The organism is Bombilactobacillus sp. ESL1092, assembly GCF_058107465.1.
On record NZ_JBYLUO010000002.1, the window covers coordinates 1 to 54,424 of the forward strand.

The 54,424-nt window shown below is 35.3% G+C and carries 53 protein-coding genes; 6 read left to right on the forward strand and 47 right to left on the reverse strand.

The window, feature by feature from the left end; all coding sequences use genetic code 11:
- Positions 1–939 precede the first annotated feature (939 nt).
- From AC3B6Y_RS09125 to AC3B6Y_RS09140, 4 genes are all read left to right on the forward strand, one after another.
- A complete protein-coding gene (locus AC3B6Y_RS09125) occupies positions 940–1,752 on the forward strand; it encodes a ParA family protein (RefSeq protein ID WP_489791555.1) in 813 nt (270 codons plus the stop codon).
- Between the two features lie 2 nt (positions 1,753–1,754).
- The gene (locus AC3B6Y_RS09130) at positions 1,755–2,087 is read left to right on the forward strand and encodes a DUF5388 domain-containing protein (protein ID WP_489791556.1); all 333 of its coding nucleotides are present in this window, start codon (positions 1,755–1,757) and stop codon (positions 2,085–2,087) included.
- Between the two features lie 1,142 nt (positions 2,088–3,229).
- On the forward strand, positions 3,230–4,282 hold the full coding sequence (locus AC3B6Y_RS09135) for a ParM/StbA family protein (protein ID WP_489791557.1): 1,053 nt from the start codon (positions 3,230–3,232) through the stop codon (positions 4,280–4,282).
- Positions 4,283–4,284: 2 nt separating this feature from the next.
- Complete coding sequence (locus AC3B6Y_RS09140) at positions 4,285–4,560, forward strand: hypothetical protein (protein WP_489791558.1); 276 nt, start codon at positions 4,285–4,287, stop codon at positions 4,558–4,560.
- 53 nt (positions 4,561–4,613) lie between these two features.
- Here the strand turns inward: AC3B6Y_RS09140 and AC3B6Y_RS09145 are convergent, their stop codons facing one another.
- The 12 genes from AC3B6Y_RS09145 to AC3B6Y_RS09200 all read right to left on the reverse strand — a co-directional run bounded on the left by AC3B6Y_RS09145 (position 4,614) and on the right by AC3B6Y_RS09200 (position 14,603).
- Positions 4,614–5,162 carry a type III toxin-antitoxin system ToxN/AbiQ family toxin gene (locus tag AC3B6Y_RS09145; RefSeq protein ID WP_489791559.1) on the reverse strand — a complete coding sequence of 183 codons (549 nt, stop codon included), beginning with the start codon at positions 5,160–5,162 and terminating at the stop codon, positions 4,614–4,616.
- A 392-nt stretch (positions 5,163–5,554) separates the two neighbouring features.
- A complete protein-coding gene (locus AC3B6Y_RS09150) occupies positions 5,555–6,454 on the reverse strand; it encodes a MepB family protein (RefSeq protein WP_489791560.1) in 900 nt (299 codons plus the stop codon).
- Positions 6,451–6,897: a DUF5839 family protein gene (locus AC3B6Y_RS09155; protein ID WP_489791561.1), complete on the reverse strand. Its 447-nt coding sequence runs from the start codon at positions 6,895–6,897 to the stop codon at positions 6,451–6,453. Before AC3B6Y_RS09155 ends, AC3B6Y_RS09150 begins: the two co-directional genes overlap by 4 nt.
- Positions 6,890–7,270: a hypothetical protein gene (locus AC3B6Y_RS09160; protein WP_489791563.1), complete on the reverse strand. Its 381-nt coding sequence runs from the start codon at positions 7,268–7,270 to the stop codon at positions 6,890–6,892. Before AC3B6Y_RS09160 ends, AC3B6Y_RS09155 begins: the two co-directional genes overlap by 8 nt.
- A 448-nt stretch (positions 7,271–7,718) precedes the next feature.
- Positions 7,719–8,087 (reverse strand): hypothetical protein, encoded by a 369-nt coding sequence (locus tag AC3B6Y_RS09165; protein ID WP_489791565.1) that lies wholly within the window; start codon positions 8,085–8,087, stop codon positions 7,719–7,721.
- A 22-nt stretch (positions 8,088–8,109) separates the two neighbouring features.
- Positions 8,110–8,670 carry a recombinase family protein gene (locus tag AC3B6Y_RS09170; protein WP_489791566.1) on the reverse strand — a complete coding sequence of 187 codons (561 nt, stop codon included), beginning with the start codon at positions 8,668–8,670 and terminating at the stop codon, positions 8,110–8,112.
- 748 nt (positions 8,671–9,418) lie between these two features.
- Positions 9,419–10,657: a beta-ketoacyl-[acyl-carrier-protein] synthase family protein gene (locus AC3B6Y_RS09175; RefSeq protein ID WP_489791568.1), complete on the reverse strand. Its 1,239-nt coding sequence runs from the start codon at positions 10,655–10,657 to the stop codon at positions 9,419–9,421.
- Positions 10,658–10,659: 2 nt separating this feature from the next.
- Entirely contained in the window at positions 10,660–11,247 is a 588-nt protein-coding gene (locus AC3B6Y_RS09180) for an NAD(P)H-dependent oxidoreductase (protein WP_489791569.1), read from the reverse strand.
- Complete coding sequence (locus AC3B6Y_RS09185; protein ID WP_489791570.1) at positions 11,247–12,701, reverse strand: aminotransferase class I/II-fold pyridoxal phosphate-dependent enzyme; 1,455 nt, start codon at positions 12,699–12,701, stop codon at positions 11,247–11,249. Before AC3B6Y_RS09185 ends, AC3B6Y_RS09180 begins: the two co-directional genes overlap by 1 nt.
- 523 nt (positions 12,702–13,224) lie before the next feature.
- On the reverse strand, positions 13,225–13,341 hold the full coding sequence (locus tag AC3B6Y_RS09190; protein WP_489791582.1) for an IS3 family transposase: 117 nt from the start codon (positions 13,339–13,341) through the stop codon (positions 13,225–13,227).
- Entirely contained in the window at positions 13,304–13,624 is a 321-nt protein-coding gene (locus AC3B6Y_RS09195; RefSeq protein WP_489791572.1) for a DDE-type integrase/transposase/recombinase, read from the reverse strand. Before AC3B6Y_RS09195 ends, AC3B6Y_RS09190 begins: the two co-directional genes overlap by 38 nt.
- Positions 13,625–14,009: 385 nt before the next feature.
- Positions 14,010–14,603 (reverse strand): recombinase family protein, encoded by a 594-nt coding sequence (locus AC3B6Y_RS09200; RefSeq protein ID WP_489791573.1) that lies wholly within the window; start codon positions 14,601–14,603, stop codon positions 14,010–14,012.
- A gap of 199 nt (positions 14,604–14,802) precedes the next feature.
- On the opposite strand from AC3B6Y_RS09200, the gene AC3B6Y_RS09205 reads away from it, so the two are divergent.
- Together AC3B6Y_RS09205 and AC3B6Y_RS09210 are read left to right on the forward strand one after the other, a co-directional pair.
- Positions 14,803–15,090 (forward strand): type II toxin-antitoxin system RelE/ParE family toxin, encoded by a 288-nt coding sequence (locus AC3B6Y_RS09205; protein WP_489758090.1) that lies wholly within the window; start codon positions 14,803–14,805, stop codon positions 15,088–15,090.
- A gap of 14 nt (positions 15,091–15,104) precedes the next feature.
- On the forward strand, positions 15,105–15,398 hold the full coding sequence (locus AC3B6Y_RS09210; RefSeq protein ID WP_489758089.1) for a HigA family addiction module antitoxin: 294 nt from the start codon (positions 15,105–15,107) through the stop codon (positions 15,396–15,398).
- A 46-nt stretch (positions 15,399–15,444) separates the two neighbouring features.
- Here AC3B6Y_RS09210 and AC3B6Y_RS09215 read toward each other — a convergent pair whose 3' ends face one another.
- The 35 genes from AC3B6Y_RS09215 to AC3B6Y_RS09385 all read right to left on the reverse strand — a co-directional run bounded on the left by AC3B6Y_RS09215 (position 15,445) and on the right by AC3B6Y_RS09385 (position 53,805).
- Positions 15,445–16,083, reverse strand: a complete 639-nt coding sequence (locus AC3B6Y_RS09215) for a CPBP family intramembrane glutamic endopeptidase (RefSeq protein WP_489791574.1) — start codon at positions 16,081–16,083, stop codon at positions 15,445–15,447.
- Positions 16,080–16,955 carry a Fic family protein gene (locus AC3B6Y_RS09220; RefSeq protein WP_489758087.1) on the reverse strand — a complete coding sequence of 292 codons (876 nt, stop codon included), beginning with the start codon at positions 16,953–16,955 and terminating at the stop codon, positions 16,080–16,082. The genes AC3B6Y_RS09215 and AC3B6Y_RS09220 overlap by 4 nt, the downstream gene beginning before the upstream one ends.
- 240 nt (positions 16,956–17,195) lie before the next feature.
- Positions 17,196–17,969 carry a DNA/RNA non-specific endonuclease gene (locus AC3B6Y_RS09225; RefSeq protein WP_489758103.1) on the reverse strand — a complete coding sequence of 258 codons (774 nt, stop codon included), beginning with the start codon at positions 17,967–17,969 and terminating at the stop codon, positions 17,196–17,198.
- Between the two features lie 85 nt (positions 17,970–18,054).
- Positions 18,055–18,435, reverse strand: a complete 381-nt coding sequence (locus AC3B6Y_RS09230) for a hypothetical protein (protein ID WP_489791575.1) — start codon at positions 18,433–18,435, stop codon at positions 18,055–18,057.
- A 20-nt stretch (positions 18,436–18,455) separates the two neighbouring features.
- Positions 18,456–18,998 carry a hypothetical protein gene (locus AC3B6Y_RS09235; protein ID WP_489758086.1) on the reverse strand — a complete coding sequence of 181 codons (543 nt, stop codon included), beginning with the start codon at positions 18,996–18,998 and terminating at the stop codon, positions 18,456–18,458.
- A gap of 43 nt (positions 18,999–19,041) precedes the next feature.
- Positions 19,042–21,072 (reverse strand): DNA topoisomerase, encoded by a 2,031-nt coding sequence (locus AC3B6Y_RS09240; RefSeq protein WP_489791576.1) that lies wholly within the window; start codon positions 21,070–21,072, stop codon positions 19,042–19,044.
- Positions 21,073–21,075: 3 nt separating this feature from the next.
- On the reverse strand, positions 21,076–23,445 hold the full coding sequence (locus AC3B6Y_RS09245) for a DUF3991 domain-containing protein (RefSeq protein WP_489769889.1): 2,370 nt from the start codon (positions 23,443–23,445) through the stop codon (positions 21,076–21,078).
- 133 nt (positions 23,446–23,578) lie between these two features.
- Positions 23,579–23,929, reverse strand: a complete 351-nt coding sequence (locus AC3B6Y_RS09250; RefSeq protein WP_489769888.1) for a single-stranded DNA-binding protein — start codon at positions 23,927–23,929, stop codon at positions 23,579–23,581.
- A 14-nt stretch (positions 23,930–23,943) separates the two neighbouring features.
- Positions 23,944–25,473: a MobP2 family relaxase gene (gene mobP2 / locus AC3B6Y_RS09255; protein ID WP_489791578.1), complete on the reverse strand. Its 1,530-nt coding sequence runs from the start codon at positions 25,471–25,473 to the stop codon at positions 23,944–23,946.
- A 1-nt stretch (position 25,474) separates the two neighbouring features.
- Positions 25,475–25,843 carry a hypothetical protein gene (locus AC3B6Y_RS09260; protein ID WP_489758081.1) on the reverse strand — a complete coding sequence of 123 codons (369 nt, stop codon included), beginning with the start codon at positions 25,841–25,843 and terminating at the stop codon, positions 25,475–25,477.
- A complete protein-coding gene (locus tag AC3B6Y_RS09265; protein WP_489791579.1) occupies positions 25,830–26,132 on the reverse strand; it encodes a hypothetical protein in 303 nt (100 codons plus the stop codon). The genes AC3B6Y_RS09260 and AC3B6Y_RS09265 overlap by 14 nt, the downstream gene beginning before the upstream one ends.
- 295 nt (positions 26,133–26,427) lie before the next feature.
- Entirely contained in the window at positions 26,428–27,330 is a 903-nt protein-coding gene (locus tag AC3B6Y_RS09270; protein WP_489791581.1) for a hypothetical protein, read from the reverse strand.
- A gap of 10 nt (positions 27,331–27,340) precedes the next feature.
- The gene (locus AC3B6Y_RS09275; RefSeq protein WP_489791534.1) at positions 27,341–28,003 is read right to left on the reverse strand and encodes a hypothetical protein; all 663 of its coding nucleotides are present in this window, start codon (positions 28,001–28,003) and stop codon (positions 27,341–27,343) included.
- 28 nt (positions 28,004–28,031) lie between these two features.
- Positions 28,032–29,087, reverse strand: coding sequence for a bifunctional lytic transglycosylase/C40 family peptidase (locus AC3B6Y_RS09280; protein WP_489791535.1), 1,056 nt, complete (start codon positions 29,085–29,087; stop codon positions 28,032–28,034).
- A 2-nt stretch (positions 29,088–29,089) separates the two neighbouring features.
- Complete coding sequence (locus AC3B6Y_RS09285; RefSeq protein ID WP_489791537.1) at positions 29,090–31,063, reverse strand: VirB4 family type IV secretion system protein; 1,974 nt, start codon at positions 31,061–31,063, stop codon at positions 29,090–29,092.
- Between the two features lie 526 nt (positions 31,064–31,589).
- Positions 31,590–32,138 (reverse strand): TraC-like domain-containing protein, encoded by a 549-nt coding sequence (locus tag AC3B6Y_RS09290; protein WP_489791538.1) that lies wholly within the window; start codon positions 32,136–32,138, stop codon positions 31,590–31,592.
- A 99-nt stretch (positions 32,139–32,237) separates the two neighbouring features.
- Positions 32,238–32,570, reverse strand: coding sequence for a DUF5592 family protein (locus AC3B6Y_RS09295; protein ID WP_489769879.1), 333 nt, complete (start codon positions 32,568–32,570; stop codon positions 32,238–32,240).
- Positions 32,570–35,080, reverse strand: coding sequence for a pLS20_p028 family conjugation system transmembrane protein (locus AC3B6Y_RS09300; protein ID WP_489791540.1), 2,511 nt, complete (start codon positions 35,078–35,080; stop codon positions 32,570–32,572). Before AC3B6Y_RS09300 ends, AC3B6Y_RS09295 begins: the two co-directional genes overlap by 1 nt.
- An 81-nt stretch (positions 35,081–35,161) precedes the next feature.
- The gene (locus AC3B6Y_RS09305; RefSeq protein WP_489791542.1) at positions 35,162–35,455 is read right to left on the reverse strand and encodes a hypothetical protein; all 294 of its coding nucleotides are present in this window, start codon (positions 35,453–35,455) and stop codon (positions 35,162–35,164) included.
- 81 nt (positions 35,456–35,536) lie between these two features.
- Positions 35,537–37,858 (reverse strand): VirD4-like conjugal transfer protein, CD1115 family, encoded by a 2,322-nt coding sequence (locus AC3B6Y_RS09310; RefSeq protein ID WP_489791543.1) that lies wholly within the window; start codon positions 37,856–37,858, stop codon positions 35,537–35,539.
- 2 nt (positions 37,859–37,860) lie between these two features.
- Positions 37,861–40,161: a hypothetical protein gene (locus AC3B6Y_RS09315; RefSeq protein WP_489791545.1), complete on the reverse strand. Its 2,301-nt coding sequence runs from the start codon at positions 40,159–40,161 to the stop codon at positions 37,861–37,863.
- A gap of 122 nt (positions 40,162–40,283) precedes the next feature.
- Positions 40,284–40,607 (reverse strand): hypothetical protein, encoded by a 324-nt coding sequence (locus AC3B6Y_RS09320; RefSeq protein WP_489769874.1) that lies wholly within the window; start codon positions 40,605–40,607, stop codon positions 40,284–40,286.
- Between the two features lie 33 nt (positions 40,608–40,640).
- Entirely contained in the window at positions 40,641–40,856 is a 216-nt protein-coding gene (locus AC3B6Y_RS09325) for a hypothetical protein (protein WP_489769873.1), read from the reverse strand.
- Positions 40,857–40,943: 87 nt separating this feature from the next.
- A complete protein-coding gene (locus AC3B6Y_RS09330; protein ID WP_489791546.1) occupies positions 40,944–41,273 on the reverse strand; it encodes a type II toxin-antitoxin system PemK/MazF family toxin in 330 nt (109 codons plus the stop codon).
- 2 nt (positions 41,274–41,275) lie between these two features.
- Positions 41,276–41,539: an AbrB/MazE/SpoVT family DNA-binding domain-containing protein gene (locus AC3B6Y_RS09335; protein WP_489758066.1), complete on the reverse strand. Its 264-nt coding sequence runs from the start codon at positions 41,537–41,539 to the stop codon at positions 41,276–41,278.
- Positions 41,540–41,703: 164 nt separating this feature from the next.
- A complete protein-coding gene (locus AC3B6Y_RS09340) occupies positions 41,704–47,145 on the reverse strand; it encodes a VaFE repeat-containing surface-anchored protein (protein ID WP_489791548.1) in 5,442 nt (1,813 codons plus the stop codon).
- Between the two features lie 85 nt (positions 47,146–47,230).
- Complete coding sequence (locus tag AC3B6Y_RS09345) at positions 47,231–48,154, reverse strand: CAP domain-containing protein (RefSeq protein WP_489791549.1); 924 nt, start codon at positions 48,152–48,154, stop codon at positions 47,231–47,233.
- Between the two features lie 451 nt (positions 48,155–48,605).
- Positions 48,606–48,980 carry a hypothetical protein gene (locus tag AC3B6Y_RS09350; RefSeq protein WP_489791551.1) on the reverse strand — a complete coding sequence of 125 codons (375 nt, stop codon included), beginning with the start codon at positions 48,978–48,980 and terminating at the stop codon, positions 48,606–48,608.
- A gap of 450 nt (positions 48,981–49,430) precedes the next feature.
- Entirely contained in the window at positions 49,431–49,976 is a 546-nt protein-coding gene (locus tag AC3B6Y_RS09355) for a DUF5052 family protein (RefSeq protein WP_489791552.1), read from the reverse strand.
- 90 nt (positions 49,977–50,066) lie between these two features.
- On the reverse strand, positions 50,067–50,498 hold the full coding sequence (locus AC3B6Y_RS09360; protein ID WP_489769867.1) for a hypothetical protein: 432 nt from the start codon (positions 50,496–50,498) through the stop codon (positions 50,067–50,069).
- A 60-nt stretch (positions 50,499–50,558) separates the two neighbouring features.
- Positions 50,559–51,008 carry a hypothetical protein gene (locus AC3B6Y_RS09365; protein ID WP_489791553.1) on the reverse strand — a complete coding sequence of 150 codons (450 nt, stop codon included), beginning with the start codon at positions 51,006–51,008 and terminating at the stop codon, positions 50,559–50,561.
- Positions 51,009–51,017: 9 nt separating this feature from the next.
- A complete protein-coding gene (locus AC3B6Y_RS09370; protein WP_489769865.1) occupies positions 51,018–51,155 on the reverse strand; it encodes a hypothetical protein in 138 nt (45 codons plus the stop codon).
- 29 nt (positions 51,156–51,184) lie between these two features.
- The gene (locus AC3B6Y_RS09375) at positions 51,185–52,033 is read right to left on the reverse strand and encodes a hypothetical protein (RefSeq protein WP_489769864.1); all 849 of its coding nucleotides are present in this window, start codon (positions 52,031–52,033) and stop codon (positions 51,185–51,187) included.
- Positions 52,034–52,143: 110 nt separating this feature from the next.
- Complete coding sequence (locus AC3B6Y_RS09380; RefSeq protein ID WP_489769863.1) at positions 52,144–52,938, reverse strand: class A sortase; 795 nt, start codon at positions 52,936–52,938, stop codon at positions 52,144–52,146.
- A gap of 498 nt (positions 52,939–53,436) precedes the next feature.
- Positions 53,437–53,805, reverse strand: coding sequence for a hypothetical protein (locus AC3B6Y_RS09385; RefSeq protein WP_489791554.1), 369 nt, complete (start codon positions 53,803–53,805; stop codon positions 53,437–53,439).
- Positions 53,806–54,424 lie beyond the last annotated feature (619 nt).

Here is a 54,424-nt window from a genome sequence, read left to right on the forward strand (position 1 = left end):
TGACTAAAGGGTTTAGACCTGCTTAGCTTAGAGATGGTTGAGGGTTGCTGAGAGCAGATTTGTACCCTAGATTTTTGTCCAGAGTACAAAATCAACCTACTTAGCTCGTCGACGTATCGGGAGCCTCGATTGTCACTCATTTGTTGGCTTCATGCCAATCAATACTTAACGGAAACTGTGTTTCCAAACCACAAAAAAAACGCCCTTTGCGGCGTCTATTATCTTATTTTTTATTGTTCAATAATAAACTCATACTGATACCGCTCACTGGTTGCCCAGCAAGCCGTTTTACCTGTTCCATCGTTGGAACTTATCCCACGCTATTAGTAAGTGGTCTCTTTCAATCATCGAGTGATTAGCCCACGGGCTAGCGCTGGCCCAACCCTAGTTAGGAGTGATCCAACTAGGACTGCTTAAATTTTCTTTTTGAAATAGCGGGTAAGCGACCTGCTTGTCTACTTGTTTCCTCACACCGTCAAATTAACACTTCAAGATCATGTCCTGTTAACTCACTTAGTAAGTCTCTTAACGCGGCTTGTCTCCCGCATTTTTTTAATCAATCGCATTGACAACTCTAAGAATGAGCTATACAATAGAATCACAGTTTGATGAAAAGTGTGATTGTCCTAATTGGTGTTAGGGCGATTTTTTTTGCTATTAAGACTTAGGAGGCTCGCATGAGAGCACTGAGTCTTTTTTTGTATCCAATGGTGTTTGCCTAGCCACTAAAGATCTAGGCTAAGATACAAAAGTAATGTTTGACACAAATAGAATATATAATTTTAAACAGTCACATGTCAATGAAAATCTTGCCAAATGAGAAACTCATACATTTAACATTTCACATTTACCATTATACATTATGTGAAATGTATTTAACATATAACATTTAACACTTTGTAAGGAATTGTGTTATATTAGTCAAAAGGAGGATTTACTATGACCGCTAAAGTGTTATCTTTTCTAAATTTCAAGGGTGGTGTTGGTAAAACTAGCACTACTGCACTAACCAGTTATAACCTAGCAAAAATGGGATACAAAACTTTGACAATTGATTTTGACCCACAAGCTAACTTGACTTCACTTTTCTTAAAGACCAAAAGTATTCAAACCGGCGACGAAGTGATCACCATAAATACGTCATTAATGACCGCTATTAATACCAATATGGATCTTAATGATATTGCCATAGAAATCACCGATAATTTATTTTTACTTCCTAACGCCGTCGATTTTAGTATGTACAGTCGTTATTTAGATAAAAACATTAAGACTGAAAAAGCAAAAGTCGATTTCTTTAAAGACAAAATTAAGAATTTAAAGGAAAAATACGACTTTATCTTTATTGACGTACCGCCAACGATCTCTTTAGCCAACGACACAGCATTTAACGCCTGCGACCAGATTATCGTGGTCTTACAAACACAGGAGCGCTCATTATCAGGCGCAGAAGTCCTAATTGACTATTTACAGAAGACCCTAATTGACGACTTTGATTCAGAAGTAGACGTAATGGGAATTTTACCAGTTCTATCTAAGCGAAACGCCGTAGTGGACACGGAAATTTTAAATTCGGCTATTGAAGAGTTCGGTGAAGAAAATGTCTTTGAACACAAAATTATGCTTATGGAACGCATTAAACGCATGGACATGACAGGAATTACTGACAATCCTAAAGACCCTTGGGATAAGAAAGTTCATAAGGCATTCCAAGGCGTGGCCAAAGAAATCTTAACGCGGATAGGTGATTAAATATGGGAATGCTAAATCATGATTCTGCCAATAATAAGAGTAAGAAATTAGAACGTGGAACAAAAGTAACTATTAGAAATCAAGTTAAGAGAAACGACGTTCTAGAAGAAGATAATCCAAACACTGTTACTTTCCCTATCAATATTAGAGTTGATAATCATATTCGCAACAAAATAGCTGCCTTAATTAATCTTGGACTTGGAAAATCGCAAAAAGACTATGTAAATAGCTTGGTAGAACAAGCAATAGAAGAACTATCTGCTAGCGATCGTACACGTTTTGAAAAAATGTTTGAAATTTTAGAAGAAAAGGACAGACTAAAGAATAGAAAGTGAGTGTTAAATGTATTTAACATTTAACACTTTGTAAAAGAAGAAAAAAGTACGTAAAAAGTATGGAAAAAGTAGAACTTATGTTAATATATAAGTGTAAATAAAAAGAGCCAGCGATGGACACACTGACTCCTTTGTAGAGTTGCTAAGACGGCAACCATCAGATTTTTTATTAAAAGCTAATAATCGCTAGCCTTGCACGGCTAAGGCGATTATTTTTATTTTTGACCCCTTTTGATATATTCAAGAACTCGCATCACAGCATCAAATATTGCTTTACTGCCTGTAATGATAAGCTCCAGAATCTCAAACAGAGACACCTTGCTACTCCTTTCCTAGATTCTACTTGAATGGTATTTACACCATAAGCAACACCTCGGTTCCGGAATAGCCACCGCCTTAGCATTTCACTTTACGTAAACAATTGTACCATTTAATTTTTTTAACCGCCACAATACTATTAATTACAATACTGTGATAAAATCATTGTGATTACACATACAACCAGTCTATCTCCTTTAAATAAAGAACATAAAAGGAGAACGAATATGCTTGAAATATTAAAAACAAGCGTGTATTCTGGCTTTATTTTACCCAAATACATAGCGATAGACTCGCTAATATTTTATTTAATACGCATTTTATCAGATAGTTTCGTGGTTTCTTTAATTACATTTTTTGGTAAAAAAATAATTTCGGTTTACTATCCGAAAGCAATTCATTTATTAATTAAAATAATAACTGATTTTCATATTCATAAATAATTATTGATTATAAAAAAGATAGATTGTAAAATATGTGTGATCCGATTTGTTTTTACATGTTATTTAATGTGTTTACGAAATATCCTGGAATTTATCCAGGATATTTTTTTATCCTCTAAACACATGCTTTTTCATCAAAAAACATGTCATTTAATTTATTTTTTGGAAATTCATTTTTTATAAACAAATGCTTTAGCATGTATTTGCATTTATAACAGTGTTTTTAAATGTAAATACATGTCTCAGTTCAAAAATGGATCGAACAAAACACACGTTTTTGAATATTTTTACATGCAAATAGTTGCATTTACGATTTTGCACGCTATAATAAAGCATGTAAACACATATAAAAGCATGCTAAAACAAAAAGGAGAAATCACTATGGAAATTTTTAGTTTAGATTTAGGCAATAAAAACTCAAAGTTAAAGGACAGTAAAAGTGAATATATTATTCCTTCACGCTTCGTTAACAAAGCCGACGCACCTCTTCAACTAGGAGCAAACAAAAAGAACAACGTAAAAGAGTTCAAGACTATGTTTGACGAAGATTACTACTTATGGGGTGAGGGGATTAACGATTTACATTTAGACAATTTAATCCAGGATACTTTATCCAATTACGGCAATCGATATAATAATGACTCATTCAAATTATTAGTTGAATTTTCTTTAGGATTACTTGCCAGTGACTTTCCTTCTTCTAAAAAAAGCGTTCTAGAAGTTCAAAGTATTGTTGGCGTACCAACTGACGATTTTACTAGTCAAGAACGTTTAAAAACTTTAAGCAAAGATTTAAAAGGTCGTCATCAGATAGAAGTTGACGGCGAAACTTACTCAATTGACGTAAAAGAAGTTAAAATTTTACCGCAACCAGTTGGTACCGTATGTGAAGAAATGTTAGATGACAAAGGATACGTTAAAAATGAACATTACGAAACTGATAAAATTGGCATTGTAGATATTGGCGGCGGTACAGTTTTACTAGATACTTTGAACAACATGGATCTCAACACCGTTGATCGACGCGAATATAAGACCGGGATTAACTCATTAATCAAAAACATTGCTTCCAACCTAGACTTAGACGTTGATACCAACGATTACCAATTAGAAAAAGCTTTAATCAAAGGATCAGAAACGCGTGATTGGAGCTATTCTCCAAATGGTAAAGCCGAAAGTGGAAATAATATTACTTCTTCAGTTAACAAACAAATTGATCACTTTACCAAAAAGCTAATCAGTGACGTACAATCAACATTAGACATTGACGGATTAGCTGAACTATTGATTACCGGTGGTGGTGCAAACTTAATCAATAAAGACTTAATCACTAATAAAATTCCTAACGCTATCTTCATTAAAGATTCAGAAGTAGCAAATGTTCGTGGATTTTACAAGTATGTGAAATCACAACAAGTAAGTAAGGAGGACTAATTTTGAGCAAAATAGAATATGTTCAATTAAGGTTAAATCCCGATAATGAACGAGATCAAAGGATCTTAAATCAGTTGCAAAATACTAATATGCCCAAAGCGGCATTTGTAAAAATGTGCATTTTGAATGAAATTGACGGACTACATGCCAATCAAGTTCTGAGACCAAGTAATAGTTCTGTTCAAGACGTTCATACTAATACTCCTATTTCTGAACCTAATAAAACTAAAAAATCAAAAAAGACTTTGAATAAAAGTTTTGGAGAATTTAATGGCTAAAGAAACAAAAAGCGGACCAGCAAATGCTGATCCGTTGTTTTTATTGTAATTTACTATACATAATTCCTTGCCTTAGTTTCCAAGTTATTAAAATCAAAACACCTATTACTTAATATACTATTAGGATGATTATTTTTATAACGATACAATCTTTTAGCATCTTTATCTAATCCCATTCGCTCCATTTCTCTCATTTCTTTTCTTAGGAGAAAAATATATGATGATTTTTCATTATTAGTATTAAAACTTCTAAATTGATCAATATCACCAAAATTTTCCATACTAATGATACATTGTTTGCAAACAGGAAACATATAATTTAAATTAACAACACCTAGCAAATTATTACCATCAAAAATCTTTTTAAAATCCATATTATTTCTCATATGTCTATGACGTCTTTGAGGATGATTTAATTGCGCAACATATTCTAAATCTCCTACGTCAAAAAGACTGTGAAAAAAGGGTTTAAAATGATTGTTACCATATTCACTAAAAGGTATTCTAGATTCATATTGCCTTAAATAATTCAAATACTTTTGATCAATGGAACAGTACCTCATCGTAATTTCCTCCACATCAAACACATCAAAGAGCTTCACTTAATTATCATTATGTAATAAAAAAGTCGGCTCTACACCGACCACAACACTACGACTCAAAACAGTTTTTTAATAGGCTCTGTAACCTCTAGATACAACAGTTTTTTAATAGGCTCTGTAACCTCTAGATACAACAGTTTTTTAATAGGCTCTGTAACCTCTAGATACAACAGTTTTTTAATAGGCTCTGTAACCTCTAGATACAACAGTTTTTTAATAGGCTCTGTAACCTCTAGATACAACAGTTTTTTAATAGGCTCTGTAACCTCTTTACAGTGTAATAATAACTACTTTTCTTTTTATTGTCAAGACAAAAAAGAAATTTCAAATTCCAAACTGGTAACACAGCGATTAAAAATATAACCGTAGCCCTCCATTACTTTCGCTGAATACTAACCAATAATACGTTCTAAAACTTCCATATCGGCTTCGCGATCATTTGATAAATCCACAAAATAATCTGTTTGCCATTCCAATTCTTTTAAAGCAGCTGCATTCAATCCCGTTTCCCAACCAGGGTAAACACGCAATGTCATTTTTCCTTTGACTCCTGTTTTTCTTAAAATACCGTGCTTCAACAAAACTGTTTTTGGAAATAGGAACTGGCCCTGGTGCATACCGTCCACAATGTTGATTAAGGTAATATCAGAGCTGCTATCCATATCAAAGGCTTGTTTTTTATCATTTTCATCACGTTCATATAAGGACACAGAGTAGCCTTTACGAACTGGTGTCTTTCTAGCAAGCCTATTCCGAAAGGAAATATCAAACATCTTGAAGTAGAAACCTTCGTATTTTTCCATTTGTGGCTCTTTGTAGCGATATTTAACAGTCATACCTAAATATGGCAGAAGAGTTTTATTGATTATCTTTGAAGACTGATACGTGTACTGCTTCTGCTTTTTCGGCGATTTAACATAATTGTAAATACTAGGCGTTAACTCGGGCGCAAAATCGTCTAATTTATCATTGGTAATTACTAATACCCGCTTCATGTGTTGAACTTCAGCAAGTGCATTCTCGCCGTCTTCAGCGGTTACTGTTTTACTTTCTAAAACAACGCCCTTTTTGTGACCATACCTTGTACCCACTTCTACAATTTGGCCAAATGGTACTCTATCACTATTAAACTTTTCTTTATGGGGCCGATCTTCCGTATTAATGGTTAAACGAAACCAATAAGCGCCATTAGAAAGTTCATACGCACCCGTTTTATCATTTTTATTCAAATGCCGCACCAAAACCGCATGTTTTGGGAACATTTTCCTGCTTACTTTTTTGTCTTCAGTCATTGTTTGCTACTATCCTTTAACTGGATCTTCGGCTTTGGCAAAGTCACATAATCACTTCTATCAGCCAATAGATCAAACTTAACTAATGCTTCCCAAAGTCTGGGAGCTATATCGTTCAAAGATTGCGTAGTTACCCTAGTCACTCTACGCATTTTCTTAATGACTCGTTTGGGTATTACTCCTGTTACTTCCATATTTTCCAAAACTACCGCCGGTTTTGATCCATAGTTGGTTTTGACCATAATGATATTACTAGATGGAACTTTTGTCCCTCTAAACTTACTAAGCGGCTTTCCTTCGACTTCTAATTTAGTATTTGTGGAAATTTGATACCAATAAGCCTGAGGAGCAAAACGATACCGACCATTCTTTTTATTTTTGTACAATAGAACAGCTTTAACCGCGCGCCTAACTTCCCTTGGTCTACTCTTTTTCTTACTCATGAAGATTTTTTTCCAAACTGTGATTTGAGAAAACAACTACTAAAGTTAAAACTAAAAGCCCAAGAACTACTAACTTACTAACAAAATATTGAATATAGCCCCCAGCAATTAACATAAAAACCATGCCTGCAAATAAGAAAGTCGAGGTCCAAGATTCTAAATGTAATTTAGTTATTCGACCAATTTTTTTAGATACAGCTACTAAAGACAAAACTAACGTCAATACTAAAAACAAAGTACTCAAAATATAGAAAACAATTGAAAAAGCGGTTCTGTCAGGTCTTATAAATTCAATTGTTAAGGAAAGTAAATTAATAATTATCATTAACAAATACAGTACTGCATCTAAATAACCGACTATTTTAGTATGCATAATTAAACTCCTTTGACATGAAATTTTGTTCCAGTTATGTTATTATTTATATGTAAGAAAAGGTCAGTGCTTGTACACTAACCTTTCCGTAAAGTTGCTAAGACGGCGACTATTAAATTTTATTTGAAAACTAAAATAATCGCTAGCCTTGCGCGGCTAAGGCGATTATTTTTTTGATTCATGCATGACCATCCAAACGAAACTTGCGACATCGATAATCGTTGTGATTATCTGGCAAAGATCGTGGACGTTCAAATGAAACAATTTGCTACTCCTTTCTTTAGGATCTGGGTTTACAGTTTTTACACCATAAGCACCACTCCCTTTCGAGGAACAGCCACCGCCTTAGCATTTAACTTTACTCAATAATTATACCATAAAAAAGTGGCTAAATCCTTGATTTACAAGGCTTTAGCCATTTTGTTTTTGTTGCTTAAATTTTTTTTGATTAACTATTTTTGACCAAATGATAATTCATCAAAGCAATCACTATGGTTAAAACTAAAAACACTGCTATTATTACTTGACCAAGAATTTTAGTAATATAGCCGTTGGCTATTAACAGGAACCACGCGCTGGCAGCCATTAATGTTATGCTCAAAGTATTGAAAACGAAACCTAATTTTCTATTAACTTTAATTCTAGCAACAGACAAAACGGTTGCCAGAACCAGGCTAGCTGTGCTTAAAATATAAAAAATTGTTGCTGAATTGCTTGCCGTTGGATTAAGTAACGATTTTACCAACGAACAAACACTCAAAATTACCATGGCAAGATAAAGTAAGACGTCTAAATAATAAGACATTTTCTTAAGCATATGAATTCTCCTTATTCTGTAATTAACTATTCAGTAATTTAAAACGTCGCTGTTGAGTACGTTCACTGATACCTGTTTTACGCTCAATCATTTTATAGGTCATACCTTGCTTACGTAATTCATAAGCAAAGCGAATTTGCTCGTCAGTGTACGTTTTGGGGCGTCCTTCTCTAAAACCTGGATCATTCTTTTTAGCGTAAGCTTTCCCTTCCTGTGTCCTTGTTACAATCATATCACGTTCGAACTGCGCAAAAGCACTAAAAATCGTAAAGATTAGTTGTCCTGTTGGTGTATTATCAATCATTCCCATATTGAGAATATGAACCTTAACATTGCGTTGGAACAGATCTTGGATAATCTCCAAAGCCTCTCTCGTATTTCTAGCAAACCTATCTAGTTTAGTAACGACTAATGTATCATCTTCTGACAGCTGATCAATCAATTTTTTAAATTCTGGACGTTGAGTTGTAGTGCCTGTAAATTTTTCTTGATAAATTTTTTCAGCACCAGCTGTTTTTAACAATTCAATTTGATTTTCCAATTTTTGATCCGTTGTACTAACACGAGCGTAGCCGTATTTCATATTTTTACCACCTATTTATGTCGCTAAGATATGACGTATTCTAACTAGCCTAATTATAAGACAAGTAAAAAAGCGACACAACCATTAAAAAACGGCTCAACGATCATTTAACTAAATTAACTGACGTGCAATTACTGGCTTTAATGTATTCGCAGAATCAAATTAGTATTTCTAATCAACGTATTCTTTATCATATATGAAGACTACTTGACTTTTTTGCCTACATAAAAATCAAGATTAAATTGCCTATGTGACGTTTTATTTAAATACATGAAAACTGAAATAGTTAACCAGAGAGTCCAACCACAATAAAGGATTATTTATAGTTTACAATGTCTGTTTGTTAGACAGCTCTCAACTTTAGTGCAAAATTTTTGAAAATATGTTGTATAAATGATACAAAATAATCAATAAATTACATTATTATGATTTTAAAGAATCACCTTTTTAGCATACCTAAGTAAACAATTTTTTAAAGTAATTCCAAAGTTGAATAGAACAATACTTATTTGTAGATGTTTGGAAAAAAATTAACTAGCACACGCGTACTAACCTTTTTTGATTCCTACAAGTAAAATTTGCAGTTTATTTTTATATCATATAAGCATAAAAATGCTCCCCCGAAATTGTCATAACTTCGGGGGAGTACATTATTAGCAACTTTTTATTTTTAATCATTTTAAAACTATTTACGTCAGTTACTATATGGCAAAGAAAATAATTTAAATTTTCTTTCATCATAAAATACTTATTTTATATTAGAATTAATATCACTATTAAAATTCTTAAAAATTAAAGAGCAATTAACTCCTCCAAAAGCAAAAGAATTAGACATTACGTATATAGTTTGATTACTTTTAAAGTTATTAAAATTATTATTTAATAACATTGCTTTAAATTTCAGATTTGTATCAACAATCCCTCTTTCCATTCCAAATTGCTTCACAAAGACTCTATCCTTAATCATTTTTATACACAACATTGCTTCAAATATTCCAGCGGCCCCCAACAAATGACCTGATACAGCTTTCGTAGATGAAACCTTAGTATTTTGAGAAAACAAACTAGATATTGCATCAGATTCACATTTATCATTTGCAACAGTAGCAGTACCATGCGCATTTACATAATCTACATCATTTTTAGTTATATTGGCATCTTTTAAAGCAATTTCCATTGATTTTTGCATACCAGATTCACTTGGAGCAACTAAAGAAAAAGCATCAGAGCAGTTGCCATATCCAACAATCTCTGCATATATGTCAGCATTCCTACTCTTCGCATGATCCAAAGTTTCTATTACTAGAGCCGCAGCTCCTTCTGATATAACAAAACCTGTACGATCTTTAATGAACGGCAAAGAAGCATCTGATATAGCATCACTATTCGATAAAACACCCAACTTTTTAAAAGCCATAATTGCATAATCATTTAAGCAAGATTCTGTACCAACTACCAAGGCTGAAGATAAATATCCATATCTTAATTTTTCAAACATTTCACCAAGGCTTATACTACTAGAAGAGCAAGCGGAGCAATAAGTAAGTGCAGGACCTTTTACACCAAGATTTATAGATAAATTAGAAGCTATCATATTAGGCAACATTTTTATAATTGTCCTTACTTCCATAGAATTGAGCTTTCCATTTGTAGCAGCTTTACTAACTTGTTCAACTGTTGTATTAATACCACCTATGGCTGTTCCAACACTAATTGCTGAATTATTCAGATCAGAATCATTCAACTTACTATCCTTAACGGCTTGTATAGCTGCCAGATTTGCAAGTTGTGAAGATCTATCCTGATATCTTATGTCCCTTTTGGACATACTTATATTAAAATCATCATTTATTTTGCTTATATTAACTCCTAAATCAGAATTATAACTAAAATTTGACTTACCTAATTTAATAGAATTCCAGTTTTCTTCCACCGTAGTTCCAATGGGCGTTATGGCCCCCATGCCTGTAACCACTACTCTATTCATAATCATTTACTCCATTTTTTTATATAATGACTTAAATTATTTAGATAGTCAGTCCTTCTTGTTTTACTACTTGTATCAATGCTCCCGAAATTTTTCCATTTTAAATGTCTAAAATTCAATTGTTTTAAAGTGCTTTTCACAAAAACGCCCTTAATAGCATTGCCACAAAATAAGTTTAAATAAAATGTTGGAGAGGTTGACGTAGTCAAAATCAAAGTCTTATTGATATTATTTAATTTACCAACAACTCCAGTTTTACCAACATAGTAAGAAAACGACTTTTTCATAATTTTGTCTATGAAACCTTTTACAATTGCCGGAGTATCATTCCACCAGACAGGAAAAATAAATATGACTTTACTGGAGGCTTTTATTAACTGTTGATATTTAATAACCAAATCGTCTAAAGTCTTTCCGACACTGAATAAAGCAAGTTCCTCGGTAGAATAAGCAGGGTTAAAGCCATCACCATACAAATCAATTACATTATATTTTACTTTGCTTATATCCAGAGATTGTAATACAGTTTCAAGAACAGCATGATTAAAACTTTTATCATAAGGATGAGCGTATATTATAAGTACAGACATCACAATTCACCCATATTCTTTTTGGCTTTTTCTAAGATATTTAAAGTCTTATTTATATCAGACCTAGTGTGCATACTAGATACGAAAAATCTTATTCTAGCTTCACTTTCTTTTACTGCAGGATAAACTATAGGCAACGCATTTATATTATTTTCAAATAAATAGTTAGATAATTTAGCCGCATTAGCTGAATTTCCTAAAATAATAGGTACTATAGGAGTATCTTTACTATTACCAGTATCAAAGCCTAAATCCCTAACACCATTAAGCAAATAATCTGAATTTGATTTTAATTTTTCCAACATAGTCTTATCATTTTTAAATATCTGAATTGCTTTTAGTGCACTAGCAGTATTAGCGGGAGTAATACCGGCACTAAACACAAAACCAGGAGAATTAAACTTAAGCCAATTTACTAACTCCAGACTCCCTGCTATATATCCCCCACAACTAGCTGCAGTTTTACTTAAAGTTCCCATGAGAATATCAACGTTATCAGCAGATATATTAAAGTAATCACATACACCTGCACCATTTTTACCTATAGTACCAAAAGAGTGTGCTTCATCAATCATCAAAATACAGCCATATTTTTTTTTCAAACGAATTAATTCAGGTAATTTACAAATATCACCATCCATAGAATAAGCACCTTCAACTACTATTAAAGTGCGTCTATATTTATTCCTTAATCTTTTTAAAATATTTTCTAAAGAAGTCATATCATTATGTTTAAATGATCTTCTCATTGCATGAGACAACGTTGCACCCTGAACGATACTATTATGAGCCAATTCATCATGTACTATTAAGTCCTTTTCATTAACTATATTTCCGATTGTGTTAACATTAGTGCTGTGTCCACCAACTTCAACAATTGCATCTTCAGTACCCAAAAAATTAGAGATCTCTTTTTCAAGTTGCCTATGAATATCCAACTCGCCACTCAATAATCTACTACCAGACACAGAAGTTCCATACTTATCTATTGCTTTCTTAGATGCTTCACTAACTCTATAATCACCATTTAATCCTAAATAATTATATGTTGAAAAATTAATATAGTTATCGCCAGAAATTGTTATACTATTAGTGGGAACACCATCATCTAATCTAAAATAGGGCAGATTTTTACTTTCTTTTTGGTACAATTCATTAAATTGTTCTATTTCTGGAAATTTTTTAATATCTGAAACTTCTACATCATATGAATTAACACTATCTTGAGTCTTTATACCTATTAATCTGCCAACATCTCCTATAGTTGTATGAACATTAAAATTTTTATAAGGAATAGAGTTCTCTTTTAAACCAAATTTCGACTCAACCGTATTTGCCAAATCTATAAGCATTAACGAATCAAATCCAATATCGTTAATTAATTCATCGGTTTCCTTAAAGTTGTCTTTATCTTCTCCTGAAATTTGAGAGATAATATCCATTAGATCATTCAATATGATAATCCTCCAATAAATAAACATATATTTATAGTAAATTATAAACACCTAACCATATTAAAGTCAATATATGATAAATTTAATGCACTTAATAAGTTAAAACCGTTTCTTTAATGTTTATTGTTTAATTTAATGATTTAAACAGTTTTTTTCAATGGCAGATGTGTTTCTTTAGAACGCAAATTTTAAAGGTTTTATTTTTATCTATTTTTAACATCATAAATTATTTATACATAAGTTTCATAGTAAAATTAGATGCTTTCAAAATAAAAAATTCCAAGATAAGAATCTGGTATAATTGATTAAGTTTCACATGTTTTGGTGCAAGTATAAAACCTATCCTATCTAGAAAGTTACAGAAATGAATATGTAAATTACAAGTTAAAAATATTAACTACAAGAATATCTGAAAAATTCAGAAATTTTACTTAAACAAGCAAAATAATCATCGATACAAAAAAGTAAAGATCCACTGATATGCTGGCATGCACCCCAAAATTAGGACAGATTTTTTTAGTTTTTAACTGAGGACTAGTTTACGATATTCCATCGGAGTTAGTCCTTTTAATTTGTCTTTGATTCTTTGGTGATTATAGTAACTAACATAAGAACTGAGTGCTACTTCTAATTCCGTTATCTAATGAATTGCCTTTACGAGATATGGATTGTTTGATTCGCTTCTTTTTCAGTAATTCTTGGTACTGAGCATGTTGATACTGCCAACCTCGATCTGTATGCAGAACTAAATTATCTAGTTTAGGATGTGTTGGCACAACATGCTTTAATATGTCCATTTTTGGTTTGAGGTTCGGACTACGATAAATATTATAGGCAATGATTTCTTGCGTACAACCATCAATAGCTGGCGACAAACAAATCTTTTGCCTATTTAAACTAAATTCCGTTACGTCCAATATCATTTTTGATCTTATTTGGTAGCAGCAAATTGACACTTAGTCAAGTTAGCTTTAATAATTCCTTGGGTGCCATGATAACTATTATATTTACTGCAGCGTTTACTGATAATGCCAATGAAATTTGCCGATAACCATAACGACGTTTGTAATGATATATTAGGGCAACCAAATAATTAATAGAACGCAGACCTACACTGTATATGTGACTTAATTATTTTGGACCAATACCGTAATATTTCCACAAATTGTAAATATCAATTTTGTCTTACTTAGATAATTTAGATATCAAAATGGCCCCCCGAAGTTGTCCTAACTTCAGGGGCCACATCAATATCAATTTTTATCTTGGGGATTTTTACTTTTCAAGTAGCTAATAAACTTACTTTCTTTATAGTTCTTTTCTTATTCTATAAATGAGTGTCCTAGATACCCCATATTTTCTGGCCATTGGTTTAATTGGCTTATTGTCTTTTAAGTCCTGGACAATTGCTTGATACACTAATCGCTTTTTAGGATCTTTGGCGTGATCATTATATTCTTGCGCTCTTCCCACATAAACACCATTTTTTTTAGCAATCGCAATCCCTTCTCTTTGCCTTTCACGAATTTTCTCACGTTCAGATTGAGCAACATAGGACATGAGTTCAATTACTATATTGGTCAAAAGGTTCTTTAAATTAGGATCTTCTACTCCCTTGAAGCTAGGAAGATCCAAAATATCAATCGTTGCCCCTTTTTGGCGAATTTCAGACAAAAGATCTTTAATATCCTGAGAATTACGTCCTAAACGATCCAAGCTCATAATCACCACAACGTCTTCATCGTGAATATAATTCAACATTGCTTGTAGTTGTGGGCGCTCCGTATTTTTACCAGAGATTTTCTCTTGGAAAATTTTTGTACAACCTTCTTTGTTTAGTGCTTCAATCTGACGATCCAAATTTTGGTCAGTTGAAGACACTCTGGCATAGCCAATTTTCACATTTTTACCCCCAATTTAAAAAACACCTTTTAGAATACCCTTTAACATTTCCAGTATAGCATATTCCAAAAGGTATTTTAAGAGCACACCCTAAAAATACCTTTTTTAAACATAAAAATCTTCTTTTTGTATATCTCCTTTACATGTGCATTATAAACAGATATAATTATAGTTAAATTAAATTATTGGAAAGTAAACTATGATACAATCTTTTGCTGACAAAGAAACAGAAAAAATATACAATCAAAAATTCTCCAAAAAATTGCCTCAAACAATCCAAAAAACAGCATTACGAAAATTGATTATGTTAGACAATGCAAACAATATTAACGATCTACGAATGCCCCCAGCTAATCATTTAGAACAATTATCTGGTAATAGAAGCGGACAGTATAGCATTAGAATTAATGAACAATACAGGCTTTGTTTTTCAATTAGAAACCAAAATGATTTTGTTGACGTTGAAGTTATTGATTACCATAATTAATGGAGGAGCCATAGATGAATAATATAACTACACCAAAAATTAGTGAGATTTTAAAGGAAGAATTTATGATTCCTTTAAATCTTTCCGCATATATGCTAGCTAAAAAAGTAAATGTTCCAACATCAAGAATACAGGATATTTTACATGATCGACGTAAAATTACCGTAGATACTTCTGTTCGTTTAGGACGATTATTCGGTGTATCGGATCGCTACTTTTTAAATTTACAAAATGACATTGACATCCGTAATGCGGAAAAAAGTATGAAAGATGAATACAATCAAATACAACAATACCAATTAAACTAAATCATATGTATGACTCTCCTATAAATAAATCAGGAGAGTCTTCTTTTTAGATTAAGGCAGTCAGATTGTTAATTAAATGTACTAAAATACTTGCCTTAATATTTCTAGTCTTACAGTAAACCAAGCCTAAAATCACTCCCATAATCAATTTAGAAATAAAGTATACTGGATCATTTGAAACGTGCATTAAACCAAAAATGACCGCCGACAATAATATATTTATCCTTGGATCCAAGTTGAACATGTTTTGTATATATCCTCGAAAAAGTAATTCTTCCAAAATTGGTCCAATTAAAAGTGCGTAAATCGTAAAAGCAACTGGGACTCGTTTAACAACTTGCAGTTGAGTGCTGACGTTAGTATTACCTATTGCTTTAAATAACGGTGCTAGTACCAAGTTTATTAGAAATAGTAAGACACCAGCAGCTATTACTAACAAAAATGCTTGACGGTCCAATTTTTTGGTTGGAAACAACTGTACCTTTTTAGTTATCCAAATCATGGCCACTATAATTAAAATACAAAAAAGCGCGAAAATCGTGTAACTAAGCCAAGATTGACTAGCCTTTTTATTTGAGGCCATCGATTCTAAAATAATCACTGGTATCTGTTCCCAAACAAAAAGCAAGGCCCCTAATAAAAGGTGCCCTGCCATTTTAAAGATATTTAACTGTTTACTACTCATCTGTCTAACTCATTTTTGTGGTCATGATAATACTTTTTCCAATTAATTCTGTTTTGGTCACTATAAAGATCTTCTTCAGCTTCTTTGGTGTTTCTTTCATTTAATTCCAAAATAGAAATTCGATGATTAAGCTCATCTTTAACGTAGCCGGCAATTAATTCCCGAAATGGTATCATTTCATGCTGATTAGATCTGGCTTTTTCTAAAGCTTCCATATACTTATTGCGAGCTACTTTAGATGGATTAACATTAATTACTGGATAACCGTTTTCCGTTAAAGCAAAATTCATTAACAATCTAGCCGTTCGACCGTTACCATCTCTAAAAGGGTGGATTGAAACAAATTTTTGGTGCAAGTCAGCTGCATACTGCACTGGGTGCAATTCTTGAGATGCGGTCTTACTCCAGACAATTAAATTATCCATCGCTTCCGGAATATCATATGGTGTTAAATAAGGGTGATCTTCTAAACCATATGGCCAAACGTCGATGGTTCGATAATTACCTGCGTCGGTTTGTGGAATGATCGTTTCCATGGTCGCAATCCGATTTAAATTGCGAATATCAGACACATTTAATTCGACTTGTTTAGTTGCTAATTCGACCATGTAGTCGTAGGCATTATTTAAATTGGTAATTTCCAGTGTTTCTTTCAGCGTTTTACCATGAATAGTAGCTCCTAAACCACCTTCAATTAAAGCAGCTGTTTCATACTTACTCATAGTGTTACCTTCAATTGCCGCGGAAGACCAAACATGTTCTATTCGAACATTTTTTTCTAGTTGTTTAACTTCTAATTGAGATAACGGACGATATTGATTCATTTTAGTCTTTAATGCAGTAAGTTCTTTTAATTGTTCGTTATAATTCATAGACGTTCACCTCTTATTAACTAATAAGTGTACCATGCTCATTCTAAATCTGTCTTTTGATTGAAAAAGATAATTTTTTTGACTTTTAACAAAATTTGGCTTTAATATTTGCAATCTAAGCAATTTAAATTTAAATCACGTCCAATTATATTCAAGCTACAAAAAATTCTTATAAGCTCATTTTGAGGCAAATAAGCCAATTACCGTTTTTTGATTAAAAATGGGTAAATTTATTTACTATTAAATGCCTTTCTTGCTATCACCATTGACATAATTAATTTGAATGTGTGATTGCATGTTCCTTAAATAAACATTGAAACTCAAATTAGAAGTTGAGCCGCGATCTTCAACTGATTGAGCTTCGATTTGTACCCCGCGGGCAATGATTTCACTGTCTTTGTAAACTAATTTTGCTCGATAACGGACGTGATTTTTCGGATTAGTTTTTAGATAACTAATGGTTTTCTTCTCCATAACGTTAATTAAATTACTTTCCAAAAAGTTAGTGGCCGTAAATACATTTCTTGGATCATTAACATTTACCTTTTTATCAACTAAATTGTTCAATAACTTACCACGAGTAAAATTAACTTTACCAGGCATATTGTCATTATTAATAAAACCTACCGGCGTGTAGGTAACAGGTTTTACACTTGGCTTTTTAGGCAAACTATTCTGATCTAACATAGCGTCCACTTGCGTAGGTCTGTTCGCAGAGTCTTGATTTGAATAATAGATCCACGTACTTTTTTGCTTTTTCTTTTTCTGAAGTACCAAGTCTTGATCCTCGAAATCCGGCACATTATCGTCAATTTTAAATTTCGTATTGCTTGTTTGATCAGCTAAATCTTGATTAGCGTCCACTGCTGGGATCATGACTGTCTCAGCTTTATTCGCAACACCAACGCAATAGTTTTTAATTTTATGTCTAGCTAAAAAGACCGTAAAAATTAAAATAATTGAGATCGCCAGTCCGGCGATTTTTAATACCCTTTTAGACGTATCAGTCTTCATATTCTTCACTTCTGCTCACTCCTTTGCAAATAAAAAAGAACCAGCAAATTACTTGCTAGTCCTTCACATATTAATTACATAAAATTTAAGATCCATTACATAGTATTACAAAAAGTATAATAATAGTGGCTGCAGCCAAAATTGGATTACAAAGTAGTGTGAAAGTACAAATTATCAACACTAAATTTATTACTATACCTAACCATAGTAACGCATCTTCTCCACCATACTTAAAATAAATGAACACTTCAAATATCATTACACCTATAGACACTAATCCAAGCAATAGATATGTTTCATAATTTTCAGCCCCAACTACCGCAAATGAACTACTAATCAAATTACTATAAGAATCCCATATTGAGCGTAAATTTTTATTATAGAAATATAAAAAGATCATATATAGCCCAACCATCAACACCGTTAACGATTCCGTAATTAAAAAATTTATTCTAATTCTAGTCACTTAAATCTCCAAATTAATAACTATTTATGCAAAATCCAACCGAACAAAGCGGCAATAATAGTCCAAATAAAAGTTAATTTTGCTAAATCAAACTTCTTATCACCATTTACCTGTATCCATTTATATATCATTTTAAATAACTTAATACTGCACCAGATAATCCAGGTAATAGAAATAAAAACAAGGACCACAAGGTAAATATCTAGTTTTTTTCTTACTATGTTAATGGAAAAAAACATAACATCAAGCATTATTAGTATAATACTAATACTTCCGTAAAAAAATCCTTTGTGTTTATTATTAATGATTGAGGAATAAGATACTAAAGCCATAAAAGCAAAACAGATAAAAAGTAGTATAGTAATACCAAACAACATAATAGTCGTTCCAGAAATTTTATTTAATAACTGTCGCCTATTCATTAATTCATTATATATCCTTGGTATTTCTATTTGGATTTTCACGTAAGAAAAAGCAGATAACAAAGAACCTATAGACAAAGATATCCAAAAATAAGGATCATTAAAAAGCCGTTTTACTGTCTTTTTACATTTAGATATCATAAGTTTCCTCCATAAAAATAATTATAATGCTTTTCATAAAAAATCATATTTTCTTAAATCCCCAAAACTTGTGACCCTTGTAAGTTTGCTGCTGTAACGAACCTTTGATCATTGATTTCTTGTACCTAAAGCTAATTTCTTTTCCTGCCAACAAATCGTTAACCTCTTTGTCAGTAAACGTGTGCGTCCCCCACTTTTGGTTAAATTCGACCTTTGTTCCATTGGCCAACGTTCCACTGACCTTTTCCTTTTTCTTAAATGGTGCAGTATTACCTTGCGGTTTACCCACTGTGGTTACTAAAGTTTTGGCGTTATAAATCATAATCGGTACATCGTGTTCAATCGTTTGGGTGGCTGTACCTAATAATTGACCCGGCTTAATTTGCTTCTGGCCAACTTGCGCCATTCCATTAAAGAGCTTTTCGGTGACGTTAACCGATGAAATCCAAGTATCTTTGTTCAAAGCCGCCGTCAAATTACCAACCGGCGTCATCGAATACACGCCTTTTTTCTCCTTTAGCGGGGCATTTGCACCGGCCACTAATTCGGCTAGCGTGGACGTTCTTGTTGCACCAGTACCTACGTTATATTTTTCTAAATATTTAGTGACCCACTTCATACTGGGCTTAGTAGGTTTCGGATTTGCTCCCTCATATAGAAATGGGCTTGCCACCTTTCCTAACTCGGCTGTCTGTTCTTGGCCTTGTTCGTCCGAGTCATTTGCGAACACTTGTTTAAAGTTTAATTCAACTGGAATATTAAAAGACGTTTCAAACGTTGGATAATCCACCAAAGTAGCCTTAACTTGATCATAAACATAGTCTTCACACAAAATGGCTAAATAGTTCTTGGCCAAAGTCTGATAAATAGCTTGAGCACTGGGGCCAAATTTACTTAAATCAGCTAAAGAAGTAGGAACTTTAAGTCCCGGACGATTAGCGCCGTGCGCTGCGTCTTTGGTTAAATGCTTTTTACGGGGTGAACGGTGGGTTAGTAATTGCGGATTAACGCCAACGACACCTGCAATTTGTTCCGCTAAGGGCAATAAGTCATTAAATTGTTCCAGGGTGATTTTTTTGTCTTCTGTACGTGGATATGAAACGTATTCAGCTTCATACAGCTTTTGATAAGTTGCTAAAACTTCTTTAGCGTTGAAACCCATTGGTGCCAGACGGGCTGCTAAACCTGATAAATCAATTAATGCTCCTGGGGACTGCATTTTACGGGTAATGACAGCTGAGTTGATCGCTGAGTCATGATACTTTTGTAATTCTTGCTCACCTTCACTTTTTTGTTCAAATTTGGGGGCATCCTTTAATTTATTGGTAAACACATGCTCATTTTCATCTTTGAATTTAACCTCGTAAAATGGCTTGCGTTGGTAGTTTTTAATTGCTTCTTGCTGGTCAAATACATGGCGAATAATTACCGACTTCAAACGTCCCTGACGCACACTCTTAACATGGTAACCTGCCTTACGGGCCAAATCCGTTGAAGCTCGCGTTAACTGCATGGACATATAATCCCAGCGATTTCTAGTTTCGGCTTTCAAATATTCACCATCTTGATTTTGCGGTGGTAATTGAACAATTTGATTAAATGCTTTTTGAACGCTACGGGCCGACTCATCTTCAAAATACATCCGACCTACTGGACCATGCCAACCAATAGCATTGACTATTTCCCAGCCTAACAGCTGCCCTTCGCCTGACGGATCGTCATCGGTAGCAATTACCAATGTTTGAATATCCTTTGTGGCTTCCTTAATCTTTTTAATATCAGCAGCAGCTGATTGCTTCTTTTTTGTCCTAGGATTGTAAGAATTAATATAGGTTTTTTGCCAGGTAAAATCTTGCATACTCCATGGTAAGTCACTAATATCCCAAGATTTGTACTTCTTGGCCAAGCTAGGATCTTTTAACATCTCTGCCGGTTCTTTCAAGGTCATTAAATGTCCGTGGCTCGCCACTATCTTGTAACTTTTTCCGCCATAACTACCAGTTGTTCCACCTAAGGCAGTGGCAAACTTCTTGGCTGCACTCGGTTTTTCCGCCAAAATTAAATAATCCGTCATTGCTTAATCGCGCTCCATTTTTTGTTTTTGTAATTCCAGTTGATATTTTTTTCTACGCATATCTTCTTGCTCTTTAGTTAATTCCTGTTGCTTTTTTTCAACGTTCTTTTGGTCCTTACTTTTATCAGTCATTTTTTGTTCTCCTCTATCTTGTTCTTTTGTGCCAAAAGACTCAATCATTTTCTTGGCAGTTTTTGAAACACCATCTAAAACTTTAAATTGTTCTTTATTACCTAATTCATTCAGTTTTTGGCCATTATCGGTCCAACTAGCTAAATAGTTAACCGTAAAATCATGATCATCTATCCCAAAATGATCAGCCACTAAATAGGAAGTCAACTCTGCTTGTAATTCCCGAATAGGCTGCTCCAACTGCTCGTGTTCTTTTGGTGAATGCAGTTGTGAGTGAGCCAACTCATGGATTAACACTGTGGTCATTTCTCCAGAAGTATTATCTGGATTCAAGTAAATATCTTTTTGATTCACACAAACACCTTTAGCGTTACCAAAGCGATTGCTAAATTCTGCTCCTGGTAGATCTTTAATCACTTGTACACCCTGCTTTTGCGCAAAGTTATTCAACTGTTGATCTAACCATTTTTGATCAGCCAGATTTTTAATATCAAAATCAACATGCCGGTTCGGGTAGAGTTCCGGATACTTCTCTTTCGGCATATTGGTTTGCGTGACGTCAAAAACGCTCCCCACTTTAAAGAACGTACTTTTTTCTGACTTAATTTGGCCCGACTTAATTTGTTGCTTTTCTTGCGGGGTAGCTTGGCTTAATCTAACAGTTTTTCCGTTTCGCTTAAAAGTAGTTACCTTAACCGGGGTTAGGATTTTAATACCCTTTTCACCTTTTTTAACTGAATATCCTAACTCCTTGATTTTTTTAAAACTAGCTACCGCTTGCGCACCCTCACGTTGGTGAGCAATTAGCAACTGATTTCTAGTAGAATAATTATAAAAATGACTCATGAACTGAACCATTTTCAAATACTTTTTAGGATCCACTGCATAACCTTTAATATCGGTTAACATATCATTGATTTTGCCCTTGAGTTCCTTTTTTAGATCCTTTCTAGCTACTTTAGTTTTACTATTTTGATTAACCTTAACCTGTTCTTTTTCCTTAGAAGCTTGACTAGGTTCTTTTTTAATGACTGGAGCAGGCGCTGGTTGCCACTGGGGCTCTTCTGGCGGTAAAGGCGGTTCCTCTAAGCCTTCCATTTCTGGAGAAGTCAGTGGCTGGCCAACATTTGACTCTTTAGTTAAAGTTTCTGATTGATTGGCCAACGTGGAGAAATCAATCGTTGTTGACTTTACCTCCTCAACTTCTGAACCAAATGGTGAGTCTGGATTGATAGTTTCTTGCCGTTCTTCAACTGGTTTTTCCTCAGCCTGTTCTTGCTCAACTTCCAATTCTGATTTTTTAACTAACTCATCGTTATAGTCTTTACAACCCAGTTCAGAACATAATTCATTTTCAAAAGTCACGGTTTTTCCGTCCAACTGACAAACCCATTGTGTTTGTGCAATCCGATCGTAAAAACTGTGTCCGGCTTTATCGTCGTCCACACAAATAGTAATTGAGTCTGGCGCTCTCTTCTGACTACGAATATTTTTAGCTACATAATTATAAACGACCTGTGGCTTTAACCCTTCCATTGAGACCAACATTGTATCTTTTAACTCAGGGTGTAAATCACGATAACTCATCATGTCGATTGCACTCTCAAAAAATTTCAAGTTTCGGGCCGAGCCAATCACGTGGGTAATCCCAAAAGCAGTAGTTGAATTCTTTTGAATTCCTTTCCAAGTCCCCCGTTTACCGTATTTTTCGTGATTAATAATCGTCCCTTGATTGGACGCACCAATAACATTGTGACGACTACTGTCTAACCATTTAAAGACCGCATTATGATATTTATCTTCTACTAAAACACCTGATTTTTGAAATTCGTTAATTGTTTGGTCAGAAATCTTACGCACGTCCTTTAAATAGGCTCGCGCCCGATCAATGTTATCCAATTCTTTGGTTTCGTCATAGACAAACGGCTCCTGAACAAATTCTTTGTCTGTATGCTTTTCGTAAGCTTTACCTTGATTATCATCTAACAAATAAGAAACGGCTTGGCGAAAATCATTATTATCAAGCACGTACGTCTTTACAAAGTCAATCGCTCCACCAGAAATCTGCCTTGAGTTCCAATAAAATTCGTTCTTTTTTAAATCAATTAACAATGAGTCATGGTCAATTAAGCGCGCATAACGATTACCTTCCATTTCGTACGGTATATCGTTATTTTGACAAATACTTAGAATATCTACACCGTTTGCCTGATCAACTTCTGCATCTGTAAACCTCGCCATCTTATATCTCCTTTTCCAAAACAAAAAACGACCAGCACCTAAACTTTTTTAGGCGGTGATCGTTGAAAATTAACTATTAAAAAAGAGAACTCAATGAGTTCTCTTAAGCATGTTTTATTTATCATTTAACTACCTATTTATTCTTTGGGATCAACACAAACTGTCTTTGTCTAGAACCTTTTTTCATCTGCCTAATCGGCATTTCTAAAATGTTAAAATCCTCCAGCACTACCTCCGTTGATCCTGTTTTTTTCCGCTGCAGATGACCGTCAACTAACATTAAAGTTCCTTGATCAGCTCTTGCTATTAATTGTTCAGCCATAGACTGCCACGCTATACAATTAAATTTATCCGTTTTGCGTACGTTGTTATTAGTTTTGTTTCTGGTAACAATTAAGTCAAACTCGACAAACTTAGAATTATTTTTTTCTTGCAAGCTCAAAGGACTTCTGACACGTCCAACTAACGTTACTCGATTAAACACTTCATTACCTCTTTTTAATATGATTGACCGCGTTCTGCGGCTCGTTGCATTTGTTGATAAAAGTATTGATTGCGTTGTTGCCTCACGTCATTACTCAAAATCCGGTCCAATTTGCGATTAAAATAAGGCACAAATTTGGGCACTACGGCTTTGTAATGCCGACGCTTTTGTAAAACATAACGGCGTTTGGCGTACTGACTGTTCATTTTATTTAAGGCATTAACTTTCTTAGTTTGAATTAGTTGGCGTTGCTTCAACTCTTTCAAAACTGAATTGCCTAAACGCTTTTTCAAGTCCAAAGTTTTATTTTGTTCATAGTCCTTAGTCTTTCGTTTACTTTTACCATATAAGGTTTGATCTAATTCACTCTCCCGTTTAATCAAATCTTGATAATCCTTAAAATCAGGATTATCTTGCACAATTTCGGTTGTAATTTGGTCTAAGATTTCTCTAGCTTCTTTATTAATTGCTTTCTTAACTGGCGATTGATTAGGACCAGCCGCGCCATAATTCCAGTAGCTGTGATCTTCTGGTAGACAACGATAAAGCTCTCTGACCAAGTGATTAATTCGCCGGCTATGGTTATTTTGCAATTCTCTTTTAATTCCCTTTGCCAAATCATTTCTTAACTCACTAATTCGGGTTAATTCTGTACTGCGGTCTAAAAGATTATGCGTAAACGTGGTTTTCATGGCGTCGATTGTTTTTTGTCGACGTTTACCTTTGGGTTCTAAATACTGACCACGCTGAACTATTTTTCGCGTGTTGGTACTTTCAACAGTAGCAAAGTGAATATGCACGTTATCAGTATTTCGGTGAATTGACGCAAACCAGTAACCAGTATCTTTTAAGTCTTCAATTTCAAACATCCGATCCATCATTTTATTAGCAGCTGTTTTTAAACGAGCTTCATTTAAATTATTGTGGTCGTCTAATAAGCCAATTTGTTTGAGAAAATTATTATCAAACGATACGACGTCTTGATACATAACCGAACCATTTTTTTGCGCCGTTAAAAATTTATCCTTAACATCTGATAAGTCGTTCACACTAATGAAATCTCGTTTTTGATCAAACACGCCATTTAAAATGTTCGCTTTATCAAGATTATCTTGAGCTTCTGATTGGCGATCAATAATCTTATCCATAGCTTGATCAATGCGCTTAATTTCAAATTGCTCACTGCTAGTTGGATTTGTTTTTTGCCGCAAAGCATAACTTCGCGACATGTAAGTTACCATTTTCGTAAAATCCATTTTATCCAAATTGTTAAAGTCAAAATCGTCATTGACCAAGTGATTTGCTTCTTCCTGCAGCTGCTTATGAGAATTTTCCGACGCATAACTTTTGGAAGAACGTCCTGGTTGTTGAAACAGTTCTTGTTTATTTTTTTGGATCCGTTGTAACTCTTTAGTCTCTGACTTAGTTAACTTCTCCTCCTTTAGTAAAGCCTGTTCACGCGTCAAATAATTAACAAATTTCGTGAAGTCATTAGAGTTAGGAAGTGAAAACTTGGAGGTTAAAATAATCCCTGGACTGCTCATGTTATTTGCCTAAAAAGTTGGGTATATCAACTTTATACGGATCATCTTTTAAAGTCCGAGGCACAGTTTTATTAGCTTTGCGGGTCGTCCGATACTGGATCCGATCCTCGACTTTTTTCTTGGCTGCCTCGTAAGCTTCCGGTGCATTGGTTTTTAAAATCTCTAAAATAATAGAAACTTCCTTGCCAATAGCTGATAACTTATTTAGATAACGCTTATCATCTATTTCCATTGAATTGATAATATCTCTAATAGCTCCAGAATAATTATTAATTCCATCATGGTTAGCAATATATTCATCTAAAACAATAAGATTTGACCCTGTAAACCAAATATGACGATCATATAACTCACTTTTAGTCTTGTTCATTATTCTCTTTCTCCTCATCTTCTTCTATTTCAATATCAATACCCGCTACAACTTCTATAATTTTATTATTGCTATCAATATATTCTTGAAACTTGTCTGTTAAAGTAGCAATTGACTTATCATAAATATCTTTTTTGTAGTCATAAAAATCAGCAGTCAATGCTTTTTCTAATAAATTTGATACCAGCTCATCTTGGTTTATTTTGATTCCTTTTTCTCGCATATCTCTTAACTTTTGTTTCAACATTGCCGAAACAGTTGGGTCTAAATTTCTAACAGTTAATTTCATAATTACTTCCTTTCATAAAAAAGCAGGGACTAAAAGTTGCTCCTGTAAACAGGACTGTCCTATTTACAAGGCAGTTAAGAATGCTGGTAAAACAAATATCCCTAAAATAGGACTGTCCTGTTTTAGGGATATTTTTAAGAAATTTTGACGGCAAGATTTAGGTCTTAGAAACCGCATAGGCACAGCCTATGCAGCAAATCCAGAATGGATTTGCCAGCAGGTTTCCTTATGCTCTTTACCAAAAGACGGTTTTCGGCCCTGACCCCGTGCTTTTAAACTTAAGTCTGCTTACAAACTAGTTTTGATTAATACTCTGAATTTGCTTCTTTAAACCTTTAATTTTCTGATTATTGGAATCAATTTGAACATTATCTTGCTTAACAGTACTTTGATAACTTTGAACTTGCGACCGATGATTTTCCAAACTTGAATCTGAATCAAATTTTTCCAAAGCTTGAATTTTAGTGATTAACTTTTGCTTTTCTTGGATATCTTTTTGAATAGATTTATTCTCATGATAGCCACGCTTAATCACCTGTTTAATAGATTTGATCTTCGCATTATCAGCATCAAATTTATAAGAATACGCAGCGTCGGTTAAAGGTGCGTTTACATAATCTTTTTTCAAAAAATATGATCTAATTGACTCCGTATTATTAGTATTAACCGTTGAATTAACATTTTTATTAATTACCTTTGGTGTTAGAACTAACCGTATTAGCGGCTCAGAAGCCGGAACTTGATGAACACTAATCAAAACATAATCAGAATTAATCACCCGTACTTGATTAGGAAGTTTAACTTTTTGTTGCTTAATCCCGGCAACTTCTGCTTTAAATTTTAAATTGCTCATTGTTTCTAAAATTTCCGAATCGTTATCTAAGTTATTCATCATGTCGGTAAAGTTCGCGTCATTACCAGACTTACCACTGTTATTCATGACTTGATTTGTTACTAAAATGCCAATTCTCAACTCTTGCTTTGCCGAATCGTACGTAACTTTATCAGTTACCAAATTTAAACTTCCCATCTGGGAATAGGTTGTTGTTTTATATTTCGAAATATTTTGGGGCTTAGAAATGGTGTAAAAGAAGATGGCCAAGATACTAAATAAGAACCCTAAAATGATTACTAAATATCTCTTACGGTGTGAATTCAAATCAATAGCACTGCTAATTTTGTGTTTTCTTTTAAACATTTTTAACACCTCAATTGTTAGCTTGTTGAACATCATAAGCGGCGTCAGTCACAATTAATTTGTTATTATCACCAATCCCCATCGTTAAATTAACGCGCGTGGTCATATCCGTTTCATCAATTTTGTAGTGCGCAATGGCGTAAACTTTAGCGACTTGATCAGTAATTGAACTCTTGTCAATATAACTATCAACGTGATCAATCGTGATTTTTGATTGCGGAACTTTAGAATCAAACTTTTCATTTTGATCAACCGGAGCAACCTTATCAATTACTTCTTTAGTCGCTACACCAGTTAAATTTTTACGAATATCAGCGGCGGTATGCGGGCCAATTATTTGCGAAACAAACTTGGTTGCTAAATCACCGTAACCATTTAAAAAAACATTTTGCGAGCTCAAGGAATTATTATTTTTGGGTTCTGATTTTTGCTTTTGATCACTTAATTGGGCTTGTAAGCTTTGATTATCTGACCTTAAACTACTGATTGTCTGCTGATCCTTAGTTAATTTCTTAGAAAAAGGCGCTACTATTTTATTAGCTTTAGCTTTGTTAATTTGACTGCTTGTTAGCGTCGTATAACCAAATAAAATAGTTAAACAAAAGAAAACTGCCGCTATTATCCCTAAATAAGTTTTTGTTCGATCATTACTATTGTTAATCTCTTTTTTCATCATAAAAACTCCTTTAATAATTAACTATTTATAAATTAGGACGAACCGCAAAATCGGGCTGCCAAGCTGATAGTGGGCGAATGTGACAAACGTCTCCTGGTTTAGGTTCTTCAATGACATTTCCATCGCCCATGTAAAAGGCAACATGATAGGAAGCACCTTTAGAACCATAAAAAATCATATCGCCGGCGGACAACTGACTGAGCGGAACTGGTGTGCCACAACTTTCTAGCGAAACTGTATATTGTGGATATTGCTTGCCCGTGACCTTAGTTAAGACGTAACCTACAAATCCGGAACAATCCATGCCAGTTGCGGGGTCGTGTCCGCCCCAGACGTAAGGAACACCGAGGTACTTTTGAGCTTCGTCAATAACCTTTGAACCACTATGCTTTTTTCGAGTTCGTTTGTGTTTACTGCTGCCAAATTGCAAATATCTTTTTACTAATTTGTCATAAAAAAAGTTCCCGCCATTGACATATAAAAAGCCGCCATTGTAGGGAACCGAAATTTCATTTTTATAAACGTAAGTTGCGCCACTTGTATTGCCTAATGCGGGGGCGACAACGTTTTTTGAGTACTGATCAGCAATTGGTGTCGTACTCTTTTTGTAACCATTTTTGGCCATCCAATTAATATAATTAGAACCAAAATTGTAACCCATGATTGCACCAAAAATATCAATTCCATACTGATCAGCTAAGTTTTTATTACTCTTCAGATATTTAACTCCGTAATGAATACTTTCACTCGGTGACAAAGAATTTGGTGGTAATCCTTGCGATTCTGAGCACTGCATAACATCGTTACCAATTCCCCTGGTTTCATTCATCATGATGGCCAAGACGTAAGGAACAAGTTCGGGAACGCCCTGCTCCTTACATTCCTTCTCCACCAAGTCTTTGTAAGCAAGAACCTCTTTGGAAAGTCCAACGTTAGTTACGTCGCCATAATCATCGCTATCGTCACCACCTGATCCGGCTGCTTGCGACATGGCTCCAAGAATTATGACTACCAAAACTATAAACGTAACTACAAGGGCTCCTGAGCCTCCTAAAATCCACGTTTTAAGTTTTTTAAACATTATCAACGTCCTCCATCAAATCTCTTTAATTGCTCTTTATCAGGTTTAAATTTGACCGTATAGTTAATGTTTTTTCCAAAATTGCAGACAGCTTGGCCAACTTCCAAACTTACTAATTTGTCATACTCGGACTTAGTTATTGAATTTCCTAAAAGTCGTTGCACGGCTGGAATAGTTGAAGAATCAGTCCGCATTAAAAACTTATAGGTAGTAAATTGCAAAACGGTTTTAATCGTTGAAGCATCGGCACTATTTGCACCTTCAGGAATCATTTCTTCTGGTGACTGTGTAGCAAACCAAACACCAGCGTAATTCTTCCGCATTTCCCGCTCAAAGCGACTCACGTATTGCACCGCAAAAATCATGTTCGTGTTAATAATATTGTGACACTCATCTAAAATTGCCAGACAGTAGGTTTCTTCGCCTTCTTTAATCTTGCCGGACTTTAAGTTTTGGCGGACGCGAATACCATTTTGTAACGCATGATTCCAAATAATTGTTAAGGCCGTGTACAACTGACAATGGAAAACTTCACGGGATAGTGATTGTAAGTTACCTGCTCCAAAATAAACGATTTGTTCATTAGATAAATTTTTAACAGTGGAATGCCCATCAAAGACGTAACCGTAGTTGGAAATAATATCTTGCAATGACGTTTGTATTTTTTCCAAGGTTCGTTTTTTGTTTAAAGTAGCTTTAGCATCTACTGATTGCTTCATAAGCCAATTGTAAAAATCGGTTAAAGTTGGATATTCATTCGCCGGTAAGTCTGTAATTTGAAAATGAGGATCTTGCTCGTAGTTTTTGGGAACTAAACCAATTGCTTCATAAAAGCGATGTAAATAAATTCTCAATTCAGTCAAATCATCGGCGGTAAATGCTGGGTTTAAAAAACGAAATTGATCACCAACATGAGAAATATGTTGGTTAAAAGATTGCGCTTGATCAATTTTTAAATTTCCTTGATCCAAAACTGTTCCCATAACTTCTAACGGATTAATCAAACCACCTGACCCATCCAGCGGAACATATTCACCGTGTTGACTAGTAATTAATTGTTTAAAATCACCTGCAATGTCAATGCCCCGCACCATGTTGTGTGAACCAACGGTTGCTTCTTCCATCATTTTTAAGAAATTAGACTTACCAGCACCCATCGTTCCCAAAACGGCTCCGTTATAAGCTAAACGATCAGTAGACTTAAAAAACGGATCAAAGATAAAGGAACCTCCTGTTAATGTCTGACCATAGGGATAACCTCTGGGATCCATTAAAGCTTGGTGGTGGAAGGGAATACCACCACCAATGTTAGTTGCTGGCATTGAATAAGGCATTCGATTGTTCATAAGCGTATCCTGTTCATCTAAGTTCATAAATAATGATTGATATTGAAAATACGGTTCAAACAAAAAGTTGGTAACTTTATAACCATTATTTTGAATTCTTGTTTTAATATCCTGTGTCCGCTGTTCCAACAAAGCAACTGTTGGAGCGTAAATGAAGACGCGTAACCGAACTTGTTTAGCTACCTCCCCAAGTCTAGATAATTCATGGGCGTACAGTAACATTTTCTTTTTTTCTTCATGTGCATTATGACGATCAGTTTGGTGAGCCGCCTCTACTTCACGGTCGCTTAATTCGTCCATACCCTTATTTAAGTCCTTTAATAATTTATCCTTAGGATCTGTTTTGAAATCCGCTGTACAAATGGTATACGAATAATCCATTATTCGTGCCAACCAAAATACAGAAGGGTCATTATCATACTTGGTTACCTCCAAACATTGAAAATAACCGTCCGATGTTTCACCTTGTCGTTCACCAAAAAACATGCCACCTTGGGGTTGAATTTGAGACAACCAATCTAAGTCATAACCTTCTTTTTTTAACATTTCTTGCTGCTTTTTGGAAAATTTATTATACGGATCTACTTCTAAATCCGGAGTTTTTACTGCCGCTTTCTTGCTAAAAAACATTTCCTACCGTCCTCTCCGTAAATAAAAAAAGGACTAGCAATTACTTGCTAATCCTTTTTAGTATTTAACATTTAACGTCTCGTTAATATCAAGGCGTTATTCGCTTTTTTATTTTCAATAAATATGTTAATATTTGTATGTAAGAAAAAGAGTCAGCGCTCGACACACTGACCCTTTTGTAAAGTTGCTAAGACAGCAGCTAAATAATTTAATAATTACTTAAATAACTGTTAGCTTCGCACGGCTAAGGCAGTTATTTTTTTTTGCTTTGTTTGACCATCCAAACGAAACTTGCCACGTCAATAATCGTATTGATTATTTGGCAAAGATCGTGAATGTTCAAATGAAACAACTTGCTACTCCTTTCCTAGAATGTTCGTTTACAGTTGTTACACCATAAGCCCCACCCCGTTTCGGAATAGCCACCGCCTTAGCATTTACTTTACATACATAATTATAACATATCTAAGTGTCTAAATCCTTGATAAATCAAGGACTAAGGCACTTTTTTAGTTCAAATTTAGTCTTAGTCATCTGAGTCTCCTTCGTCATTCATATTATTCATTCTAAAAAGAATAGCAGTAACTTCCTTTTTGTTCTGCATTGCTAGACCCAACCTTGCTGAACCGACGCTCCCTCCTAAAATCTGAATTGAACGAATACGCTTGACCAACTCATTTTCAGTCTTAGCAGAAACCATTAAATAGAACTTTAATTCAGACGATTGTCTTTGCAACGAATAAAGTTTTTGAAGAGTAGCACGATTGATCGTTGAAATTACTTGATTTTGATAAACATTTTGTTTACGAGCAATAGCACGATCGGCCATTCGTTTTTGGTGCGTCCAGTAATTAATTTGATCTGGAACACTAGTCCGGCGTGACATTGAAATTAGCTTGAGACAATAACCATAGACTCTTGTTAACTCGGTTAAAGAATCGCACCAATGAACTAATTCATCGTCATTCATAGACTCTAAGTCAGTTGTATTCACTGATAAATAAGCTTGAACTGTATTATCATTTTTGACAACGACCCCATTTTTAGAACAGCGTTTAAAAGGTAAAATATTCAATATCGAATCATCTCCTTTATTGTTAAATAAGGACTTTGTTCGGAGATTTGTGCCTCCTATTTCCGATTTTTTCATTGATCTAAAATCTCCTTTATCCAACTAATACAATGACTTTTTATTTTTATCTTGATAACTTTTAATTCGGTCTAAGGGATAATACCGTTTTTGGTTCAAAACCACTGCATATAGTAATAATTTAAAATTTCCTTCAACCGGATTGTTCTTAGTTTTAGCCAGGCAGTAAGCTGCAAAACCTGCAATCAATATTGTAATTAAAACAGAGGCTACCATGGGAAAATTAAAGTTTTGTAGAATGTTAAATGACAGGATCGGAAATACTATTAAAACCAGCATATTTTTAATAGAAACAAATCCAATTTTGACTGTTATTTTGCGGTTTTCAATATTCGACATGTTATAGTATTTCTTCATTAGCTATTCTCCTTTAAGTCATCCTCATTTCGCTTACGGATACTATCAAATCCTTGATTAATTTTATTGGTGTCAGCTTCCGCACTATTATTAACTTTCTGACTAATTTTTGCCGCTTCGGAATCAGAACCTAAATTCGAATTAATATCTGGATTAGAAGAACCAATAGAAGTATCATCAGGACTTAAATTAGTGTCCGAAATTTTAGGTTGTTCAAAATCATTTTTCTGACTATTGTCTGATTGTGACATATCAGTCTTTGCATTAGGATCAGTGATCTCTGAGATTTTTTGATCGCTTGTTGGTAAATTAGCTTCGTCAACATTAGCTTTCAAATCTTCTTCAGAAGAATGAATACCGTTACTTTCACTATTCAGATCGCTCCCCTGATTGGAATTGGCACTAGAAGTATCAGGATTGTTATTTTGATTTTCATTAAATTCATTAACTGTTGGCTCGCTACCGTCGCCAGGAAGATTATTTGCATCCTGATTAGTTGAATCTTTCTTAGGATCATTATCAGTATCTGCTACTTGTTCCGAGCCAGTGGAATCTAAAACTTTAGCGGTATTTCCAGCAAGTTGTTGTTCATTTAAACCATTAACTGAACGACCGTCAGAGTCCGGTTGATTAGAACCGCCTGAGTCTGTTGCATTAGATGAACCGCTAGTATCGTTATCCGATACATCTGATATTTTAGTAGATAAGCCTTGTGTTCCTCTAACACCATCCTCTTCTAGATCGTTCGTATTCAAGTTAGAATCAGCTTCTGTTTGATTATCAATATTACCTTGTCTGGAATTCTGATTTTCACTATCCGAAGTAGAATTACTTTGACTTTGATTATCATTTTTAGAGTCTGAATTACTTGTTGAATCGGCATTTGAATTAGATTGGGATTGATTATTAGCTTGTGACTGATTATTAGAATCAGTATTAGATTGAGAATCAGATTGGCTATCACTGTTGACATCTGATTGATCAAAACTAAGACCAGTTCTTTTAGCAAAGTCACTATTATCAAAATTATTAGCGGCTTCTTTACCTCTACCAGCAATCATTTGGCCAAGACCTAAACCGCCGGATGTTTGATCAGGGTTCATATTTGGTCCTGAGGTATGATTATCAATGGAATTACGTAATCCACTGAGCGCTTGTCGAGCCACATTAGCTGTATTACCAGCAGCATGTAGAGCTGTGCCACCAACTTCTTTAGCAACATTGGCCGCGCTAGCAGCCCCATGAGCAGCCATATTGCCAGCTACTGCTGCTTTAAATAAACCACTACCGTTATTTTTAATGGCTGTGTCAACGTTGAAGTATTTCAATACGGCATTAGAGCCCATGATTAAGATCATTGTCAACGCAATTAACATCATGATATTGAGAATTGGATTATCAATATTTTTACTTGCCCACGTCAAACCAATCGCATAAAAATCATACTCAACGCCCGTAAAACCAATAACCGCGGCACTATTGATTAAATCAGTAACTACTGCCTTGGTTCTTTGGCCACTTTCCAGATCAGTGGCATAAACTAAGTTTGCTAGGATTGAAGCGATCACTAACTGCAAAATCGTATCTAAAATTGTATACAAAATGAAAAACGATGCGATACCTAAGGAGATTAAGCCAATAATCAATACATAACCTGGCGCTACAAAGCGAGCATATCCTGGCATAAACACGTCATTTAAAGGACTGCCATCGTCAATTTTTCGAGCTACTGCTTCATTACTTTCATTGTGATCTAACCGATAAATTAAGTTATCTTTCAAGGTTTTCTTAACATTTTTCGACAAGTCATCGCTGTCCTGAATGTCGTCAATGACGTCGGGTGTAATCACAAAATTCATATCGGTAGTATCAAATGTCTTTTCCGACAGTGCATTTTCGTTTTTCGTAACCTTTTGTTTGCCATCTGGAGTAGCAGTGACAATATCCGTTGTGCGCCAACCATTTTTAGCTAATTGGAACAAATCCAAAGTATTGTCTTTAATTAACTTAAATGGCAGTGATCCTTCCGAAGTTTGAACGGCACCGTTAAAAACACCTTCTGATAAGTCCAAAGCCTTATTAACCAGCGTACCGGTGCTGGTTATCAAGACGATAGAAATTATCAAATGCGTAATGGCTGATTTAAGTTCCGGTGCTGTATTTGGGAAAAATTGCTTTTTAATTAAAAACCAAATCATTGAAATAGCTAATAACGCCGTAATTAAACCACCACTAACTAGGTCCGCCTTTAAACCAGTAATTCCTGCATCTTGAAACAATGCCTTTACATCGAAAGCTTTGGGGATCAACTTGAAAATAGCTTGATCAATGTGATAAAGCCACTTAACTATTGCCCACTTTAAACCACTAAAGAAATTCTGGGACCAATTTTCATAAACTAGGACATTTTCATGATCTTGTAAGAATTTAACAACTTGATCCGAGCCAACATTGTCTTTACCAAACCAGTTAATACCTAAAAATCCTAATTTTAATAGTGTTGGATGCATTTTTTACCTCCTTTTTGACAACAAAAAAAGAAAGCTAAATTAGCTTTCTTCCAGATGAAATTTAAAATTTTTTATCACTGCTTAATTGCTAAGCACTTGAATAGCTTTAGACTTTAATTGCCACTGAACTATCTTTTTATTATGATTCTCTCCTAAAACATGAAGATATAAACCATCGCCCGTTACTTTGACTATATTTCCTTTTTCAACCGCTTTTTGAAACAATTGAATTTTCTTTTTTCCTTTGACTAGGCAATCAACGCTGACTTGTACGCTTTGATCTTTTCTCATTACTTCAAAGTGCTGTACTCTGCGATTTAAAGGACTTAATTCTGAAATTACCTTTCCGGTAATAGACTGTTGCTTTTGACGCATTTAATTTCCTCTTTTCTATTTTTATAACAAAAAAGAACGCTAACTTAGCCTCCTCAAAAGTCACGTATTCAATTTTTTAATCTATTGGTACTTTAAATATTCCGCCAAAGCGGCTTCAGAAACCATAAAATCACTGAAATCAAGACTTAAATCATCCAAATTGAGATTGGCATTGGGTGAATCAAAGTCTAGTGAATTAATGTCTCGGCTGGGGTCAATCCCATACTTAGTTAAGAATTGATAAGCATAAGGCATTGACGTTTCCTTGGTGTTAAAAATTGGAAATGGACGCACCTTGCGGTGCTTTAAGTCTTCCCGGTGCAATGGTCTTAGAACGATCGTTTCGCCCTCCAGCAATTGCGATATTCGCTCCGGTGTCAGCAGCCTCTCTGACTCAGCAGAAGCCTGCGTGCTACGATTGTTATATATATCGTTCATATCTGAATTACGCGACACTGCGGTTTTATTGCCGACCATTTTGCTAAAATTCTCAATTGAAGCATTATCGGTGGTCATGATCATGATTTTAGTTTGACAGTTTTGCCGAATCGTTTCCGCGGCTTGTTGGCCATATTTAGCGTCCAGCTGCGAATCCGATTGCACAAATAAATGCCACAACATATTCCGACCGTTAGTAACCGTCAAAATTTGGTCCATGTTCGCAATGGCTGGTAAGTTACCAAACTCGTCTAACACCCAATTAATCCGCCAAAAACACTTATTGCCGACCGTTCTAGAACACTGATAAGAAAGTTCCGTGTAAACTGAAGAAATGAATAAGGAAGCTAACACATGGTTCGAAGTGTCAAAGTCTGGCAGCATTAAAAAGATGGCCATCGGGTGTTCACTATAATTCATCTCCATACTGTTAACCTTTAAGGTCGTTTGTCCTAATTCTGTCAATTTAACTTGGTGTTCTTTGGGCTTAGTGCTTAGTTGCATCCGATATTGAATTTTTTGCTTCCGATAACTAATTTCTAAAATATCGTTTGAATGCAATTTGAAATCAAAATTTACTTCGACAAACCCATTTACTCCTACCGCGGCCATTGTGAGACCTAACATTTTGTTATGTTGGGCATCGAAAAATTTAACTTGCAGTTTTTGATTAACTAATTTGGGATCAACTTGAAAATCTAAATACTTTGAAAAGCCGATTGACTTTGGATCAATGCTGGCTTTCGAAGTTAACTTGGCAATCGATGGCATCGTAAAAATTGCCAACTTATCAGCAACCGTTGCTAAAATAGAACCCTTCGCCTTTTCACCAGAAAAATTAGCACCAACGTATTGTTTGGCCGCTAAATTGCCCGGCGGTAAGCTATTAAACAGTTCATCTAACGCATTTTTAGTTTCAAAATCGTCTGGGTTTTCTTTAAAGTTAACTTTTCCGACTTCCGTTAACATTTCCGCTACGTTATTCATCGTTACTCTTTGCCATTGTCCTGTTAACTTGGCATCTTCCAACAGCACCAAAATTAAGGCATTAACGACTTTTGCCGCCGACGTATTAAAAAATTTGTTTTCGCCGGCATTAGGCTCGTTGTAAATCGTATCAGTTAACGTATTAATTAGTTGCAAAGCATACTCCGTATTACCGCGCCGGTAATACTTTTTGATTAAGCCTAACGGATCGTCACCCATGGATTTGGTAGGATCAATTAAGTTATACGCGTAAACCTCATAACCGCGTTGTTTGAGCGTTTCACTCATCGCGGCGTATAACTCTCCTTTTGGATCGCCAACGACTAAGGAACTGCGCTTTTGCGCCCGTGAGAGGTTGTCCAACATGGTTAACACGGCAGCTTGGCCTTTCCCAGATCTTGAAGTTCCTTCGATCTCGGTATTGTAAGTGCCATCTTCAATATAATATTGATTTTTGTAATGAGAAATTGGCACCCCGCCGTAACCGGGGAATGATTTTCCGGCTTGCGGAATGGCTTTAAACTGTTCCTGAATTTCTTTCAAAGTCGTAAACCGGCTATCACCCTTTTGACCGAAAGCAATATCAACGGTCTTAAACTTCAGACGTAAAACAATTAAAACAGCTATGGCAATAGCTGCAATCGTTGGAATTAACAATAAGAGCTTAGATAAAACCCATTTTTGAAACGTAAAACCACCAAATATCTGACTAAAAGTAGGAATCTGCTTGGTAAATAACGTATCAAACAAAGTAGTGACAACTACTAAAAAACCATTGGCAAAGTAATCAATCAAAAACACTGATAAAACAACTAAAACCACTAATAAAAGCCAAAACCGACCGTCTAATTTATGGACATTTTCCTCGGGTAAATCTTCACCAGAAACGGAATATTCGTAGGTGTGGGACAAATACCTATGCCGGCTAAAAAGGCCCTTAAGTAAATGTTCATGCCCTTGTTTTGTTCGTTTTTGCATAATTATTTACCAGGACTTAAAAATTTCTTCTGATCTTGGTTCATTAGTGATTTTTCAAAGTCAGTCAATTGACTAGCCGACTTTTGTAATTCGGATTGATCATTTTTTAAAATTGCATGGTTGTATTTTCCTAAAGCCACATCATATTTAGAATTTAACAATTCTAAGTTGGCCGTATCCTTATTTAAATACAAACGTTCAGCAATTTTATCAAGTGAATTTAAATCGTTATAGTCGTCCATCGCTTTTTGATAATCTTTTTGTGCTAATAAATCATCTAAGCTAGCTTTTTTAGGTTTCACAGTTGCAGCCTTAGAAACAGGAGTTGTTGGTTTTTGTTTCACTTTATAAAGTTGAGAACTTAACTGGCTATTAATAGCACTTAATTGACTGATCTTAGCATTTTCATGGTGATACAAGCCAAATCCTCCTAACAAGACTAAACAAGCACCAGCGGCCGTTAAACCACTCCACAAGCCTTTCTTAGAATTACTACTACGTTGATTAGGATCTGAAACAATTGGGGCCTGCGGATCAGTGACTTGGGGAGCTGGTGCTGGGGCCGCCAAGGGTGGTTCTGTGGTTAATTGACGATCCATTAACTTGCCGTATTTTTCAAATAGTTGATCATATAGCTTTAATACATGAGCTTCACTTTCGCTATACCCTTGGTCTGTAACTACCTGTTTAGACTGCTTAGAAGTTTGTTGGTGAGCTTTGGCTTGGGCCTTAGCTATTTCTACTTGACTATCTAATTGTTTATTTTTGTAATCCCACTCTTGTTGCTGCTTTTGATTAGCTAAATCCAATTCACGTTGTTTTAGAGCATTGGTTTCAAAGCGTTGTTCGTTTTGATCTAGGTTAACCTGAATTTCAGTCCGAACAGTGGAAATCTTTTTCAGATATTCTGCTGTCAGCTCCGCATTATTAGCTTGAAATTCTTTACATAATTTATTTTTTTGAATATTTAACTTTTGATTAACGTCAAATTGAATACTCTTTTGTAACGGAACAATTTGTTCGGACCGATACTGCTTAGCCTTATTTTGCATATCATCACGTAAGGCTTGATCGCCTAATTCATAATCTTTTTGTGCCTGATCAAGCTTAACTTGGGCTTCGTCCGCTAATTTGGCAACAGCAGCATCTTGATCAACCTTCAATTGTTTTTTAATGCCAGCTATTAACTTTTTATTAGTGGTGGCAATTTCTTTATTTGCTGCAATGTAATTGGGTTGAAGAACTTCTTTATTAAAGACGTCAACTATTTGTGACACCTGTTTTTCAACCAGATCTTCAATTAAATCTGGTGCTGCATTTTGTTGATAATAAATAGTTAATTGTTCTTTTAAATCAGCTAATAACTGCGCTTGATTAATATTAAAATCGGTCTGCCACTGTGTTAAATCAGTTTGTCTAGAGCGAATCAATCCACTAATAAAATCAAATTTAGCCAAAGCAACTGTATTGTCTGACTTAATATCTTCCCTAGACTCTGGTAATCCATAATCAGCTAAAATATCTTTTTTCGATAATTGCAAACTAGCTTGATTAGCAGTCAAATCATTCAAATATTGATCTAAGCTAATTATTTGTTTGTCTGGTTTAGGTTTGTCTGGAATATTTTCTGGTGAGTCGCTAGAATTAGTAGGTTCTGGGTTAACATTTTCCGTCTGATCCATAGAGGTAGATAATACTTCTGACTGTTCATCAGGTTCTGATTGAGCAGCAGTTGTTGTTGAGTCTGACTCAACCTCTGCTTCAGCATTTAAATCGTTCCCAGCGAGGGCTTCATCGTCGTCATCAAGATTAAAAGCGTCTGAATCTTCTTGAAAATCACTAAAAGGATCATCAGTAGAATCCTCCGCCTCCGGTTCAGCAGCTGGCTGCTCTTTCTCCGCAAATGAACTTTCATACGGTGGTTCGTCATCTTGATCCGAATTAATTTCATTGGCAATTTGCGAAGGTATCTCTAAATCAGCTGGGTCAGGATTATCATCGTTAGAAATATCAATCGCTAACTTATCTGGTAACAAATTCTTTTGGCCAGCATCTTCTGCCTTAATTCCAATTTCAAAATCTAAACTAGTAATTTCGCCACTGCGACTGTCGTCGCTTTGGTTTAAAGTAAAAGCTATTTGTGTAGTTTCTACACCATTTTCTTTTAAATAGTTAGCCATCGCTTCAAAAATTTTTTCCAACTCAACCATCGAAACAGTGGCTTTTCGAAACCTTTTCCGAATTGGTATATTTAAAGCTTTTCTGATCTTTTTATCAACTTTTGTGACATAGCCTGTATACATACAATTTGACCTCCATCTTTTTATTCTTGCGTCACCGCAAGTAAAAACGTGCCGACTTTTCACAGTCGACACGTTGACTAAGATTAATTACAGAAGAATTAATCATTCTAAAATAGTTAAAACTAGAAACCGCCACCGACGGCATTTTGAACCCAAGAAATAACCGCCATGGTTAAACCAATACCACCAACAGCGACACACGCCCACATTAAAACGGTCTTGGACATTTGATTCATTCTTGAACCAAACTGTAAACCGATAAAACCAACCACCAAAGCAACAGCGGCTAACGCGATGCCTAAAGTTGACAGGTTTTGTTTTAATGAATTCGCAGCATTAGTTAAGTTACCGAACACGTCACCTAATTTTTGAATTGCTTCTGGATCCATTTGAGCAATTAATTGAGTCATTAATTTCATAAAGTAATTTTGAATAGCTAAAGACACAGGATTACCTCTTTCTCTTTAAATTTAGTAAGATTAATTGAGTAATTGACTTTTAATTTCCGCTTCAATGAGTCGTTGCGAATAATATTGGTCAATTACTGCTAATAATTCATGATCCGTTGTTGGATCAATCAAAGCCGCCAGTGCCTGCTGGCGGTTTTTAATTTTAAATTCTTTTTTTGAAATCCCCCTTTCAGTCAAGACCTTTTCTAACAACAATTCTTGAGTTGATTTCTTCTTAGAGCTCATGGTTCACCTCCTTTCGTTTTCCTTTTTGCTGGAAAACAAAAAAAGCGCCACAGATTTCTCTGTGACGCACAAGTGGAGCATATTAAATTATTCAGATTGTTTTATGAACTCAAACAATCTAATAACATCTGAATCAGTCAATTTACCAATTGGTTGATTTTTAAAAACTTTCGAAGGTGGAAGTCTAAATATCTTATGAGTATCAATATATGATTGCTTATTTAATCCTGCACCTTTCCAATCCATTATTCTGTAATAAAATTTCTTCTTGAAATAGGAGGATTGAACATATTGAGAAGTAATTTTAAAAACACCAATTTTTTGAGCAGTTATTTTTACTACTAAGGCAGGACGAATTTTTTCTCCGTCCGTATCTTCATAAGGAACATTAGCAATATAAATATCCATTGGTTCCATAATTAGCCATTAACCATCCAATCATGAAACTCTGGAGATTTTTTAGGATCATAGTTTCCGTTCTCGTCAAATTCAACATCTTCTACTGGTATATCCTTTATTAGATTAGACCAGTCTAAAGCTGTTGGTAACTTTTTTACAATGACCCGATCCCCTTTGACTTCAAAAGATATTTTGCTACCTTTTTCTAATCCTAACTGCTTACGCACCGGAGCAGGTATTACGACTTGTCCCTTGCTAGACAAAATACTGGTTAATTGTGACATATGCCTATCCTCCTAATTTATCGGATTAACTATTTCTTACTTCTTACATCTTACATTAAGAATTTAGTTTTATCAATCTAACAAATAAAGAATATTATTACTCAATAAAAAGCACTAGAGATTTCTCTGTGACGCGCAAGTGGAACATATTGTATTCATGACATTTACTTAAACCAAGAAACCATCTTCTGGTGTACTTTATAAACTAATCCATAGAACCAATTGTATAAATGATTGCTACTTAATTTAGAACTACCACCAGTTTGTGCAAAGCCAGAACTAGTGTCTGCACCATTGCCGGTTGGTAATGGTGTAACTGATCTTGGTAAGTCGGAATCATCGGAATCAGACTGATCATTCGGCGTAGTGTTAGAAGAAGGAGTATCAGTATCTGAGTCTGACGAAGAACCTTTGGAATCAGAAGAATTGGAATCTGGTTTTACGGAATTGCTGTCGTTTTTGCTGTCACTACCGTCTTTGCCATCCTTGCCATCTTTACCGTCCTGACCATTTTGACCATTTGCGGCATTAGCACCATCTTTGCCGTCCTTACCGTCCTTACTACCTTTATCGGTGTTCGTTCCCGCATTGGAGCCACTATTAGATCCGCTATTGGAGCCATCGTTATTGATAGTAATTGTAGTGTTACCACCAGTTACATTACCGTTGGTTGCAGTATTGGTATTATCACCATTAGTTTGGCTCTGGTGCTGCTTTTGCTTGTTTTTATTTTTATTAGTGGTTGAACTAGGATTGGAGTTTGCACTCGAATTAGCATTGGAGTTGGAATTAGCGTTACCGTTGATATTCGTTGAACCACCATGTCCATGGCCGCTATGACCATTGGTACCATGTGTGACAGTTACTGTTTGATCGGCATCCGAATAATCCTTGTGCTCCGCAATAATATTGCTATTCTTACCCGTGGTTTCTAATGTTTCAAAAGCCGTCATTTGCGTCTTAGACGTTTTCGCGTTGTTTAAATCGCTTAGATCAATGTCATAGGCACTCGTATCATTGCTAGAATCGGCATTATTTGTTCCTAAGTCCGAACCGGTAACACTGTTGTAACCACCATTAGTGGTTTGATCACCACTAGTATTTGACGGTTTGTTAGAGTAATCGGGATTTTTAGCATTCTCACCTTTACCAGTTGAACCATGATTGGTTTGATCGCCGTCAGTCGCATTAGTATTGTTATCAATCGCTTCGGACGTATCTTCTACCACTGAACTGTTAGCTGTCATGCCGTTTTGATCCAACATCGTTGTTAGATAACGAGCAGCTGGCGCGTCATCTTGCGGATTAAAGTAAACACTAACCTTGCCATCAGAATTAGCCGGAATAAAGGTTTTACGGCCATATAAATATTGATTATTGATCAAAAACGGACGCTTAGCACCAGTATCCATTTCTGCGGCATTCAAGACCACTTGTTCATCAGGGGCTAGATCAGTGTAACTAACTGTATCTTTTAACGGTACTTTAGTATTTTTACCATCTAGCACCAAATCTTTTTGATTATCGATCGTTTGCATAGTGTGAATCTTAGGATTAGTAACCCGCACTGTTTGGTTCAAGTTATTGACGTCAATTTCCGAAGTAATGGGTTCTTGCACGTTATTACCTTCCACAGGATTGGCTTCTGAATTTACCAAATCTTCGACCATAACCATTTTTTGACCGCGTAAAGAACTAGTGTCAATCAAATACTTATCAGCGTTCGAATTAGGCTTAGAGTCGTCAATTCGTGGATCTTGTGCTTGAATCTGATTATCCTTAACTCGCTGTTTAGCCTTTGTGCTTCCAGACAAAACCACGTCGTATTTTTGCGTGTCATCGGTCGGCTGATTAGCATTAGTACCAGAATTTTGATCCAAGGAATCCTGAGCAGACTTTTGTTTTTCCTTAACCTTGGACACCAAATTATTAAAGGCAGAAACGATCTCGTCTTTATCAGTAGCAGTCATTGGCTTTTTGGCTTTCGCAACCACGTCATCTAAACTAGAAGTTTCTAAACCATAATAATCAGCAGCTGCCGACAGATCTTTAACCGCGCGTTGAATATCACTATCACTAGAATTTTTGGAAATAGACGTTTGTAGAACAATCTTATTACCCGTTCCAGAAGCGCCCTGAGCCTTTTTAATGGCTGCTGCCACACTCTTATACTCATCTAACAAATAATGCTTATCAGAGCTTGAGAATGGCGTTTGGGACTTGTTTAAATAGTCATTAAGCTTAGTTGTATCTACACCATAACGTTTGGCCAAAGCATTAACTTTCTTAATGCCGTCTTTAATATCGGCGTCACTGTCGTTTTTAGTGATTTTAACGGACAATTTAAAGTTTCCTTGACCATTAGTTTGATCGCCGGCTACTTGTTCCTGTGACGTTTGATTAGGCTTAGTTTCCGGTTTAGCAGCTGGTTTATTGGGATTAACTTTATCCTTATTCTTCGAAGCGTCAACTGACTCTTTAGTAGCCGTTACCTTCTGCAATGGAACCGTCGTTTCGCCTTTCGCAGCGGCTGGGTAGAAGCGTTTCTTACCCATTAAGTTATAAACCTTTGAACCATCTTTACCCGTACGCAAAGCAATATTCACGCCCGTTTGTGGATCAACGGCCACAGCGTCCAAATCCAACTCATGTCCCGGCGCAACACCCTCGTAACTTACCTTATCTGCCAAATGGCTCTTGGTTTGAGGATTGCTAGTGTGGTGGTCATTTAACAAAGCTTCAGTGTGAATTTTCGGATTAGTAACTTCAATGGTTTGCCCTTGATCGTTCACGTCCGCGTGAGAAGCTAATGGTTTGTCCGGCAACTCCCACAGATCTTCGAAGACCACGGTCTTTTGGCCAGCTAACTTACGGGTGTTGATTTGGTAAGGTTGCTTTTGATCGGACCCGCCGGCAGCAGCACCAGCTTTAACCGGATCAGCCTTAATATCCTCAACCTTTTGGGCTTTCAAGGAGTTCAACTTTTGGCGAGTAGCTGCATCGGCAATCTTAATATCACCATTAGAATCAGCTTTGGGAGCATTAACCATTTCCAGTGGCACTTCAGTGACAAAGCTATCCGACTTTGGTGTCACCGTCGTTTTGCCCATTAAAACATAGGTTTGCTTCTTCTCCTTCAGCTGCACTGCATTGGACTTGGAATCACTTAAAACAGCTCCCAATTCTAACGGTTGATTAGGGGCGACGTCGGTTACAGTTGCGGTATCAACTACAGTACCCGTTTTAGTAGGATTACTAATCGTATCACCGTCAATGGAAGCTTTCGTCTTAACCTGTGGGGTCGTAACCCGAACTGTTTCGGAAGCGTCAGTAATATCTTCTTGATACCCCAACTTATCATCGTCTTCGTCAGCCGGTGTGACATTGTAGTACACTGTCAATTTTTTACCTTGTTGATCCACAGTTGAGAATTCAGGAAAATCAGTTGAAATTTGTTTTGTTGGACCGTCAGCTGTAAACGTCTTTTCAACGGTTACTGGCTTATTCGTGGTGGGATCTTTATATTCCACGGGATTGCCTTGATCGTCCGTGGTCATTTCCTTTAAGTGAACGGTGTACTTATGCCCCTTCACTAAATCCGTGATATTGGCCCAATCGTTGATTTTAGTCTTGGAGTAAGGGTTAGTAACCTTGTTGCCGGTTGGTACTTTATCCTTACCAGCCGAACTAGCATTAGCGGTGGCCACCGTACTAATCTTCGGGCTTAACACGTGTAATGTTTGGTTAACGTTGTTGGTAGTATCTTCAGTCGCTAACTCTTCGCCATCATGGGTTGGTACCTGATCATTTGCCACGCGGTAAATATTTGCTTTCGCGTAAATATTGTCACCTTGTAAACCGTGCAAATCAACTTGCGAGTACTTCAAAGTGGCTTTAAAGTAGCCACGGTCATGTCCCTTATTCGGATCAGCTTTTTTAGCGGTGAATGTTTGGGATGCTTGGGCCACCGAACCGTCTTTGAGCTTCAAAGGTTGGCCAGTAGAACGATCGTACAGGGTGTCAACTATTTTGTAGGAATGGCCATCGTCCAAATTATCAGCTAATATTTCATCTTGGAGATCCTCATATTTAGCGTCAACTAACCGTGAACCCTTCGTGTCGTCACTATCAACTTCAGTTGCATAGGATTGCAAGATTGGTTGATCCTTGATTTCCGTATTTTGAACGTTAACCGTTGGAAATTGGGCGTTAACAATCTCGTCGTCAGTTAGCTCAACATGTTGGTCTTGTAAATTCAACTCGTGATCCGGATCAGTGTTTGCTTCGCGGATAATATAGTGACCATGAGGAACCTTCTTAAACACCAAATTTCCGGAGTCGTCCGTGACACCTTGTTGCACGACTGAATTGTCATCTTCATTGATCAAATTAAAGCGAATACCTTTTAAAGCTTCCTGACCCTCTCCTTGCTTGTGCAAATGAATCTCACCTAAAGTTGGATTGACACCATATTTAATCCAAGGAGTTTTTATTGTTTTAGCTCTTGCATTTCCAGTATTTTGAACCAACGTGTTCTGCACGTCGCCACTATTCACATAACCATTGGCACGCAACCAGCCATCGGTCTGTGTTGAAATTTGAACTGAAAAATCAGCCGTCTTTTCTGATTGAGCTTGCGCCGGAATGGTGACCGTGTAATCTTCACCAACGTCACAACGATCACCTTCTTTCACTTGACGATCGCCTTGCTTCACTACCATACCAGCCGGACCAGAAATGGTTGAAAACTTAGCATTAACCGGCTTATAACCGCCCGTAATTTTAGTGTGAAAAGTAAAGGTCGTATTTCCTTGCGGATCAACCACACCTTGACCATTACCATCAGGTGTAGAAGTAATAGTCCAATAGCCATCATTATCATTACCAGCATTACCAGAGCCACCTTGAGAACTGCTTGAATGTTCAGGCAAACTCTCTGTATACCCAGAAGCAATAATCTGTGGTTCAGACTGTGTTCTAGTATCCACAGAAGCATTCTGCTTAATTTCCTGAGCCGCCATTTTAACCCGTTGCCGTTCCGAAAGCAGGGATGGCTTTCCTAAGCCCAAAGTGCTGCCATCGGTGTAATCCACGTCGTCTAAATTAAATCCGCCGTTCCAACCAACGTTCTGATCCCAAACTACTTCCTGAGTCGCAGCTAATGCTTCATCTAAGTTGTCCAGCCCCAACTGTTGAGTTGATTTCATTGGAAAACCATTTAAAAGCACATGATACATATTATCGCCCGTATCCTGCTTTTCAGTTGAGTACGTTGAAGCATCCGGAGTGACCTTATTGTAATTTAAACACCAAGCAAGGTAGCCGTCGGCGTTAAATTCCGTATGCACCAATGGTTCGCCGTGCATGGAACCATAGACTGGAAATTCCGACATTGGAATACTGACACCATAGTGACTAAAGCTTGCCGGCAACTCATCTAAATTATCCTTAGTTACACCTGGAACGTTGTAGGGATTTGATTCTGAATCGTCAGCTTTCACAGTGGTTAAGGGAGCTGCAGCATTAGCCATGGTTCCCAAAACCACCACCGAAAGTGAAAACATAGTCGCTAAGCGACTGCGGCGCCGATTTTTAGCTTTTTTCATCAAAACACCTCATTTTTTAAATTTTGGGTACAAAAAAACAGAGCTAGCTAAGCTAGTTCTGCTTTAAAAGAAAAATTGTTTTTAATTAATATTTTGGCCAAACATAGTCGTTTTTTGTCTTATCGTAATGGCTTGGTTTTTCTGGGCTTGTGTAGTAAGAATTAATGAAGTCATTTAATTGGTTAATTTGATCGTTAGTCATAGTCGAAAGGTCTGGATTTGGCATATAAAAGGTCTGCGATTCAATAATATCATATCCCTTGTAAGCAGCCTTGTATTTGACAACGCCCGTTCCAACTTGGGTAAATAATGGATTTAACATATTTAACCGGTGACCATTAGCTGAATTACTATTCAATTCGTGATACCAGCCAATAACAGCATTAACAGCATCAGTTTGAGCATTTCCAGTGGAAGGATCTTCTCCTAAATTCTCACCAGCATAAGTGTTAGGGTGAGTATCACTAAAGTTACCATCGTGATTAAGAACATCTCCATTTTTATGAACCGTCTCTGCTCTCATTTGAGCAAAGCTATCTAATTGTGGATTATCAACTAACGGATTTAACCCATTCATTACACGCAAACGATTGACCTCGTTAAAAATACTCTTACTAATTGCTTGCTCATCTAAATTAATTTGGTTATCTGATTCAGTTACGTTTGCATTCGGCGTGTTATTATCCTGATCCATTAAATGAAGATTTTGTGGGTTAAAATTAGCCGTAGCGTCGTCTGACCGTAGCCATTCTTTACCAGACACTTGGAAATAATAGTAGTCGTGCACAAGCTTAACTTTTCCAACACGCCAATCAGAGTTAGGAAAAACCACACGTGCTTCAATCACATTACAGTTATTATCGTAAAGCGGCGTATATGGAGTGGTCCGCGCCGTAGCGACCTTGTAATTATATTTAGTAGCTCCCACATGATTAGAACTGGCTAAAGTAGCTCCCCCAGCTGCTAAACCTAAACTAAAAATCAAAGTTAACATTTTTCTCAACTTCATTTAAAATCCTCTCCCCGTTTCTAAAACTTAATTTCTTTCTAATTAAATTTTAGCAGGAAAGAGCTTCAAAGCCTAGTCATATCAACCAATTAATTAAATTTCTTGTGCAAAACTGGAGGCGCCCTAATGGCTCGAAATGAGGTTTTCCACAGAATTAAACTATTCATTTAAATTCCTCCTTTAAACTAAAAAAATCCAGCCTCAAATTTTCTAAAGTTGCTAAAAATTTGAAACTGGATCAATATTTGACGTTTTTCTATTGCTAAAACCTTAAGGGTACAAAAACTTAACCAGCCATCGGTTTGCGTGGAAAGTTGTTTTTCTATTGCTAAAATCTTAAGGGTACAAAAACATTATAGCATGTGTTATCATTAATATTGAAAAAGGGACTGGTGTTAGAGCACCAATCCCTTAGCGATCCGCTTTAAAGGCGGTGACTAAATTATAGAGCTTATTTAATCGTCCTATAACTTGCCAAAGTTAGAGTAGGACGATTTTTTGTTACTTTTTGTTGTTCATGATTGTGGCAACTAATGTGCCAAAAGCAATCATTAACATTAATACCTTGTAGGTATTCAAGTAAGACTGTATATCCTTTCTGTTGATTCTTCCGTATTCTCATACGCAAGCACCTCCTTGAGAACAAACAGTCACCGCCCATAAAACTTATCGCATTAATTATTTTAGCATATCTCTCCCAACCCTTTTCCTTTAAACTAAAAAATCCAGCTTCAAATTTTCTAAAGTTGTTAAAAATTTGAAGCTGGATTTTTATTTGACGTTTTTCTACTGATAAATCCTTAAGAGTACAAAAACCAAAAGCCAAGACAGAAGCCCAAACAGTGGGTTTTTCTATTGCTAAATCCTTAAGGGTACAAAAATATTATAGCATGTGTTATCATTGATATTGAAAAAGGGACTGGTGTTAGAGCACCAATCCCTTAGGTAAAGTTGCCAAGGTGGCAACCATTCACTTTTAAATTAAAGCTTAATAATCGCTAGCCTTGCGTGGCTAAGGCGATTATTTTTTTGTCTTGTTTTTCAACTTGACAAATTCTACAACCGTACGCACTCCATTAACAAAACTGTTAACAAAGTAAGCAATGGCTAGTAGTTTCAATCGGCTAATCCTTTCCTTAGAATCTGGTTTTACAGTTGTTACACCATAAACACCACCTCATTTCTGGAATAGCCGCCGCCTTAGCATTTACTTTACCTGAAAACATTTTAACATATCATTAGCCTTTAAATGCTTCTATTAAGATATGTTATCCTCCTATTTTTTCAGCAATTTAGTATTAACAATTTGGAAATCAGCTTTGTGAATGTATAACTGTTTACCGTCGATCATTATTTTGGTCATCTTAGGCGAGTCACTGTCATTAAGCAAGTCACTTTCTGTACTCCATCTAATATTTTGCCATCCAATATTTTTTCCCTGAAAAGCCTCAATATAGTTACCATTCTGTGACCGGATTACAACTGCTCTTGGTTTTTCAACAGAGAAATTTTTAACTGGCTTCAATTTTTTATCTGCAAAAATAATGGTTTCGTCCGAGCTTTCAATTTTCTTACCGTCAATAGTAATAGTTAAAATAGAAGATGGTTTGTAGACTCTACTTTCGCCAGAATCATGACTCGTTAAGTTGATCTTATTACCAGAAGCAGAAGTTTTCATTGTTTCTTCACCATTAGCAGTATAAGAAGTCACATTATAGACATTATCGCCTGTATTCCCAATTAAGTCTTCATTCAAAGAACAACCAGTTAAGGTTGCTATTGCAGAGACAAATAAAAACAAAAGAAAATTTTTATGTTTCATCTTTTTCACTTCCCATATATAAAAATCCAGCCTCAAATTTTCTAAAGTTGCTAAAAATTTGAAGTTGGATTTTTATTTGACGTTTTTCTACTAATAAATCCTTAAGAGTACAATTAACATCTTTATAATGACTCCCAAAAATAAAACAGCTAATCCTAAACACAACATTAACCAATGCCAAAATTCATCTTTGATGCAAGTAGCACTTAAAAATAATGTTAAACACGCTCCCAGACAAATGGTATCTATGATTACCACAAAATTGCCAACCATAAGTGCATGAATATATTTGTAAATTAAAGGTCCATAGTTAATACTACAAATTAATTTAATAAGTAATTTAATGCCAAATACCAAACCCAAAACTAATAAAGAAACACTGAAAATCAAAAAAATCCCAATAATAATTTTGGCTAAGTATTTGCTAACTACCGATACCCTATTACTTTTTTCCTCTTCTTGACGAGTTTTTAAATTAAACTGTTGCAAAGTAGAAAGTTTCTGTTTCTTCTTATCTGTCATAACCCTCAAACCCCTTCTTTAAAATTAATACTTAGTCATAGTGAAATAATTTATTTGATTTTAAAAACTTCGGATGAAAGCTAAGGGGATGCAAATAGAAATTTCTGACAAGAGTTGAAGTAATATCGTATTCATATTCGCTATGGGCGCTAGACACACCAGCAAAACCGGAAAAATACTGTACAAAGAAACAAATAAACGAAAATTTAGAAAAACCTTAGAATCTAAAAATAATGAACATATAACAGAATCAACAAACAAGAAAATTTGAATCACAGTTAGTAATTTAATATTTTTAATTAAAAAAATCGTTGCTGGACGTTCTAAACGTTTTAAAAAAGAACCTAATTTAACAAATTCGTTAGATAAATGACTAACTAAACGTATTAAAAAATGTATTAAACTAGGAAATACAAGATATAAAGCAACTACCAATGTTGGTAAAACAACAAGTAAAAATATCAAAAATAAAATGTGCTTTTTATCTGATTTAAACACCTTATCATCCACCTTAGCCTCCTAATTCAAATAAGTAATCGGCTGACCAGTTTGATTGCTGCAAACAACTACTCCACCAAACCTTTTAGCAAATTCTCGCCAATAGTTAGGATTTGATTTAAAATCACTTTCTAAAATTTTTTGTTTTTCCTTTTTCATAATTCAAATCCCCCTCACAAAATCAGAAACTAACTAATGAAAAGCACTAAGGCTGTAGCTGCAAATGTAATTAAAACAGAGAAAAGCACAATAAACGTTATATAAAAGTCATAACTACTAAAATACGACAAGTGTTTGGCATGCTTTAAAAAATTGAACATGATTTGATACACGTACTTATTAACTACTTTTTTATGATCAGGTGCCACTTTGAGCTTTTGATTAATTTTATTTAGTTGAGAATTTGATGGTCCAAGCTTCTTCTTGTCAGTTTTTACATAAAGCTTTTGATTATGCTTGTTGTAAATTATTAGCAAGTGTGCGTTCCAAGCCTTATCCTTAGAAAAAAGCTTTTTAAATTCTTTTTTTAAGGGAACTTTATTGTTGTTCTTACTTATAACTTCAAAAGCAGCACTGTCACCATCGGAACTGTGTCCTTTGCTAAGCAATTTCAATAATTTTTTATTAGCAACAGCCTTAACTGCTTTTTGCTGCTTATTTAACTTCACATGCTTTTGATTACCACTGCCACTGTCATTGTCATTATTATCTGCAAATAATAAATACCAAAGCATGTAATTATAGGCAGGGTTAGTAGCACTTTGAATATTGGCTGCTTGATTAACTTGAGAACTAGAAGGTGTTGACTCTTCTTCGTCTTCTTCAATTGGTGTCGAACCAGAACTAGGTGTCCTTGAACTCGAATTACTGGAACTTGGAGTTTCCTCTTCCTCACTAGCACTATTGGTTGAAGTTGCTGACTCTGATTCAATAGGCTCACTAACGCTTGTGGTTGCTTTTACATCGCTAACACCTAAAGTAAATAGTCCCGACAAGATTGAACATATTAATACTGTCTTCAAAGACCATTTTTTCATTATTTATTACCTTTCATTTAACTTAAAAATAATTTGAAAAAACAAGTAACTATATCACCCCTAATGATCCCAATAGGGCTATTAGAGAAACAAATATCAGCAAAACATAACTAATTCAAAGAAAGTTTAAATAACTTACTATTAGAATTATCGGTTAATTTAAATGGTTTTGACTTTACCAGTTCACTAATAACGACAATTCTTTGATCTGGATGTAAAACACCTTTTTGTTCATAACAAGTACTCATAGTCAACAATGGCTTATTTCCCTGCTGCTTTAAAACTTGAGCAGCTGTGGGGTTGCGAACATCTTTAATTTGCCGACTAATCACGCGATATTGATAGACTCGATGCGCTGATAAAGCATAAATTGGCGTACCTTTTCGAATCCTGACATATTTCAAATCAATATCGCCTTTAGGAGCAACGTATTTTTGCAAATTAGACAAAAACCAATCGTGAGCATAACTAAGTTGCATATAATTGTGCCCCTCAACTGCAAAATTACCAGAACCTAAACGCTCATTAGGATAAGCTGTGCCTAACCCCCAACTCAAAACATAAGGCGTAACCCCTTCAAAAACGGGCACGTCAATCTTATATTTAGGAATTGATAACTCGGTCCGCAAAGTTAAACCAGTTTTCTTCTTACGCTGTTGCAACAAGCCGTTGAAATCCGGTTGTTGTGTCTGCGCATCGTATTTAAACTGACCCTTAACTTGATCATGAATTTTGGACCGATAAACTAAGTTTTTTTGATCAACCACAGCTAAATTAGCTTTGTGCCCTGGTGATCCTAACCAAAATGCCAATATCACAAAAACAAAAAACAAACTAAAAACAAGCACATACGCCTTAATCGACCTTTGTTTAGGTGTATCCACTTTGATTTGACGTTTTTTCAAATCATCTCCCCCTTTTATGTAAAAAGAGCGTACTATCCCCACAGAATTTTTATTCTTATTTTTTGATTTATTATCAATTAATAACTTTTTAGTAATAAATGGAACTTCTTTGTTAGTACAGAAAGCAATTTTTTAAGTTAATCCAGAATTGATTGTTCTTTCAGCCAGCTCACCAACGCTACACTGATCAAACCAATTACTTAAAATCAACTGACTCACTTTTGGACTGCGTCTTGGACCACTTCTATACAAATGAGTATAGACAGGACTTTTTGGACAGTTACGTTTCAATCCAAGCTAATTGGCAGTTAGCCCGATTGCCTAGTTAATAGTCCCCAACCAATGATAATTTACCGCAACATCGTATGGTTTCTTCACCCTCTCCCCGCCTGACCACGGTTACCAAACGGATCTTAGATTGTTTGTATTCAATTTTCAAAGAACAATTAGAGATTAGGCCTTAAAGAAACGCCAGCCGCTTCAAATTAGCTAAAATGATTAGCAAAATTCAAAACGAATTCTTCTCAACTCATAATCATCTGGATTAAACAAAGGATCAGACTTAACTAATGCAACATCAAGGAGCTTAGATGGATCCAAAAACTTTAAACGTTTAGCAATTAAATGGTGGTGAGAATCCATAACAGTATGCGCTCTTTGATAAACCTCTCGTGAATTAATCAAATAACGCGAATCCTTAGAACAAACAAACATACCATTGCCCATATTGACCCATACTTGACCACTGAAGAACAATTTAACCGAATGTGACTCATTCAAAAGATCTTTGTATAAAAAGTCTTCACCATAAACTAACAATCGCTTACGTTTACCATAACTATTTGAATAATCAAAAGCCTGTCGCACTAGCTCCCCTCCATTCCCAATTCAACCCATAACCAGAATCGAAATTCAAAACTCTAACAAACAAAAAAAGGAGCACCTGCATTGTACAGGTACTCCACTCAATTTAGCTTAATTAATTAAATAGATTAACGAAGTTCTTTAGACGTTAACGCTATCTATGCTAAAATATCCAAGTGAACTAACCCATTACAGCTACTTGCAATAGCTATAAAAAGGGAGTTCTCTCGGAGAGTAAAAATAGCCGAACAACGGGAATTGTTCGAGTTATGACTTGCTAAAATAATGCCTTATTTTAGCAAACCACTCTCTTTTTTATTTGCATGTAAAAGTTCAATCAACAATTTCAGAAACTTAATCATTTCTGAAAAAATCTCATAAACATCAAGTTCTAGTTACAAAATCAGAATACCTTATGCCAAAAAATTAATCAAGCGTAAATTTAAAAAAAAAATAAAAAAATAAAAGGCTTACATAATAAAAAACTAACTAAAATCCAAATATAAATTTAAAACGAACAATCCATATTCACAAACTATGTAATTCACTATTAGATATTCTTAATTTTCAAAAACTAAAAATCCTTAAATAACATATATCTTATTTATTTCCTAAAAGCCCT

Excerpts from the sequence above, each read along its gene's own strand:
- AC3B6Y_RS09165 (WP_489791565.1), bottom strand. The coding sequence starts at position 8,087 with ATGCTTAAGAAAATGTCTTATTATTTAGACGTCTTACTTTATCTTGCC.
- AC3B6Y_RS09330 (WP_489791546.1), bottom strand. The coding sequence starts at position 41,273 with ATGGAACCAATGGATATTTATATTGCTAATGTTCCTTATGAAGATACG.
- AC3B6Y_RS09205 (WP_489758090.1), top strand. The coding sequence starts at position 14,803 with ATGATACAATCTTTTGCTGACAAAGAAACAGAAAAAATATACAATCAA.
- AC3B6Y_RS09355 (WP_489791552.1), bottom strand. The coding sequence starts at position 49,976 with ATGAAACATAAAAATTTTCTTTTGTTTTTATTTGTCTCTGCAATAGCA.
- AC3B6Y_RS09360 (WP_489769867.1), bottom strand. The coding sequence starts at position 50,498 with ATGACAGATAAGAAGAAACAGAAACTTTCTACTTTGCAACAGTTTAAT.
- AC3B6Y_RS09180 (WP_489791569.1), bottom strand. The coding sequence starts at position 11,247 with ATGTCTGTACTTATAATATACGCTCATCCTTATGATAAAAGTTTTAAT.
- AC3B6Y_RS09265 (WP_489791579.1), bottom strand. The coding sequence starts at position 26,132 with ATGAAATTAACTGTTAGAAATTTAGACCCAACTGTTTCGGCAATGTTG.
- AC3B6Y_RS09235 (WP_489758086.1), bottom strand. The coding sequence starts at position 18,998 with ATGATATCTAAATGTAAAAAGACAGTAAAACGGCTTTTTAATGATCCT.
- AC3B6Y_RS09225 (WP_489758103.1), bottom strand. The coding sequence starts at position 17,969 with ATGAAGACTGATACGTCTAAAAGGGTATTAAAAATCGCCGGACTGGCG.
- AC3B6Y_RS09305 (WP_489791542.1), bottom strand. The coding sequence starts at position 35,455 with ATGCGTCAAAAGCAACAGTCTATTACCGGAAAGGTAATTTCAGAATTA.
- AC3B6Y_RS09220 (WP_489758087.1), bottom strand. The coding sequence starts at position 16,955 with ATGAATTATAACGAACAATTAAAAGAACTTACTGCATTAAAGACTAAA.
- AC3B6Y_RS09325 (WP_489769873.1), bottom strand. The coding sequence starts at position 40,856 with ATGAGCTCTAAGAAGAAATCAACTCAAGAATTGTTGTTAGAAAAGGTC.
- AC3B6Y_RS09285 (WP_489791537.1), bottom strand. The coding sequence starts at position 31,063 with ATGTTTTTTAGCAAGAAAGCGGCAGTAAAAACTCCGGATTTAGAAGTA.
- AC3B6Y_RS09345 (WP_489791549.1), bottom strand. The coding sequence starts at position 48,154 with ATGAAGTTGAGAAAAATGTTAACTTTGATTTTTAGTTTAGGTTTAGCA.
- AC3B6Y_RS09375 (WP_489769864.1), bottom strand. The coding sequence starts at position 52,033 with ATGAAAAAATGGTCTTTGAAGACAGTATTAATATGTTCAATCTTGTCG.
- AC3B6Y_RS09125 (WP_489791555.1), top strand. The coding sequence starts at position 940 with ATGACCGCTAAAGTGTTATCTTTTCTAAATTTCAAGGGTGGTGTTGGT.
- AC3B6Y_RS09240 (WP_489791576.1), bottom strand. The coding sequence starts at position 21,072 with ATGACGGATTATTTAATTTTGGCGGAAAAACCGAGTGCAGCCAAGAAG.
- AC3B6Y_RS09280 (WP_489791535.1), bottom strand. The coding sequence starts at position 29,087 with ATGTTTAAAAAACTTAAAACGTGGATTTTAGGAGGCTCAGGAGCCCTT.
- AC3B6Y_RS09130 (WP_489791556.1), top strand. The coding sequence starts at position 1,755 with ATGGGAATGCTAAATCATGATTCTGCCAATAATAAGAGTAAGAAATTA.
- AC3B6Y_RS09275 (WP_489791534.1), bottom strand. The coding sequence starts at position 28,003 with ATGAAAAAAGAGATTAACAATAGTAATGATCGAACAAAAACTTATTTA.
- AC3B6Y_RS09135 (WP_489791557.1), top strand. The coding sequence starts at position 3,230 with ATGGAAATTTTTAGTTTAGATTTAGGCAATAAAAACTCAAAGTTAAAG.
- AC3B6Y_RS09215 (WP_489791574.1), bottom strand. The coding sequence starts at position 16,083 with ATGAGTAGTAAACAGTTAAATATCTTTAAAATGGCAGGGCACCTTTTA.
- AC3B6Y_RS09195 (WP_489791572.1), bottom strand. The coding sequence starts at position 13,624 with ATGATATTGGACGTAACGGAATTTAGTTTAAATAGGCAAAAGATTTGT.
- AC3B6Y_RS09150 (WP_489791560.1), bottom strand. The coding sequence starts at position 6,454 with ATGACTGAAGACAAAAAAGTAAGCAGGAAAATGTTCCCAAAACATGCG.
- AC3B6Y_RS09300 (WP_489791540.1), bottom strand. The coding sequence starts at position 35,080 with ATGCATCCAACACTATTAAAATTAGGATTTTTAGGTATTAACTGGTTT.
- AC3B6Y_RS09270 (WP_489791581.1), bottom strand. The coding sequence starts at position 27,330 with ATGTTTAAAAGAAAACACAAAATTAGCAGTGCTATTGATTTGAATTCA.
- AC3B6Y_RS09335 (WP_489758066.1), bottom strand. The coding sequence starts at position 41,539 with ATGTCACAATTAACCAGTATTTTGTCTAGCAAGGGACAAGTCGTAATA.
- AC3B6Y_RS09315 (WP_489791545.1), bottom strand. The coding sequence starts at position 40,161 with ATGTATACAGGCTATGTCACAAAAGTTGATAAAAAGATCAGAAAAGCT.
- AC3B6Y_RS09210 (WP_489758089.1), top strand. The coding sequence starts at position 15,105 with ATGAATAATATAACTACACCAAAAATTAGTGAGATTTTAAAGGAAGAA.
- AC3B6Y_RS09170 (WP_489791566.1), bottom strand. The coding sequence starts at position 8,670 with ATGAAATACGGCTACGCTCGTGTTAGTACAACGGATCAAAAATTGGAA.
- AC3B6Y_RS09295 (WP_489769879.1), bottom strand. The coding sequence starts at position 32,570 with ATGAAGAAATACTATAACATGTCGAATATTGAAAACCGCAAAATAACA.
- AC3B6Y_RS09155 (WP_489791561.1), bottom strand. The coding sequence starts at position 6,897 with ATGAGTAAGAAAAAGAGTAGACCAAGGGAAGTTAGGCGCGCGGTTAAA.
- AC3B6Y_RS09310 (WP_489791543.1), bottom strand. The coding sequence starts at position 37,858 with ATGCAAAAACGAACAAAACAAGGGCATGAACATTTACTTAAGGGCCTT.
- AC3B6Y_RS09175 (WP_489791568.1), bottom strand. The coding sequence starts at position 10,657 with ATGAATAGAGTAGTGGTTACAGGCATGGGGGCCATAACGCCCATTGGA.
- AC3B6Y_RS09370 (WP_489769865.1), bottom strand. The coding sequence starts at position 51,155 with ATGAAAAAGGAAAAACAAAAAATTTTAGAAAGTGATTTTAAATCAAAT.
- mobP2 (WP_489791578.1), bottom strand. The coding sequence starts at position 25,473 with ATGAGCAGTCCAGGGATTATTTTAACCTCCAAGTTTTCACTTCCTAAC.
- AC3B6Y_RS09340 (WP_489791548.1), bottom strand. The coding sequence starts at position 47,145 with ATGAAAAAAGCTAAAAATCGGCGCCGCAGTCGCTTAGCGACTATGTTT.
- AC3B6Y_RS09260 (WP_489758081.1), bottom strand. The coding sequence starts at position 25,843 with ATGAACAAGACTAAAAGTGAGTTATATGATCGTCATATTTGGTTTACA.
- AC3B6Y_RS09245 (WP_489769889.1), bottom strand. The coding sequence starts at position 23,445 with ATGGCGAGGTTTACAGATGCAGAAGTTGATCAGGCAAACGGTGTAGAT.
- AC3B6Y_RS09160 (WP_489791563.1), bottom strand. The coding sequence starts at position 7,270 with ATGCATACTAAAATAGTCGGTTATTTAGATGCAGTACTGTATTTGTTA.